The following is a 57,671-nucleotide window of genomic DNA, read 5'->3' as shown; positions in this document are numbered from 1 at the left end:
TCAGCACCAATACCAAAACGAACGCCTGTATGTTTTTCAATAAAAGCCATTACATCTTTCACTGAAAAAGGAATATTAGAATCTTTTAACATTTGATCATATGTTACAGCTAAACGATAATCAAAATCTTGAATTAATGCTTCACGTTCATGATTTAATTCATCTTCAATTCGTTCTTGAATATTACGTAATGTTCGACGTAATTTATTACGTGATCGAATTGAATTTTTTGGTGATGTTAAATCTAAAACTTCTTTTTTATTAAAAATTGATTTACCATCATATACATTATTTCCTTCATCTAAAACAATGTAATTAACAAAATAAACTACCTGATCAACTTCTTTATATGTAATATCTAATAATAATGAGATTTTTGATGGCGAAGGTAATTCTTTTGTAAATCAAATATGGGCAACAGGAGCAGCTAACTCAATATGTCCCATTCGTTCACGACGTACAATTGATTCAGTAATTTCAACATGACAACGTTCACAAATTTTACCTTTATGTTTTACTTTACGATATTTTCCACAATAACATTCATAATCTTTTGAAGGCCCAAAAATACTTTCATCAAACAACCCATTAGGTTCTGGTTTTAATGATTTGTAATTAATTGTTTCAGGTTTAGTGATTTCACCTTTTGATCAATTTAAAATTTGTTCAGGTGAAGCAATGGAAATCGTTAATGATTTAATCCCTTTTTGACTCATATTATTTTACCTTTCTATTATTTAGAAGTTCTCTTCATCATCATAGTCATTATTATTAAAGTTTGTATTAAATATTTCTTCATTAGAATCATTGATCTCTTTTAGATTTTCATCTAAAATAACCTCATCATCGTCATTATTTAAACGATTTTGATTTAGTGTATATTCATTAATATCTACCATACGATCATCTTTTGTTTCAACGGTAATACATAACCCTAAACCTTGCATTTGTTTTGTTAATAATTTAAATGATTCTGGCATTCCATCAGCAACAACATCGTGACCTTTTATAATAGCATTGTAAGCTTGATTACGTCCTTGAACATCATCGGATTTAATTGTTAAAATTTCTAATAAATTATAAGCTGCACCATAAGCTTCTAAAGCTCAAACTTCCATTTCACCAAAACGTTGGCCTCCATTTTGTGATTTACCACCCAATGGTTGTTGTGTAATTTTACTATATGGACCAACCGAACGACTGTGAATTTTATCATCAACCATATGATCTAGTTTTAACATGTATGTTAATCCAACTGAAATTAAACCATCGAATGGTTCACCAGTTCTTCCATCATATAGAACTTGTTTACCCTTATTATTTTCAATATCAATGTTTGCTTCATTCATAATAGAAACAATATCATCATGATTTGCACCATCAAATACAGGAGTTGAAATTTTAATTCCAATATCATCATATGATAATCCCAATTCTTTTAGAATAATTGTCACATCAATTAAATCTATATCTTTTGCCTGTTTTGCTTGTTTGTGTTTAATTAAATTACTAATATTTTCATAAAGTTTTTTAGCAATAATTTCATTGATTCCAAACAATGAAATATATTTTTCATAACCTAATTGATCAATTGCAATTTGAATTAATTGTTTTTTACCTATTTCAGCCGCAGCATAACCTAAGTGCAATTCTAAAATTTGACCAATATTCATACGACTAGGTACACCTAATGGATTTAACATAATATCTAATGGAGTCCCGTCTTTTAAAAAAGGCATATCTTGAATAGGAACAACTTTTGATACAATTCCTTTATTTCCATGACGCCCTGCCATTTTGTCACCAACTTGAATTTTACGTTTTTGAACAATATAAACTTTGATAATTTCAATTACGTCATCTGGTAATTCACTACCATTTTCATCACTTGATTTAATTCGCTTAACAGCAGCAACAATTCCTTCTTGACCGTGTTTTACTTTTAGTGATGAATCTTTAACTGTTTTTGATTTATCGCCAAAAATTGTTTGCAATAAACGATCTTCTGGAGCAGTTTCAACATTACCTCGTGGAGTTGTTTTTCCAACTAAAACATCTCCTTCATGAACTTCAGCGCCAACTAAAACGATACCTTGATTATCTAAAAAACGTTTTGCAGTATCAGAGACATTAGGCATGTCACGAGTGATTTCTTCATCACCGTTTTTTGTTTTCATACATTGAATTGTATGCTCATCAATATGAATTGATGTAAATACATCTTGATCAACTAAACGTTCAGAAATAATAATAGCATCTTCAAAATTATAACCTCGTCAAGTTGTATAACCAACTAGAATATTACGACCTAAAGCTAATTCACCATTTTGCATTGCAGGTCCATCACCAATTGTTTCAGATTTGTGAACTCTTTGACCTACTTTTACAATTGGAATTTGGTTATTACATGTGTCTTGATTTGATTTACGATATTTAATTAATTTATAATCATCTAATTTATCATTATCATTTCTAATGATAATTTTTTGACTATCAACAAATTCAACCACTCCGTCATTTTTAGCAACAACAGCCATTCCTGAATCGTGTGCAATTTTAAATTCTGTACCTGTCCCTACAATAGGGGCATATGGTTTAATTAAAGGTGTTGCTTGACGTTGCATGTTTGACCCCATCAAAGCACGTGCCCCATCGTCATTTTCAATAAATGGAATTGCTGATGCAGCAATTGATACTACTTGTTTTGGAACAATATCAATAAAATCAACTTCATTAGGACTAAATAAACCTGTTGAGCCACGATATCGAGCAACAACTTGTTCATCTAAAATTCGTTTATTTTCATCTAATTGGACTGATGATTCAGCAATAATATAGTTATCATCTTCATGGGCTGTTAAATATTTATAATCTTCTTTTACAACCCCATCCTCAACAACATAATAAGGTGCTACAATAAAACCATTTTCATCTACTTTTGCAAGTGATGCTAAAGACATAATCAACCCAATATTCATTCCTTCTGGTGTTTCAATCGGGCAAATACGCGAATAGTGAGAGTGATGAACATCACGAATATCTAAATTAGGGTCTTCACGACTAATTCCTCCTGGACCCATCGCTGAAATACGACGTTTATTAGTTAATTCTGCTAATGGATTTTGTTGGTCAATAAATTGAATTAATTGATGTGAATTAAAAAAATCTTTAACTAAACTTTGGAATTGTTTTGTATTAATAATTGATTTAACACTAATTGCTTTTTTCTTTTCCTCATCACTCATATCGCTTTCTTCAATTTCACGATCAAGTTCAGTATCAATACCTTTATCATTAACATTTGTAATGTTATTGCTTGAACCATCAGAAATAGCCAACTTTTCATTAATAAACTTCTCAATACGAGCCATACTTGTAGCAATTCTTGCTCGTAATAATTCATGAATCAATTTAAGTCTTTTATTACCTAAATGATCTATATCATCAAATTCACCAATTTCATAATTCAAGTTATAAATATAACTTGTTGTAGCAACTAAGTCAGCCACGGTTAAAGTTTGAAGTTTGCAACCTGATGCTAGACCGACAATCTCTGTTGTTTCATCTCTTAAATCATTATCTTTATAAACTGCAATACTTTCATATTCTAAAAATTGTTCAATTTCTGATTCTAATGCTGTTGGTAATAAATTAATTTTTTTTGTTCATTTAATGTTTTTATCACGTGATTCTTTTTTTATTAGTTCGATATGTTCTTTAGTAATTAAAGTATCTTTAGGAATTAGAATATTATTTTTTTTATCAATAATATCATTCGCAATTACTTTTTGATATAAACGTTCACTTAATAATAATTTTTTTTCAAATTTATAGCGTCCAGCACTACTAATATCATATAAACGCTTATTAAAAAAATGTTGTTGTAAAGCTATTTGATAAGAAGCTTTGCCTAAATGTCTTAGTGTTTCTATATTTTTAATATTAATACCTAATAATTCAACGATATCCTTAGCTGCTTTTTCACTAATGATGCAATTAATGATTTCTTCTCTTTCATCATATAATTTTTTATTATTCTTAATGAAACTAGCATCTTCAACATCTTTATTTTCATGTAATAATGCATCAATTTCATCGTTTTTTTCAACATAATTAAAAATTAGTTGTTTTAACTTTGATAAAAGTGGTGAACCTTGTTCTATATATTCTTCTTTTAACTTATTATTTGATTCTCGACGATCGGCTTTCTCATGAATATCATGAGCATCACTATAAATTTTAAAAATAATTTCATTTTCTTGTGAATTTTCAAAAATATATTCTGGCGCATATTTTTCAATTTCTAATGATTCACGAATCTCTTTTTCATTATTAAAAATTTTTAAGATTTCAGCACTTGTTAAACCAAAAGCTTTTAGTAAAGTAGTTACTGAAAATGTTTGCGCATTATCACCAGATGAATCACGTGCAACAATTTGAATATTATGACGATCCTTAGGAATATAACCAAGCATCAAAGTACCCTTAGAAGGATAAATTTCACAAATTTTGCCTTCAAATAAACGCTTACGTGAACCGTTCAATTTGATGCTTGATTTACCAAGTACATAAATTCCTGGTGATCTAACAATTTGTGAGATAACAAATTTTTCAATTCCATTAATAACAAAAGTTCCTTTTTCTGTCATTTTGGGAATTGCTCCTAAATAAATACCATCTTCTCCTGTTTTAGTATTTCGTTGTGCACGTTTAACTTCACCTGTGTAGTTATCTGTTAATTCCAAATCAATATAAATTGGTGTTTCAAATGTTTTACCTTCGTCACGACAAGCACTTTCATCTTTTGTTGGCTGCTTAATTTTTAAACCTTTAAATGCTAACGTATACTTACCCTGAGGAGATTTTAATGGAAAAATACTTGAAATAACTTCTTTTAAATCTTTCTCCATAAAGCGTTTAAAAGATTCAACTTGAATTTCAAGTAGATTTGGTCCTTCAAAATTAGATTTAATTTTTGAATAATCTCTTCGCATTACTTTATCAGTAATAAATTTCTCAGTATAATTTTTATTATTTTGCATATTCTAACTAGTACCTCACAAAAATAGAAAAAAGCCTATTTATTACACATTTGTGCTTAAATAGACAGAATATTTTATAATTATACTATATTAAAGATATTAATAATAAAATTATTTTTATTTTAAATTGAAATAAATAAAAATTCATGATTATTAAAATCAATATTAAATGATTTTAATAATTCTTCTTGTTTTAACATTTTATTTTCACTAATAATAAAATTAGCATTTTTTAATAATAAATCATGTTCTTGATTTTTATCTATAACAAATAAAATATTAAAATTAAAATCATATTTTAATATATCATAAACTAAATGTTTAGAATTTTTACTAATTAAATTAACAACTAATAATTTATGTTTATTTATTTTTAATTTATGAAATGATAAAATTTTTAATTTAACTTCCTTAGGAATTAATAATTCATTTTTTTTAAATGTTATTTCGTTTTCTATATTATTATTTTCTGTCTCTAAAATAATAGATTTCATAACTTGTACAGCATTAATTGGATCAATTCCTGCGGCCGTTTCGCCTGATAACATTGTTGCGTTAACCTTTTGTTTAACGGCATAATAAACATCTGTGACTTCAGCTCGTGTGGGGATAATATTACGTTCTAATGAATCTAACATTTGTGTCGCTATAATACAATATTTATTGTATTTATGGCATAATTCAACAATTTTATTTTGATAAATAGGAATTTTATAAAAAGGTACTTCTAGCCCTAAATCCCCACGCGCAACCATGATACCATCAGTATTTTTAATAATTTCTTCTAGATTATCAATTGCTTCTTGAGTTTCAATTTTTGCAATTAATTTTGGTATAAATGAGGACTTTTTTAAAAGTTGTTTAACCTCATTAATTTGTTTAATATTAGAAATAAACGATAAAGCCAAATAAGGAATTTTTAATTTAACTGCTAAATTTATATCATCAATATCTTTCTTTGACAAAAACGGCAAACTATAATTGGCATCTGGTAAATTTAAGCGTTTATTTGTTTTTAATGAATAACTATTTTTAGCGGTTGTATAAATGATGTTTTTTAGAAAATCAATTTTTTTAACAATTAAAATTAATTTTCCATCGTCGATTAAAATTCGGTGATTAATTTTAACATCACTAATCATATTGTATTGTCCAGTAGCATCAGTAACACTAAACTCATTAAAACTACCTAAAACTTTTTCTTTACAATGTATTATAACTTCACTATTTTTAATAATAAAATTATTATCACTCATTTCACAAACACGAATTTCTGGTCCTTTTGTATCAAATAATATTTCAACTTTGATCTTTAATTCATCCGCAATTTTTTTAATTAATTGTGTACGAAAAAGGTGTATTTTTTGGTCGCCATGACTTAAATTCATACGAAAAATATTAACACCACTTAAAATTAAATCTTTAATGTTTATGCATACTTGTTGAGCATCATTTATATTATTTAAATCGTTAAATTCTAACCAATTAGAAAACAATTTTGTTGTTGCTGGACCTACTGTAGCAATAATGCGTGTTTTTGAAAACATTAATTTTCCCTCTATTTATTGAATTTAATAACTTCTAACTTATTATCAAACTTATTAATAACTACATACATATTATTTGTGTTTTTTATATCATTTTGATTAACAATAAAATCAACCAATACATTCGCACTATCTTTTGCTAATTGTAAATCAAAATCACTTACTGGAGCTCCGCGTTGTAAATAATTTAAAATTGTAATTCGTAAACTTTTATGTAATTTTTGCTCAAAAGTTTTTACTAATAATTCGTATCATTTTTGATCATAGATTAATTCTTGAACAATGATTAAAGGATCGTATTCTTTTATTGAGTTTATTTTATCTTTAATTAAATCTATTACTTCATCAACAGTATATTTATTATCTTGATTAGTTAACATTAAAATAGGTTTTAATTTACCAACACTATTATTGACTAATCATGAACATTCACGACCCATAAGCTCAACTAAATTAAAAGCACAATGAGCTTTTGCTGTGTAATTTAGGCACTTTAATAATTTTTGATTAAAAGAAGCAGCACTTAAGGCCCCTATACACATTTGTGTTTCACTAAAATCATTATCAATAGTGTGTAATATTCCAAAGACTTCAAAGCCCATTTTTGTTAACACTAAACCAGCTTGCATACTACCTTGGCCGCCTAAGATAATAATTTTTTGAATATTATGACTTAATAAATTATCTTTAATAATTTGTGTTTTTTTATCATTAATATCTAATTTAATAAATCTACTTGTCTTAATGACTGTTCCTTGCTCGTTAAAATAAACATCAAAAACACGTTTATCTTTAATTGGTTCAATTAAATTATTGTACAGTCCTAATAATCCTTCAATTCCTATAAAAACATTAAAATTATTATTCATTAATCTATGGATTAATGAAATTAATGAAGCATTCATACCCGGTGCATCACCACCTGAAGTAATAATTAAAATATTTTTATCTAAATTTAAAAAATTTACTTGGTTCATAAATTAATTTATCCTTTAATTCTTGTTCGATTTCTAAAATACGATTATACTTCGCTATCCGTTCAGAACGTGATAATGAACCTGTTTTAATTTGCCCAGCACCTACACCAATCGCTAAATCTGCAATAAAAGTGTCTTCAGTTTCGCCAGAGCGATGCGAAATGATAGTATTAATATTGTTTTTTTGTGCAAATTTAATAACATCTAACGTTTCACTAATTGTACCAATTTGATTAGGTTTAATTAAAATAGCATTTGTTGCTTTAAAATCAATTCCTTTTTGTAGATACTTTAAGTTTGTGCAATATAAATCATCACCAACCACTTGAATGTGTGGGTTATTTTTTAAAAATAACGCAAAACTATTTCAATCGTTTTCCTCAAAACAATCCTCGATCGAAATGATAGGAAACATAGATACTAATTTACTTCAATACTTTATTCATTCATCACTACTGAATGATGTTTGTTCAAGAGTAATGTTATGAGATGAAGACTTTTTAAAAAAATATTTTCCGTTTTCATACAATTCAGAAGCTGCGACATCTAAGGCAAGACAAACTCCTTGTGTTTTTGAAGGAAGGTAATGTGCTTTTTTAATAGCATGAACTAATAGTTCTAAAGTCACATAATTATTTTTTAACATTGGAGCAAAACCGCCTTCATCACCCTTTGTTGTACTTAAATGATTGCTTTTTAAAAGTTTATCTAATTGATGAAAAATTTCTGATCCAATTTGAATCGCTTGAGAAAATGAAATTGCATTTAATGGAACAATCATAAATTCTTGAATATCTAAATCATTATCTGCGTGAGCCCCACCATTAATAAAATTCATTAACGGAATTGGAGCATAATAGTTTACATCATAATTATGCATTAAGTCTTCTTTAATATATTGATATAAAGGTTTAGAAGCGGCTATTGCTCCCGCTTTAACAATCGCTATAGAAACACCTAATAAAGCATTAGCACCTAATTTACTTTTATTTTCAGTACCATCTAGATTAATTAATAAATTATCTAATTCAAAAAAATTTAAAACATTTTTATTAATTAGATGAGGGCGAATAATATTATTAATATTTTGAATTGCTAATTTAACAGACTTATTAAAAAAATAATTTACATCACCATCTCTTAATTCTAATGCTTCCTTTGCTCCAGTGGAAGCGCCTGATGGAACCATTGCAATTACACTTTGATCGTTCTCTAAAAATAATTTAACAGCTACTGTTGGTTGGCCGCGCGAATCAAGAATTTGATAAGCTAATAAATTAATTATTTTCATATGTTGTTAATTCCTCTTTTTTAAAAGACTTATACATTAATTTTATGTTAAAAATTAAAAAAATATTAAGACAAATAATTAAACAAGTGTCTTCAATATTTTTTATAAATCTAATTCTTTAAAAATTTCTTCTAAAATAGGGTCAGGAGCAACAATTTCTTGTTTATTTTTTCTTTTTTTTATATTTAAACCATCTTTTCGTTCGTGTTGTTTAATTTTTCAATTGTCATTAACTAATAAACATCGTTTAATAATTTCACTTAGATAATAAATAAAACTAATGATAAAAATTATTCCAATAATTGTATAAGTACAATAAATTAATTTTGCTTTTGTAAAATAAAGATTGGCATTATAGTTGTATGAAGGATTAAATGTTAAATTTTCATTATTAATTTGGTGTTTGCTAATATCTAATAAAGCAACTTGTGGATCATTAATTATTGGTAAATGATAGTGATTAATATAAGTATTTAAAATCACATTTTTTTTATTAAGTGTTAAAGTTTGATCATTAAAAATAACATTTTTTAATCATGTATAATAACTATTATTAATAATCTGATTAAAGTTTGGTTTGATCATAATAATGATAAATAAATATAAAATAGCAAGTCAAATTAATATAGCAATTATTAAATGTAATAAACTTGGCCTTCAAGATCTAATAATTCCAATCATTATTAGATTAAAAATAAATGTTAAAATATAACAAATAAATAAAACAATACTAGCTATACCACTTGCATTTAAAGCAATATTAAAGTTTAAAGTATAATTTAAATAAAATAATGATCGAGGATCAATTTTATAAGCATATGTACTAGATGAATTTATTCATTGACCAACTCGATTAATTAAAAAACCAGTTTGGTTAGGAATTGTGATTGATAAAATGAAAAACCAATGCAAACAAACTAAGCTAAAAACAATTAAAATAATGTGTGATCAAGTATAAATTTTAGCTTTTTTATCCATTATAAAACTCCTTCGTATATCAAATTATTATAATAGCATAATAAAACTATTCACAAATCTTTTTTATCATACTCGTTGCTGTCATTTGAATTGGTTGAGCGATATTTAAATATTCCAAAATAGTTGGAGCAATATTTGCTAAACTAAATTTTTGTGTCGAATTTAAAATAACTTTATTATCTGTGATAATAAACCAAACATCATTAACACTGTGAGAAGTAATTACTTGTTTTTGATCATCAAGCATCATTTCAGCATTTCCATGATCACCTGTAATCATCAACACACCATTATTCTTTTCAAAAAAATCATATAATTTTCGAATTTCATGGTCAACACTTAGAATTGCTTCAATTGTTTGCTGCATATTGCCGCTATGACCAACCATATCAGGATTTGCATAATTAACAATAAAAACATCATGATCGAAATAATGATCGATAATAGTTTTCGTAATTAAATGTGCTGACATTTGGGGACATAAATCATAAGTAGCAACTTTTTGCGAAGGAATCAAATATTGTGTTTTTGTCGAATAATATTTATTAACACCGCCATCAAAGAAAAAAGATATATGGGCATATTTTTCTGTTTCTGCAATTCGAGCTTCTTTTATTTGGTGTTTATTAAAAACATCACCTAAAGTGTTATTTAAATTTTGCTTCTCAAATAAAGCTATTGCATCAACATCAGGGAATGGTACTAAAGTAATTAAATTAACATCTTGAACTAAAAACGGATTATTGTAATGAAATTTTTTGTTAGGTTTAAGTAAGTGTGCTAACTGGCGCATACGATCTGAACGATAGTTTGCTAAAATCACTTTTTGATGTGGTTTTAAATTATATTTTTCATCATCATTAAAAACTACAGGTTGAACAAATTCATCACTTTTATAAGAATTTGCGATTGATTGTGCAACCTCTAAAAATGTTTTTTCACATATTTTATCTTGCTTAACAAACATTGCATTAAATGCTTTTTGGGTACGTTCTCATCGCTGATCACGATCCATTGCAAAATAACGCCCACTTAGACTCTTTACAATAATATTATATTGTTTTTTTAAGGCATTAATTTGTTCAATGAATTGAGCAAAACCATAAGGATAGTCATCTCGTCCATCAGAAATTAAATGTAAAACAACCTGATTATTGTTTTTAATTATTTGTTTAATAATTCAATGAATATGTTCATAATTACTATGTACTAAACCATTCGAATACATGCCAACAATATGAACAATTTCATTTTTAATATTGCTTAAAACTGCACTTTCATAATCAACGGATTTCATATAATTATTAATATTTGCATTATCATTTAAAATGATACGGCCCGCACCAATTGTTAAATGACCAATTTCGCTGTTACCTGCTTGATTTTCAAGTAAACCAATATTTTGTTGAGCCGCACTAATTTGTAATGTGGGAAAATTATTAATCAAATAATTTAATGTTGGTGGATTTGCTAAATGAACAGCATTAGTATTATCTTCTTTTCCAATTCCTAATCCATCAATGATTATCAAACCTATTTTTTTATTTAATTTCATATTCTAATCCATTTTATTATTTACATTTATCGATAATTTTATTAAAAACATTAACATCTAATGAAGCATTGCCAATTAAAAAACCATCGATTAATTTTTGATTGCACAATTCATTAATATTATTGTCATTAACACTACCGCCATATAAAATAGGAATATTTATTCCAGTACAATTATATAAATATGTTTTAATTCCTTCGATCATGTAATTAATATGTTTAAAATCTAATTCTAAATCAGTGCCAATTGCTCAAATTGGTTCATAAGCGATAATAATTTTTTTTAATCCTTTGTAATTAATGATGTTGGCTAATTGATTTAAAACAAAATTAAGTGATTTATTTTGTTTATAAGCATCAAAAGTTTCGCCAACACAAATGATGACTTGTTCTAATAAATCCATAGATATTTTTATTTTTTGATCAATTATTGATTGTGAAAAATCAATACGTATTTCACTATGCCCAACTAAAGCATTTTTAATATTAATATCTAATAATTGTAAACAACTTATTTGACCTGTATAAGGTCCTTTATTATGTAATGATGGGTTTTGAGCATATAAATTGACTTTTTTTATTTCAGCTAAATTAACAAATGTTTTTAAATATAAATCCCCTGGTGCTAAACCAATAATAATTTTTTGCTCATCAAATAACGTTAAATTATTTAAAAAATGATTAATTAATTCTTGTGTTGCATTCATTTTAAAATTAGCAATAATATATTTCATTGAATCATTATCCTTTATAATCTTAGTTAGATTATAATCAAAAAAAAGGTTATTTAACTAAGATGATGATAAAAATTATAAGTGTAGGGAAATTAAAACAAAAAGCTTTTGTTGATCTAATTAATGATTATTTAAAAAGAATTAACCATTATTTAAAATGCCAAGAAATTGTTGTTAGCGATGAACCTGAACCAGTTCAAATTTCAAATAAATCCTTAGAACAAATTAAAAGTAAAGAGGCCTCTAAAATTTTTAAAAATATTAATCAAAATGATTTTGTAATTGCTTTAATTATTGAAAGCAACATTATAAGTAGCGAAACATTAGCTAAAAAAATACAACAATGACTAAACACATTTTCTCATGATATTTGTTTCATTATTGGTGGATCTAATGGTTTACATGAAAGCATCTATGAGCGTGCTAATTATCATTTATCTATGTCAAAAATGACTTTTGCTCATGGCTTAGCAAAAGTCATGTTATGTGAACAAATATATAGGGCACTTAGTATTTTAAATAACGGAAAATATCATAAATAAATTAAATGTTTTTATCATATTCTTCAAATACTGAACAACCTTGTTGATCGTATTTAATTAGATTAATAAATTTACCAACTTCTGGAATAATATTCTGCAAATCAAACTCGTAAATTTGAATATTTTTTTCGTCTTGATAATCATTTTTTAAAGTTACAACACTATCTTTTATAGCAATAATTGTATAAATTTTTTCACTGCGTTTCGCGGGTTTAATTAACATATTTTTTTAATGTCCTTTAATAACTAATTTATGAATATAATATTTGTATATGTACATTAACAAATTAAGTATATAGTATACTATGAAAATAAATCTTTTTTAATTAATTCTTTAAGTTCCAAACAAAAATCACCAAAAATAATAGAAATTTTTGTTTGATTGCACATAATCCCTTTTGCACCTAAAACCTTTAATTTTTCATTATTCAATGCGTTAATTTCTTTTAATTCAATTTTTAATGTATTAATTGTCGCATCAACGTTAACTAAATTATTTTTTGAACCAATACAATTATAAAAATCATTTAAACTAAAAGGAATATTTGAAGATACTATTAAATGAGTGTTTCTAATTTGAGATACTTTTTTAGCTTTTGTAAAAAAGTAAATAATAAAAATTCCAAAGGTAATAATACCTAAAAAAATAATTAATGTTTTTTGCTTATTATTTAAATTTTGCATTTTTATTCTCCTTTAATAAAAGATTTGTTTAATTTATCAATGTATTTCTTAAAATTATTTAAACCATGAATTTTTGATGAAGCTTGGATTGTTTCTACTTTAATATCATTAATTTTATCGCTAAAATTAATGATATTCCCATCAATAGCAACACTAAAAGATTTTTTAAATTTAATATTTGTTAAACTGATTTTATAATCTTTTCTAAAAACCACAGGGGCATTTAAACTTGAATATTTTAAATGATTAACAGGAAAAATCTCTGTCATAATAAAATTCTCATGATTATTAAAAATAATGGGACCAAAAGCTGTTTTGTTTTTGCCAGTTGATCCGCTTGGTGTTACAAATAACAAACCAGAGCCACGAAATTTTTCATATGGATAATCATTTATGCTAATATCAAAAGACACTAACTCATTAGAAAATAAACTTAACTCATTCAAACAATAAAAAAAATTTTGGTTATTAATACTTACTTTAAGTAATAAAGGATTATAATACATATTTTCATCAATAATTTCGTCTAAATTTATAGTTTTAATACTATCATATGAACTATAAAAACCTAATTGTCCATAATTAATGCCAACAATTTTTACATTTTTTTTTCATTGTTGGTTAATAAAATTGATAAACGATCCATCTCCACCTAATAAAAAAATAATTTCAGGATTTTCTTTATTTCGTAAAAATGTTATTTTTGAATATCTTTTTAGTTTATCTTCTAACAAATTAATATCATTTCTTTTAAAACATTCTTGTGGTTTAAAACAATAGATATCATAAAAACAAATTGGCTTATTATTTTTCATGCACTGCTCGTTTAAAAATTTCAATTTCTTCTGAATCATAACCAATTTGTAAACGATATGGTCGATTGTTTTTTGTTTGATAGATTAAAGGGCGACGAATTAAATTTAAATCATTTTGAATTAAATTTAATAATTCTTTTGTAGATAAATCTAAAAAAGTTTTTGAAGTAATATTCAAGCGTTTTGAAGATTCTGTCTTAAAAGATATAATTGTTCCAAAGCCATCTTCACAAAGAGATAAAATATCTAACAACATAGAACGTTCTATTTTATCTTCACCAATAATAATTTTGGTAATTTCAATTTGATTATTTCGGAAAAATCGCACAACTTTTTTACACACTGCGCAATTAGGACTGTATAAAACGTAAATCATATTCCTTTTATTTTTATCTTCTTATAATTACAATTTTACTTATATAATAATTAAGTATACAAAAAAAACATTAATTTTAAATGTTTAATTGTATTAACGTTTAAGTAAGGTAAAATAAAACATTATGAAAAGACTAATTTCAGGAATTCAACCAACTAATAATTTAACATTAGGAAATTATTTAGGTGCAATTAAAAACTTTGTTGATTTACAAGATGATTATGAAGTGTTTTTATTTGTTGCGGATTTACATTCCTTAACACCAAATATTTTTGATAACACTGATTTTTCTACTACTAAACGTCAGATTATCGCGACATATTTAGCTGCTGGTATTGATCCTAAAAAAACATGTCTATTTTACCAATCAGATATCTTATCGATTCCATTATTAGCTCACATATTATTATGTTCAACAAGTATTGGTGAACTAACGCGTATGACACAATTTAAAGATAAAAGTATTAAAGCAACAAAGATGGCTAATAACACTGAAATGATTCCTTCTGGTTTATTAACATATCCCACATTAATGGCAGCAGATATTTTAACTTTTAATGCAGATGTTGTTCCTGTTGGCCAAGATCAAAAACAACATTTGGAATTAACAAGAACGCTTGCTGACCGTTTTAATAAAAGATATGGTAATACTTTTAAATTGCCTCAAGTTTATATTCCTAAAATAGGGGCAAAAATTATGGATTTATTAGATCCTAATATTAAAATGTCAAAATCTTCTAAAAACCTTAAGGGTGTGATTTTTTTAAATGATTCAAAGGATATAATTTTTAAAAAAATTAAAGGAGCTTTAACAGATAATTTAAACAAAGTTAAATATGATTTAACATTACAACCAGGAGTAAGTAATTTAATGACAATTTATGCTTGTTTAACAAATCTAAGCTTTAAAGAAATCGAACTAAAATACCAACAACAAAACTATGGTGTTTTTAAAAATGATTTAGCCAATATCGTTGCTGATTTTTTAGAAAAGCTGCAACAAAAAATTTCTTATTGATTAAATAGTCCAGAATTAGATATAATGATAGACAATAGTTGCGAGCGTGCTAACGATATTGCTTATCAAAATGTACAACTAGTTTTAAAACATATGCAACTAAAATAATAGTATATAATGAGGTAAAAAATTAATGGGAAAAAACAACAAATATTTAATTGCTTGTGATCTAGATGGAACACTTTTAAATAATGATAGTGATATATCAGAAAAAACAATTGAGGGAATTAAAAAAATCATCAATCAAGGCCATATTTTCTGTATTGTAACAGGTCGTCCCTTACGTGGATCAATCCATATTTATGAAAAATTAGGATTAACAACTTTAATGGCTAATTATAATGGCTCTTATATTTCAAACCCTTCCGATAAAAAATTCGCGCCAATTAATATGACATTTAGTAAAGATATTGTAAGCGCAATTTTAAAAAATCGATTTATTGCTAAAAATATTGTTAATGCTGTTGTTGAAGCTGATAATGTTGCTACCATTTTAAACAGTAATATGGATTTAAATATTTGAAAATCATTTATTGATATATTTCACGTGCCCATTCGTGATATGAATGAAAAAAATAAATTGACTAAGGAAAATGATATTAACAACCTTATTAGAGATGCTAATGCCCTTTTATTAAATGTCAACGATAAAGCTTTATTTGATTCTATGGTTTATCATATTAAACAAATTGCTCCCACTTTAGCGGTTCGTAGCTGATCAGCGAGGGTTGATGACCAATTTGAAGTTATTGAAATTAATTCATCATTTGCTGATAAAGCAATGGCTATGCGCTATTTATCCTCATATTATGGAATTCCATTAGATCGTTGTATAGCTTTCGGCGATGGTGAAAATGATTTGACAATGCTAAACCATGCTGGATATGGCTTTGCCATGAAAAATGGTACACGTCCCGCTAAATTACTAGCACGTCACATTACTAAACACACAAACGTAGAAAATGGTGTTGTTTGAGAATTAGAATATGTTTTAAATGAAAATAAATAAAGTTTTTTTAAATAATGTTCGTTTATTGAACATTATTTTTTTATATATAATTAATGTTATAAAGTGAGGTTATCAATGCGCACAGGGAAATACATTACTAAATATGATTACATTGGTTATTATACAAAGCAAAAAGCAATGTGGTTTTTCACTAATGCTGAGATTAAAGCTAAAATCGACTTATTGTTAAAAAATGTTAGTTCTTATGATTTTGAGGATTTAGATGATGAAGAAGAACATGATTATGAAATTGATGCATATGAAATTTATAAGGAACAAACTGATTTTCTTTCACAATTAGAAATTAATAAAAATATAGATGTGGACAATCCTAAAATTGCTGAAGGTATTTTATTAGATAAAGCATCACAAGAAGATATTAAAAAAACTTATCATTACATTAAGAAAATTATTAATTTCGAAACTGATCCTTTATTTAAAAACAAATCATTAGAAGAGCTTGCTAATTTAACTTTAGAATTAATTGATAAAAATGATAAAATCATTTTTTTTCAACCTGTTTTTATTAATGATAAATTAATTACTAAACCCGATTGTTTTATCAAAAAGAACGATGAATTTATTGTTATCGAAACAAAAGGGACAAGTTCAATTAAAAAACACCATATTTTAGATGTATTTTACCAAGCACAAGTTATCTCAAAACACCCTTATTTTATAAATAAATGTATAAGTTATCAAATGTGCATTGTTGATTATGTTAAATTAAAAAAAAATCAAGTAAATTTTACAATTTCTCCTTATTATAATTATCAAAAAAGCGTAGTTTTATCTTTACCACCAAGTGCTGCAAATCAATTTAATAAATTTGAAATTAATGAATTAAAACGTAAACGTAAGCGTGGAGAAGCAATTTATTTAAAAAAAGACGAAAATAAAAAATATTATGAAGATATTGATGCTTATGATCATTGTAAAGGTATTTTAATAGATGATTTAATCGATGGAACCTATAGTAGCATAAATGATTATAAGGAAGCCAAAAAAATTTATGATTACAAAACAGAAGATTTAAAAGATGATGTACGTTTTAATAAAACCATGGATGAATTAATTAAAGGCATTGAAAAATTACACAATGATTTTGATGAAGTAATCAGCGAATTATTAGTTCATAAACAAAATTTATTAGCTTTGCCTATCGAACAAAGAATTCCTAACTATTTTATACCATCATATAATGATAAGGGTGACTATAAGGATAATGATTTTTGATTAGAATTAAGAAATTTATACGCATATAGCGGATATGATGTTATTAAATATAGTGGAAAAATTTTAACAATTAAAAAATTTGGTTTAGATAATGTTACTAAAGATATATTAGGGATTGATATTTTAAAAACATATGCTAATCAAACCTTTTTTAATTTATATAAAAATAATCAAATAAAGATCTATCAAGCTGCTGTTGATTTATTTGCTAAATTGAAATCAAAAAAGGTTTATTTTGATTTTGAATCAATTAATTCAGCAATTCGCGCTGTTGATAATTCGTTTCCTTTTACCCAAACTGTTACACAAAATTCTATTATTATTGATGATGGAAGTTGTGATATTAAAAATTTAAAATGCACTAATATGATTATTGATCCACGTGAAATTAATAATGAATGGTTTAAAGCAATTATTGATAAAATTCACCAGGGATTAGAATATTCATATATTGTATACAACAAATCTTTTGAAGCTTCGCGTCTTAAAGAAATGGCTGAATTCATTAATGAAGAAATATATGAATTAAAGGTTAGCGAAATAATTAAAAACATGTATGATTTAGCTGATTTTTTTATAGTTTCAATGGGAAAGCAATTAATTGTAATTCCTGAATTAAAAGGTTTTTATTCAATTAAAAAAGTCTTACCAATTATTGAAAAAGAATTTCCACAAATTTATCACGATGTTAATTGTTTAAACTACAAAGAACTAAGTGTGGGTAATGGTTTGGTTTGTCAAACAAAAACAACAAAACGTTTTTTCAATACAATTACTGATCTAGAATGAGAACAATTTGTACATGACGCTCGTATTTATTGCGAAAATGATGTCCGTGCTATGATTGCTGTTGAATATTTTATTAAAAAACTTATTGATGAAGCTAAAATGAAAAATTTAATTTTAAGTTAATATAAAAAACTCTAGTGTTATTTTAAAGATACTAACTAGAGTTTTTTATATTAATTATTTTTTATTATTTGTTTCTGTAAGTGACAAAGGAATGTAATTTGTATTTAAATTTGTTTGTGTTTTTTCATCAATAGCAGTCATATTTTCTTTAATTTTTTTAATTAATTCGGCATTAGTTGTATTGTTTTTTATATCCAATGCTTTCAATAAATTGGGAATTAATTTATGGCTGAACATTACATTGTTAATATGATATTTTTGTTCTTTATCTAAATTAAATACCTTAGTAAACACTAATTTTGGTGATTTTAAAACTTCTGATTTTTTAAAGTTAATATATGAAAAGTTTTTAGGATTTTCTTTGCTAGTGTTTCAATCTTTTGGATATTCAGCAATTTCTAAACGCATTACTACAGGATCTTCAACTATTTTATCAGTTTCAATTGGCATTTTTGTTTTTTCATCTATTACTGGTTTACCATTACTATCTTTCTTATATTCTTTAAATACAACATCTTTTAATAATGTTGATCAGTCAAAGCCATTGTATAAATTAAATGTTGCAGTAACTGTTTTGTCTTTTATTACATCTTTATCTTCTTTAACAATACGGATTTTATTAGATTCAATTTCCACTGATGGCTCTAAATCATGCTCTTCAAACAAATTGCTTATTGAACCATAAAATTCATTAATAAAACTTGGATCATAATGAACTTTATCATTTACTTTTGTTGCTTTCATGATTGTTGTAAAGTAATCTTTAAATAATTCTAAAGCTTTATTTTTAGTTTCATTATTATCTTCTGCTAGCAATCAACGTAATCCTAAAATAATTTTTTCATAAATTTGTTTATCTTCTAAATTAAGGTCGTTGCTTTCTAATTTTTGTGCTAAAAGATCAATTTCGTCTAAAAACTTTTGAACAAAACTATGATTTTTATAATCTAGTGTTTTATTATTTGGATTTAAATATTGATACTCATTACTAATATATTTTTCTAAATTAGATAATGTAATTTGTTTTACATAATCTTCATCTTTAATTGCTTTTTCATAATCAACAGCTTTAGTTTGTTTTTCTTCTTTTGGTTCTAATTTTTGATCAGGAACTTGTTCAAAAGTTACTGTTTGATAATTTAAATTATCATTATTTAAAACTAATGCTTCTGTTTTTAAAATATTTTTAGTTGGTACAACAAGTAATTTTTCATTTACTTCTGGTTTGCGTGGCAATTTAACGTAAATCTTACCTTCTTTTTGAACTCCTTTAACTTTAATATTTATTGGATTTTTACCATCTTTATCCAAAATAGAAACACCAAACTCAAGATTTTCTAATGACTTCTTTTCTTCATCTGTTAGTTTAGTATAATTTTCAATTTCATAAACAGCAAAATGGTTTTTTTGATCTTTTGTTTGTGCTAATTGCTTGCTTAACTTAGATTTAATATTTGTATTTGAACAAGAAGCTGCGAACGCAACTATACTTGTACTAATTGCAATCGCACTTAATGACATTGCTCAAAATTTTTTGTTTTTTAATAATTTCATTTATATATAATCTCCTAATAGATTAATTTTTGTTATTTAAATTATTCTAATTGTAAAAATTTAAAAAGAACATTGTATATTGTACATAAAACAATTTTATTTATATAATTTATTTTAAGACACATAAAAACTGTAAATGCATTAGCACATTTACTAATTTATTTTACAATTTTATTTAATTATTGTCAAAACAATATTATATAAATTTATCATTTTTGGAGTTAACTACTTCTATATATATATATATATATAAATTAAAGTTAATATAAATTATAATTTAAATTATCAAACAGTAACTTTTGAACAAGTTCCTAATCAAAACTCTACACCAGTACCAGAAAACCCATCAACACCAGAATCAACTAAAAAGGATGAAGTGATTGCAAATAAAATAACAATTAATAAAATTCAAAACGGCACTGCTACTATTGAAGTTACATTTAGTAAATTTAAATTAGCAGATGCTAATAAAAAAGATTTTGTTTTAGAAGTTAAAGATAGTGCTAATGATGACGCTTCTGCTATTAGTGCTACTGAATTAGTATTTGATGCAAATAAAAAAATACTTACAGGTAAATTAAATGGCTTAGCATCTAATATTAACTATAAAATATCAAAATTTACTTTAAATAATAATGAAATTAAATTTGATTTTAAACAAGAAGACCAACAAGAATTATTAAACCAATATATTCAACAAGCAGAATTAAATACAATAATTGATAAAGCTAATAAAAAAATTAACATTAAATTACAAAATTTTAGTATATTAAATTCTTTTCAAGATAATCAACCTGTATTAACATTTGATATTGAAATTAATAAAAAAGACGGAATAACACAAGTTGTCCATAAATCGTTAACAAAGAATCAATTATTAAATCCTAATGGTTTAGAAATTGATTTAAAAGATAAAATGAAAAATAATATTGATTATTGAACCTTGGCTTATGTTGTTTGGTTTCTAGCAATTTAGAAACGACAAGAATATTATAACAACATTTTTTTATTGTTGTCAATTTATTTTTGTCAATTTCTCTCACGCGTAATAAATTAAAATATAAACAAAATAAAAAATAAAAATATAATATATAATTCATAAATATACTTCATTATCATTCGTATATTTATTCTTATACATCATATTTATTATTTCTTATCTTATTTATATTTATTATATTTTTTTAAAAGACTACGATATCGTATATATACTTTAAAAGTCTTTTAAAAAAATGATATTAGTTATCATAAGAAAGTATCTTCATATACTTCTATTTCGTATTATCGCTTTTGCGATAATCCTCAATATGCGTATATTACGCTACTTCCTTACGATAACGTTTTAGATTGTACTATTGATTGATAAACTAAACGATGATCTAATTTAAATTTTATGTGCGATGTGGTTATAATTTTTGTATGATGAAAAGAAACGAACTAAAACAATTACAAGAACTGCAGTTAAAAATCAATGACTTTTACACTTTGGTTATGACTACTAAAAACCTAGATTTATGTAATTTGAGTGCTTTGCTTGAATTCTTAGGCATAAATTGGGGCGTGTGAGTTAATTTAAGCACGCAAAGAGACGAGTTTAACAAAAAAAGGTATGAATACATTACCAAGGCTAATTACGGCCTTAGAATGGCTTTAAATGAGTTGCTGGGACGAAACGCATCGTATGATAAAGAAATAAACAACCAAGGATTGCGTAAGTTTAGAACGCAAGAATATTTTAAACGTCTAGATTTTGAGTTAGCAAATGAGCAAAAAAGTACAGATATTGAAGATACAACAATAACGTTTGAAAAAGTTGATGATAATAACAAATTAACCATTAAAAAACTTATAAATGTGATATAATATTTATGACTAGAAAAAACGAACAAAGAGCAACGTTTTTTAGATATGTTAGATATCCTTTTAAAGCACCTGAATATTGCCGCTTACAAAAATAAGTCGTATGATAATAGCTACAAAGTTAGCTTTAAGAGCACGTTTGTCAAGTATCTGTGTGTGAAAATTATTTATTAGTCTTATCTCTTTGGTGATAAAAGCACGAGACATAACCAAAAGTAGGCCACATTATATTTTTAAAAGTTTTTACGTGGTAAGTGGTTATTATTAAAGCTACTTAAAATAATGTAATAGTTAAAACTTTATTTTAATAAAAAAAGGTTAGACTAATCGTTTTTAGTTTAACGCTTTTTGATATCGTTATGAGAATAAAACTAGATTTTATAGAATGTTTTGGTTTCTATAGTGATTTAGTTGAGTTTGTAGCCAAAAAGTTGCCAATACCATTTAATGAAATTAATTTATTAGGTGGACGAAGTAGTGGTAAGACTTTTGCGACATTAGATTTTTTGTCATCACTTGTTGCGATTAAACAGCAAAACGCAATATATGTTTTTCGTCAGAATATATCTGATGCGAAAAAAATTTTTAGCGACTATTTAAATTTTTTAGACCAAAAGCAATTATTAAAATTTGCTAAGATTAACCATTCAGAACGTACTGTTATTATTAATGGTTGAACTGTAATGTTTGAAGCATTAAATGAGACACGTAATAACATTAACAAAGGTGCTAAGGTTGGATTTCGTTTGTGAACGCAAGCACGTTATGTTTTTGCGTTTTTTGAAGAAGCGTCACAATTAGATTTTAATTTAGTTAAAAACTCACAGCAATCACTTAGGGGTACCAAAGATACGCAGGTCGTATCTATTTTTGCATCTAATCCTTGAACAAGTGAACACTGATATATTGAAAATTTTAATAATCATTTAGCAGAAAACGAATTCTCAATCCAACAAAAGCCATATTATGAATATAGCGTTGTAGATAAAAAATTATTTTTAAGAAGTACATATCGTGCGAATAAATTTACATCACAACAAGAAATTGAGCAGTTTGAATGATGAAAAGATATTGATTATTCTAAATATCGTGTAATTAGTTTGGGATTAAGTGGGAGTGTTGAAGGTGCTATTTATGCACGAAGTTTAAGCGTAATGCATGAACCATATGGCGAATATGATAATTATGCAATGCAGTTTTTTGGTGGTATGGACTGGGGAGATGGAACAAGTAGTTCATCATCAGATACTGCGTGCTTATTTGGTTCAATTTCAAAAGAAAATGGAATTGAGATTTTAGATGAAATGGTTTATAACAACAATGTTAATCCACTAACAAGCGAGCAACAAATTGAGTTAGTTGTGCGTTGGTTTATTAAAAAACAACAAGAAGTAAACGTTAAGATTGTAATTTATATTGATAATGCTCATTTGCGTTATTTTTATGAAACATTTAACGCTACATTTAAACGCATTGCGTTTCAATATAATATGTATGGTTCTGAACTTGTTTTTGCACCTGCTATTAAACACGCTATTTGAGACCGTGTTGTTTTAGTTAATTACATGCTTGCAAGTGGTAAATTGCGATTTAGTAAAAATGCGTGTCCAAAACTATATAAGGACTTAAAAAATTGCTACGTTGTTTTACCAAAAACCATTAAAGAAGATACTAAAAAAGAGCGTAGTCATGAGCATACGCATACGATTAATGCGTTGGAGTATTTAATGTGTGCGTTTCATTTATATTTTTATGCACAAGCACCTGCAATTAATGAAAAAGGAGCTATAAGATATGGCACTTAAAACTAATACAATTATTAAAAGTAAATGAAATCCATCTAATTTTGATATTAACATTGACATTAAAGAAATGATTGCACGAACTGCACAAGAAAGTACTGTTAATGATGTTATCTTAAAAACAAAAGATAATGTACCTTTGGAGTGGATGGAATTTATTGATAATATTAATGAAAACAACGAAATACTAAAACTAATTAAAGGTGATTGTCGTATTAAATCACTATATGGTATTAACTATGTTGGTTTTGAAATATATAACAATGATATTTTAATTTTTAATGCAGATATTAATAACGCTATGAACAAATCCATTAGGATTAATCAACAACAAGAGTATAGCAGTACTATTTATCGTAAAATTGCGTTAATGAAAGATAGTGAATATTTAAGTTTAAAAGAACTACACACACCATACGAAATTAAACGATTAATCTATAACTCAACTGGTGTATATAAAATTATTTTTAATGAATTTGAAGTTTCTACACCAATGTATTTTAAAGATATTTTTAAAAACAAAAACGTCGTACACAACTACGGCGTATTGTGCACAAAAGAGTTTTTAAATCGTTCATTTATTGACTTTGAAAATAAAATTAATGAGAAATTACCAGATTGATATCCAGTTAATGATTTAATCAATGATACTAATGCTTTATTAAACTTTATTAAAAAAGAACGTGAATTAAACAAAACACGAATCGTTGGATCAATTATTAATCACAATGACGCACAAACTTATCGTAATCAATGAATTGATGAAATACAGTACATGAGTTCAGATCTGATATTAAACACAAACACACCAGATAAAAACGCATTTGAAATTATGCAATCTACTTTTAACGAAAGTATTCACTTACAAGCCATTACTGAAAAATTAAATTTAATCTTTAAAGGTTGTGGTTATGTATGAAATATGGGCGATAGTTTAAGCTATCAAAATAGCGAAACAGCAACTAATTTAAATAAAGCAACTTTTGAAACGACAAAAATGAAAGTAGAACTATACACCAATGATTGAATAGATTTTTTTAAAAATATTGCGATTGCATGATTTAAAACAAAACGTTATGGTAACAAGCGTTTAAGCTCAATTGAACAAAAACAAGTTAATAAACTAATACGTCAAGAGTTTGATCAATATGTTGAATTTAAAATTATTAGTAATTTAATTAAAGATTACAACGATAATATGGAAAAAGTCATTAGTTTATATGGTGCTAATTTAATGCCACTTAATTTAGCTGTACAAAAATTATATCCAGAACTTACACCTACCGAACAAGATGAACTAGTAAAAGAATTAGAACATAAACAAAAACTAGAAAATGGAGAGTTTGAAAATGAGTAATATTTATTTAGATGAACTTGAAGGTTATAGTCAAAAAAATATTGAAGACAGCATTGATAGTTTAATTGAACCAAACCAAAAACCAATTCATTTATGTCCATTTAGAATACTAAAAGGTTTTATTAAAATTACAAACACCGGTGAACAATCATTATTAGTAAATGACAAAGATTTTAGCACTGTTTGAAATATTAAAGCAAGTAATGAGCCAATCATTGCGTATTGAGATAAATCATTTACGTATAACTTTAAAGGTAGTTTAAATTACATTAGTAAAGATTACGCACGTATTGATCCAAGTAATACAACGCTAAAAAACAACTTTAAACCTTATTATTTTCAAGCATGAGTACAAAATTATTCCCAAGCAAATAATGTATCTACAATTGTTTTTAATGATAAAGAACATACAGTTATTAAAACAATTACAACAGTTACTTTAATTGTTAAATATCCAAGTGTTTATGAAGATGAAATATACCAAAATGAACAAGGTAATTTAGTTAGTCATAAAGCAAAGTTTAAACAATGAACTACAGATATGTTAAAAGAATATTTATTCATTATTCCAGATGAACACGCACAAGCTAATCAATGATTAATGGTTAATGAAGTCATTCCTTTTTATTCAACAACATCAAAACGTTATGAAGGAGCACAAATTACACTAACAAACGTTAACGATTTACTAACATCATCTGGTAATGATATATTAGCAACAATTCAACCATGTCAACCTGGAGATGGTTATTTATGACCAGTAATTCAAAATGGTAAATTAACATATGATGAACGTAAAGAAAAACCGTTAGGAGTTAAAAGTATTCAATTATTAACTAATGGACCATATGCATTAAATAGTATGTTAATAACAGGACGAACTTATAATAATGACACACGAGAGTTAAGTGCTAATAAGCGATTATTACTATATAAAGCTAAAATACCAGTCGCATCTAAATTCTTTAATGTATCAGCACCAACAAGTAATTATGTATATTTATACAATGCGTTTTTTGAAATTGAAAAGATTTATAAAGACCAGTATGAAAAACAAAAAGATTTTACATTTGACCATAACGCTAATATTAAATTAAATGGTGGATTATTATTAAATCATAAATGAGACGCAAGCAATAACGCACTAAGTTATGAAGACAATCGTTATCCATTTAAATTATGAGATGAAGGTTTTAAAATACATGCGAGCTTTTTTAACTTTAAATTAGGTGGAACAGGAGCACAAAAGGGCGGATCATTAACTGAAAATGCAGAACAAAAAAAGCCGTTAGCTGATGCTGTTGTAACTGGTCAAGTTGCTGGTGAAGTTGTGAGTACAGTGTTTGAAAGTATTGGACGTAATGTTTCACAAGGATTTAATTTAAATAATTTAGGTTTATGGTCTTTTAATATGGGATTTGCTAAAACCAAAGCTGAACAAATAAAAGAAGCAACTAAAATTGGATTAAACAACATTACAATGCCACCTGGTACTAATTTGCATACGTTTTTAAATCACAATGCATTTATGTATGATTTGATTAAGTATTTACCATATTCATACAAGGAAACAATCCGTCAAAATCTTGGTGAATTAATAGATAATACACCACTTAGTTTAGGTAAAGTTAGACGTGGTATTGTAGATATTTTATATCCTGGTTGAACCAAAGTTGAAGACGCAACAGGTTATAACATGTCAAACATTTGATTAAATACACGTGGTTTTAATTTTATTGCACCATGTTTACCGCTTGAATTAGAAGTATCAAATAAACTAAAAGCGGATTTAATTAATTTAGATATTTTCACTAACAAACCAGCTAAAACATTTAGTCCACTTGGCATACCAGCCATTGCTTGTTGTTATCATTTTGATATAACTGATAGATTTGCTAAATTTGTAGATGATGAGCTAAAAGTATTTGATACTGAACTAATTGGACAAACAACATATCGTGATGGTACGTATATAAGAAAAGATAAAAAACCTTTATATTGAGATAGTTTCTGTGAAGCATTACCACCAAACACACCGCTTAGTTATGAACCAGCTGTTATTAATATAGCGTCTGGTAAACGTGAAGATGTTAATCGTGTTAAATATCCTTATGTAATTGATACGATTGATATTAAAGGCTTGGGTAAGTGTGATATTAAACTAACAGCTTTTAGTGGCTTTTATTCACCAGATGCACGATTAAAAGACGAATTTAAAAACGTGTACGAAGCGATTTTTGAAAGCAATGGAAAATATACTGATGATATGAGTCAATGAAGCAACTATATTAATTTTTCAACGCTTGATGAGATTAATTCAGTTGGAACTAAACTAAGTTATCCAAAGCCACCAGTTGAAACTGATTTTTTAAAAAATACTAAAACAAATAGTGATGATGGAGTTAATGCAAGTTTACAAACAATTAATGAAACATTATATAAAGTGGGCGATAATTCATTATTAAGTGCTACGCAATATAGAAAACCACGCTTTTATTTTTATGAACCAGACAGTTCTAAATTAGCAAATCTATTTGGTTATGGTTCATATACTAATAAACTAAATTATTTATTTGGTGGAAGTAATTTAAGTGATGTAATTGTTGCTAATAAAGTTATTGCTTATAGTTTTGTGTTTAAATGAGATTTTAATTATCGTGAATGGTTAAATTTAGGTTCAGTTAATAAAACAAAACGTAATTTAAAACTAACATTTGAGATTGAAAGTAATTGGATACAGAAAGGATGAACAAATCAGTTTAACGTTGATAATAGTTTTCAATCAGCTAATAACTTTGTTGGTTTTGAACTAACAAAAGATAATAAATTAAAATATGGTGGTAATTATGCAGTAGATTTAAACACACCAAATAAAAAATCAACAATTAGTACATTTAGTATTAAAGCTGATGTTTATGATTTACTAATTTCAAAACCAAACAATAGTTCAATACATATTAATTTAGGTGAAGTTGATGATAAATTAGAATTTAATCTTGTAGCTATTAATCAAGAATTTAGTGTTAATTCTGTTGTTGATAATAAAGAGAATATATCTGTTAGTGTTAAACCAAATGAAAACAAATATATTATCTTAACTAAAATTAATGAAAACACATTTAAAATTGAATTAAAAGATTATGAAAGTACAACAAAAGATATTGTTTATAGTATCGAGCCAACTAATCGTGTTAATTATCGTTTAGTTTCAAATTATTTACCAACTTATAAAATTGAAAAACCATTTGATTTAAGCGATGCTAATAAGGCAAATATTTATATTGATGATAGGGGTAATGAAAAAGAAATAAGTAAAAATAATAAACCAATTGATGAGTTTAAAGGCGAAGATAACGAACGACGTTTATTTAAAACAACACCATTTGATTTAAGCGATGTTATTAAAGAATTAGAGACAAATAACTGTATTAAATCAAAAACCATTAAATTAAAAACAATTGAATTAGTGGAGTAAAATATATAGTATGAACAAAATAATTAAATTTCACAACGAACGTATTAAGTGATTATGAATTCTAACTGCTATATTAGCAATTTCATTTTTTGTAATTTGTTTTAATAATGTTAAGTGAATTTATACTGAAAACACTGCTAAATATGAGTTATTAACTAGTTCATTAGAAAAAATTGTGAAATTTTACTCTTTTAGTTTAGTTGATAAACCATTCGCAAGAGGAGTACCAAACAGTATTGATGTATTCTCTCGAGCCATTATCGGTGTAGCGTTTGGCTTAGGATTTGTAGGAACTATGCTAATTGATTATTTCATAATCTCAAAAGTTGCGTATATTGTGAAACAAAAAATAAAACAATCTAAGAAAGTAGGTATGTAAATATGGTTGATGAACTTGAAAAAAATCAAGTTCAACCACAAGAAACTGAAGAAAATAAAGAAAATGCTTTATATGATGAAATTGACAAACGTATTCAAAAACAATTTGAAAATTATCTAAAAACAAATGAACAATTAGATAATGCTAATAAATTAGTTGAAGCTAAGTTAAAAGAAATCAAAGACTTAGAAAATACGTTTAAGCAACGAGAACAAGAATTATTAAACAAAATCGCAACGCTTGAACAAAATCAACAGTTTGTTAATATTCATCAAGAAAAACCAGTCGTAGAAGATGCTAATAGCCACTTTTTAAAATTTTTTAACTAATGGAGAATTGAAAAAATGGCTGATAACCAAAACACTTGAAAAAGACCAGATCCAAATGCTAAATATACAATCACTCAATATTTAGATGTTGTTAACGCTAATAATGAACGTGTTGTTGCAGGTGGATTTGAAAAATATATGCTAGAAAATCAATTTAACGCTGAATTTCTAGGAAGTGCAACAATGACACCAACTAAAATTATGGATGATATGCGAACTGCTATTTATGAAGTTGGCGTAATCGGACAAGTTGAAGAGTACCGTGATGACTTTACACAAAAGCAAGTACCAGCAATTGATAGATTAACATTACATTTAAGTAATGACTATCAAAAAGAAGTAAGTATTAGTGTATTTGATAAAAAAACAGGTGCTCAATGAAACGATTTTTTAGCTAAGACATTAGCAAATTTAGAAGTCGTTAAACAAGATCAAATTAATTTAATTAACATTGATGCGATTTATCAATCTTGTTTAGCAACTGGTAATTATATTATTATTCCAGAACTTAGTCCTGATCGTGTTGAATCATTAACAGATGATGAACGATTAAAAATTGTTGAAAAAATATATCGTAAAGCAAAACAAGTAACAAAAAGTCGTACTAAATTTAATTTAGGAGCTGATCCAAATAAATTACGATTCGTTTTATCAGATGATGCAGCATTAGTTGTATTAACTGCTAAAACTTATAAAATTCGTGATGGTCAAGCATACAGCGACTATAGCACTAAGGGTTTAGGAAGTAGTTCACAATATATGGGTGATTATTTAGGAATGCCAATATACTCATCTGCATATTTAGGCGAAGATTATTTAAAATCAACAGATCAAAAATACACAAGTAATTTAATTCGTGATTACAAGTTTAGCAAACTAAGCGGTATTATTACAATGCCTGAGACTACAATTTGTTTAAAACAAGAATTAATGTTAACAACATTTCAAAGTCCAACAAGCAAATCACACCAGTTAATTCATAACTCATGAAGTATGAACAGTGCGGTCTTTCCACAATTTGCACATTTAAATTTTGTGATTTTAAATGATAAACCAACAAAAGATGAAATCAATAAAGCACGCTCAAATCTTTATTCACAATTTCCCTCACTATATGCTGAATTTAAAACACCAATCAGTGAAGATTCTAAAATCACTGAAGTAAATAAAGCAAATTGAAGGGGTTTAAGTACTTACAAGTAATTTTACAAAGAAAGGAGAAAGGGCAAATAATGCCCTTTTTTTGTTAACTAATACTATGGGTATACTAATTCTAATACTACGCTTTGTTGGTCGCTTGTTGTTATCTAAAATTAAGAGTTTAATATCTACTTTGATTAACTTATTTTCACGTATGTTAAAGATGTTTAAATTTGATTTTTTTAAAATGTTTAAAAATAAAACTGGTGCTTTTATGAAAAAAGGTAAAACTGTTTTTCATGACTTTAATTTAAAACCAGATGACATATTAAAAAAGTTTTTTGATAATTCAAGTTTAGAAAAGATTTTTAACTCAAAAGAATTAAAAATTATTCAAGATAACAAAGATTTAGCTAAAAAACTAAAAGATGCTATTAATGAAGCGATTAAAGATATTGCTAAACAAACTAGTAAATACACGACAAAACAAAAAGATAGCATTATCAAACATTTAACAGATACATTAGATAACGCATCTAAAACTGAAAAAAAGAATTTTGAAAAAGTGCGTAAAGAAAATCAGTTTAAAGATGTTGATAATGTTGACATTGATTTTAATAAACATTGGATAGATTATGGCACATGATACGCAAGTGATGGCGTTGGTAAGATTGGTTATTTAACACTTAAATTAATGAAACCATCCAAACGTAATCCACTAGCACGTTATACATGACGTAATATTCCAAAACGCATTGCTACAATGCTGAAATTTGCACCAACTGGTACAACATTTTGAAACATATTTTACCATGCTAATCGTAAAAACTTAATTCACTTACAAAAAGAAAGTATTTACTGATTTGATGCATCTCGTAAATATTTTGAAGGAGTTAAATAATGAATAATAGATTATTACTTAGTGTAGAAGAATATTTAAGTTTGTTTCCACTAATTGTACGAAACGAAAATTTAGAAGATAACCAATTACAATTAGAACGTAAAAAACAAGCGTTAACTACGTTTATTTTGCGTGCTCAATCAATGATTGATGATTGTGTAGCATCAAATGGTGGTGCTGGTTTTATTTATAGTTGATTTGATGATTTAAAAACAACAGATTATCAAAAAACTAAATTTAAAGAAGCAATTGCAACATTAACAAATTATTTATGATTACAAGGTCATTTTATCGATAAAGATTATACATCTGCTATTGGTGATGGCTTATCATTATCTTTTAAATCTGAAAATGCTGATTTTGAAAAAAAGCGATTAGATATCATTAATAAATTACGTGTTTGTGGATTATATAAAAAATCAAAGTTTGCTAACTTTAACGATGATGGTATTTATGTTAATTATGATGAATTAAAAATTAATGCGATTAATAATGTTCATGAAGAATTAAGAGACCATTATATATCTAAAAATAACCCTGTTGTTAATAATAATTTTGATTTAAACCATCACAATATTAATAACGTAAGTAGCATTAACGCATCTGGTAATTTAGCAACATTAAATGGCTTTATTTTAAATGATTGTACACTACCAAATGATTTAACAACAGATAAAAGCAATAAAGTTTATGATAATGCTATTGCTAATTATGTTGATATTCATGACGTTAAAAATTTAGCATGATATGGACAAAATAATAACAATGCAATTACACGCCAAGAATTGTATGAATATTGTAATAAAATTAATTCCAAAATGTACTGGGATGCTATTTATGACTATAAAGCTGGTGAGTTAGTTTATGACTTAGATGAAAAAACTAACACAATTAAAGTTTATAAGGCACTAGTTAACAATGGTGTAAGTACGCATAATATCGTAGATCCAAGTAAGCAAATTAACGAAAATGTATGAGAATTAATTAATATTCAACAAATTGATTTAAACAAAATTAAAGAAGGCGTGCAAGATGCTGTTGATAATAAAGTAAACGAAGTTAAAAAAGCAATTGATACTAAAGAAAATACATTCACTAAAAACTTAGAAAATAAAGTTAATGAAGCCAAACAAGCGGTTTTATCATCTTATGAGCAAGATAAAGCATCTGGTGTATTTAAAGGTGAAAAAGGCGAACCTGGAATACAAGGTCCAATTGGTCCAAAAGGTGAAACTGGTCCAAAGGGTGAAAAAGGTGATAGTGCTAATGTTGATGCTTTAACATCTAATTTAGAAAGTTTTAAAAACACTGCACTAATAGGAATGTTAGGTTTTCGTGAAAATTATGATAACTTAATAAAATATTTAATTAATGACGTATCTGCTGGTAATAGAGAAGGTTCTGATACAGTTTGACCTTTTGGCACTGTAAAACTAGAACGATTAGATTGAAACACTGATAAACCTGAAAATGATGGTATTATTCCAAGAATGAATAAATCAATTGCTAAAAATACATCTAATCTTTTACAATTGCAAACATCATTAAAAGAAACTAAAAATAATTTAGAACAAAAGTATATTAAATTAGAAAATAAACAATCAACAGCATCAAGTACATTATCTAATTTAGAAAATAAAGTTAAAAGTAATTATTCAAGTTTAAACGACAAAATTAATAGCGTACAAACAGCAAATAATGCTAATAGTTCAACTATTACAACAATTGAATCTAAGATTAAAAACTTAGAAAACAAAAAAAGCAGTAACAACTATAAAATTCATTCACAATGATATTATGCTGGACGTGTTCGATTACCAGAGAATTTTAAATGAACTGGTCGTGATGAAGAATATGGCGATAATAAAACAATACCATGACCTGATATTAAACGTACGTTTCCAAATATGGCAAATCATGAAGTAATTTTTAAATGGTATCTATCATTAAATTTTAATAACAGTAGTGTTGATTGAAGTGATAAAGATTATAGTTTAACGTTTTCTTTTGATAGAAACACAGACCGTAATAACATGTTATCTGATAGTGGAGAAACACAACAACAAATCCTGTTGTGAAATCAATATCAGCCTCAATTTTTAGTCGTTCGTGTTAATGCTGAAAAATCTGGTGTTAATGTTGATTTGTGATTAATAGATATAGTAAATAAAACATTTGCTACAAACTTTGAAGTTGGATTAAATTATGAATGAAGTGTTAGAACAATTTATGTAGGAGAATAATTTAATGAAAGAATATATTAATCGTCGTATTTTATGACTATGAATTCTAACCACATTATGAACCATTTTTTTAATTTGTTCGTTTTTTATTAAAATTGGTGAGACATCGTTTGTATTTTTTGGTAAAGAAAGCGAATATACAGACAAAGCCACATTATGAGACTGAATGATATCAAAATTTCCAAAACTAGGAAGTACGAAAAAATGGCAATTATTTTTAGTTGTTTTATTTGCTTATATCATTTGTGGTTGCGTTGATTTTTTCGCAATATCGCCGTTCTTTTGACGATTTACAACAGAAGGCAAAAACTGACATCTAAAAACTCGCATAGAACAAGACAAACTAAAAAGTGAATGAAAAGCTATTAACGAACAAAAAAGAAGCATAAAAAAGGCTCAAAATGATTTATACAAGCAAAATAAGGAGAGTATTTTAAATGATGAACAATAAAAATAAGTTTAAAAACAAAGAATGGAAGTTTTCTAAAAAACAAGTACAGCTGATTTATTTAACAAGTTCAATTATTTCAGGGTTATTTTTAGGATTAGCTTTATTATCTACTTATTTAATTGCTGGACTACCAAATGATAACGCATTTGTGTTATTTGTAAAAGAACAAAAGTTTTATTTTCCATTCTTTATGACTATTGGATTTATTAATTTAATTATTTCAATGTTAACACTTTTACCAACATTAAAAACATTATGGCGAACTGTTGCTAAAATGCACCAGTACGGGGATTTAAGTAAAGAAGAGTTCGAAGCCTTAGATATACTAGTTGAACAAATACGTAATCGTTATATTAGTGTTGAAAATATTAAAGCAGTTATAAGTTCTAACAATTACAAAACATTGGATGAAGAATTAAAAAAACTAGAACAACAAGAAAAGCAATTAAAAATACAAGAGCAAGAACAAAAAGTTAAGCGATTAGAACAGGAGATTATAAAAGATGACAAAACAAGAGTTCAAAGCGATTACTAAGGAATTATTTTTCTTTAATAAAAAACGCTTGATGTTATGAATTGCTATTTTAATATTTGTAATTGCGTTTGCTATGATTATTGTGTTTGTACCATTTTTTAATTTCAATGACAAGATTAAGAGTTTGTTTGATAAATTAAAACACATCAACTGACAAGACCCAACCGCATTATTTGGTTTAGTGTTCTCAGTGCTTGGATATTTAATAACAGCGTTATCAATTCCATTAAAAGTATTTGAATTAATGCTAATGCTAAGATTTAGATTAATGCTAGCCAAATTAATTAAGGATGGTATATTAGATCCAAAGGCGTTTATTGATGATATCAGACATAGTTATCTATCAAGACGTAAACAACGCAAATTAGAAGAAGAGATCGAATATTTAAAACGTATTAAAAGCGATTATTAGACAAAATAAAAACCACCTTGCTAAAGGGTGGCTTTTTTATATTTCAACCATTAAGGAACTGAAATAATAAAGATTTTGCTACTACCAGTCGTAAATAAGTAATAGCCACTTAAATTATACCACATTTTTATATATTTATATATAAAAAGTATTGACAAAGTGTAAAAAATATATTATAATATTATTGTTAGTTTAGGAATACACCATAACCTTTTAAAAAAAGGGGGTGATTCTATGGAATTATCAGACCTAATAGTAATAATCTTAACAATAATCCAAATCCTAATAAGTTTAAGAAAATAAGATAATAAAACCTAAACTAACACATTAAGCACGCTTTAACGGAGCGTGTTTTTTGTTTTCAACAATATTATAATACATTTAGAATTATAGCCCAAAGACCTAATATAAATACCAGATAATGGACAATAATATTATACCAAAAGACAATAAAAAAAGCAAGTTTATCAGGCTTGCTTAGTTTATTTTGAAATTTAACATTCAAAAATTCAAATAAATAATTAAAAAACGCTATCAGGACGTTTTAGCAGTCGTTTATTTAATAAGTGGTGAGAAAGATTAATTAAACAACGCCATTGGGCGTACTTTAAGCAAAAAATATATTTGTCCAATATTGTTTAATAAATCAGAAAGATTATTTTTTAAGTAAAAAATAATATTTTAATAATCTTTGTAAAAAAGAAGAGAAGGAATAACGCTATTTTATTTTAACACGTAAGCGTTATATCAACGTGTACTAGTGTATATATTATAACATAATATATAATTTGTTTTAAATTATTAAAATAAAAAAGTGCTAGATTCAACTAACACCTTTTTTTATTCTAGTTATACTATTTAGCAAATGATAGTATGACTACCTACGAGATAAATATTATAACATTATTTATTTAGTTTCTTTAATTCTTCTATTTGTTCATCAACTTTTGATATCGCAGTTGCTTTTTTTAGTTTGCTTTTCTTTTCAAGCAGTTTATTAATCTTTTTACTAATTGATAACTGCTGTTTAACTTTATTCATTTTAACTATTTTTTTAGCCTTAGTTATCTCTTCTTGTTCTAGCGTTGAATTAATACTATCATAAAAATAAGCAATCGCTAAGGCGTCGTATTCGTCTTCGTTTAAATTACTTTTAATATTAAATGTTTTAATCATTAAATTTTTAGTAATTAATTTACGATCTTTACGCAATGTGTTATATTGTATTTGTGGTATTTTTAACTGTCAAGCATTCGCATTAAACATTTTAAATTCAGCGTTAAAATCTCTTAAAACTTGTGACATTAACGCAATAATCATACCAGCATAAATTGAAAAACGCTGTGTTAGTTTTGGATTTGAAAAGTTAGCAACTTCAATACCAATATAATAATCATCATCAGCTAATAATCAAACATTTAAATTAATTTCTTTAATAAGTCTTATAACGTTGTTATATAAATTCTTTTCATTAAAGTTATCAAAAGCAACAGCAAAGGTTTTAATTATCTGCTCATTTCTTAAAATAGCAACTCCTGTTATTGTTGTTGATAAATCGATTCCTATCACTCATTTATTCATAATTCATTAATATATTTTTCTATTAAACTTTGAATGTAATAACGTAAAAACACAGAAAATAAAGGATCATAATCTTTTGCGACAATAAATAACTTATCTTCAAGTGATTTTTCTAAAAAATTAATTAGTTCAGGCATTTGTTTAGTTTTGTTTTCATAAGATATAAACCTTAGATAATGTTTAACTTCTTTTTCAACGCTTTTTTTAATAAATTCTTTGGTTAGTGGTACATAATCATTAACGTTAATTAAATGGTCGTTATTTAAATGTTTTGATATCATACGTGGTACGATTTTACATTTTTTATAAACAAAAAACTTATTACTACTTTTTTTAAGACGTTTTAAATAAAGTTGATTAACACCCCTAAAGTAAATATAATCATATTTTTTATTTGCTAAATTAGCATCTTGTGTGCTCAAATGTCATTGTTTAGATCGCATATTTAAAGAAATCGTTAAGTGTTATATAGCCTTTTTCAATTAATTTATTTGCTGCTTCAAATGGTTTTAAGCCGTTGTATAAACCACTAAATGCTTCTAAATCTAATTTAATAATTTGTTTATAAAGTTCTAAAGCATTAGCGTTATTTTTTAGTTTATCTGGCATTGTTTTATTTTTAAAAAAGCCTTGGTTTTTATAATCAATAAACATTAACTGACTATCAAAATATGCTTTTTGTTCATCACTTTCTAATCAGTTAATAATTTCAATTTCATCATCACTATTACTATAAGAATTAACTGTTTGTGTTTGATAGTTATATTCTTTTTCAGCACTCACAAAATCAATAGTTTGTTGTTCGCTTAATTGATGCTTGTAAAAAATATTATCAAATGAAACAACACGCATAATAATTCGTTTTTCTTCTCAGTTAAAATTTATATAACATGAAACATTTTCTAAGATAACGATATTAGTTTTATTGTTTTCAAATGGAACAATACGTTCCATTAAATATTCACTAAAATAAACGTTCGCATTTACTTTATCTGCTAATCAAAAACTACCTGAAACAAAGGGTGCGTTATTACTTTTTTTCGTATTTAATCTAATAAAAGTTAGTGGCATTTTTTTAAATTCAATACGTGGCATATTATTATCAAAGTTATTAGAACTCATTAAAATCTACTTTCTTTATATTTTCAACTGCTGGTTCAATTACTTCAGCAACTGGTGGTGTAAACATTTTTTTATTTGGCACTGCTTCGCCTTGTTGCATTTCTTCATAAATATAAGGCGTATCACCTTTAAACGCTAATAAGCCACTTAAACGCAATGCGTGGGCCAAAGACACCTTTTTTAACATGGTAATAGGTTTTGTTAATCACAAGTTTTTATTCGTGCTGTATTCGCTTAAAAATACTTCAGCTTCAACAGTTCCAAGACCTTTTAAACCTGGCGATCTGATTGTTAGTATTGTCTTAGCACTTTTGTTAACATCGTTATAACTTTGTACAATACCAACTAATCGTTCAGTTCTATAAGCACGTTCTGTCATAGTATGAATACCAACAATTGGTGCTAAACGATTGCCCATTTGAATTAAATAAACTTCTTTGTTTAGTGGATTTAAATTATTTGCTTGGCAAAAATAAATAATTTGTGCTGCTTGGTTTAAATCAATGGCTTTTAAATCAATTCCTTGAATGGTCAAAACAGCACGTGTGATTTGATTAATTTCGCTATTTGGATTAGCTCATTGTTCGCTTAGTTCATTTGGTGTTAATAATCTAATGCTTGGCACTAATTTATCGTCTTTAACCATTATTTATCTGCTCCACTTCATGTTATTCGTGTTGATGTTGTTCCTTTTTTAATCGTTTCATATTTTTTTGTATCAACTTTATAATCAGTAATGATTTTGTCATAATCTAAAACAATACTATCCTTAGATGTTAAATCATAGATTTTAATTTTTAAATCACTGTCTAAATCAACGATTTCATGATTGTTAACATTATCTTTTAAATATTGTTCTAATGTCTTTTTTTCATCGCTTAATTGTTTAATTAAATTATTTGTTTGTTGTAATTTGCTAATTACTTTTTTTGTTTCATCATTTAAAGCACTTAATATTTCACGTTTAATACTATTTGTCATTTTTTATTATCTCCATCATTTCATTTTGTTTTTGGTTAATTCGTAATCTAATACTTTCGATATCTGTCTCATAACTTGCTTTACGATATTCTAAGTCTTTACGTTCTCAGATATTAAAATCTAAATCTTTATTAATTCTTGCTAAATCATCCATTAAATCTTCGAACTCATCTTTTAATTGTCTTAGTTCTTCACTTAATGCATGTTCTTTATCTCAATTAGTCATGTTTGTTAATCTCCTTGATAACTTCATCTATTAAATTGTTTTTATATACTTCAAAAAACAAATCATTAATTAAATCGCAAACTTTTTTAACGTCATTGTTTTTTGTTAGTTGATTACGCAAATCTTTAAATTTATTTACATACTCTTTTATTTGTTTTTCGTTTTGGTTTTTCATCTATTCTAAACACTTCTTCAGCTATTGCTTCAAATAAATCATTTTGAATAATTTCAAAAAACAATTTACCCAATTTTTTATATGGTTCAACTCTTTTTCTTGTTTTTACAATTTCGTTACACAATTGTTCAATTTGTACAACATAATAATTAATAATTGCTTGGCATTCATCACACATACAAAGCATTGCCATAAGTTATTAACTCGCTTTCTTTCTTTTAAATAGTGGTAATAATAATTTTTCATCTTTTACGCCACATTTAAGATTGTGATTATATAAAACACAGTTTAAATGAACGTTTAGAATTTCTGTTATGTTTTTTAATGCAATTTTGTAATTTTTAACTGCTTCATCTATCATACTATTTAACATATCATTTAATTTTTCATGGTCTTTTACCATGATGTCTTTATGATTTTTTAGTTCTTTTAAGTCTTTTATCATTTGTTTTTGAACATTAATTATGTTCACAATAAAGCCAACTATTTTTTCCATTGTTATTAATCTTCATCATCTTCTTCGATTTCAAAATCATATTTATAATTTGCAATAATAAATTCTGATATATGCTCTTCTAATGATTGTAGAATTCCAATTAAATCATCTTTAGTAAAAGTTAATTTTAAGATAGCTAAAATTGTATTTATTTTTTTAAAAATGAATAAAAGTGGTTCTATTATTTTACTTTCGTTAAATGTTTTACCTTTTTCAATGGAATCAAAAATTAAATTACCTTTATCAATGATTTGAATAATTAAAATTTCTGTTCCTTGAGTTAAATTAAGAGAATATAACTTATAAAACGCTTGTAATTTTTCTAGATAATTTTTAATTTTATCCATATTATTTTTTCCATTCTTTAATTGTTTGTTTAATTAGTTTTTTAGTGTCGTTTAGTCCGTTTGTATCAAGATATTTAATTAAATGTTCTTGTAGTTCTTCTAAGTATCAATGTGGTTGTTGATTCATTAGTTCAGTTAAGCTTACTTTTTTGTTTTTATTAAGAATATAGTTCATTGATTTTATTAATAAAACTTAAATCTAATGAATCATTTTCATAAACGCTTAACTTTGCTTGTTTACGACTAAATGCTAGTATAGCTGATGGTTCGTAATTGCTTAATTCTTGGCTGATGATGTAATCATATACACCAGCTTGAAACTTTCAAGATGGCACTGATTGGATTTCGTTGTGTGTTTTGATTTCAAGTACTTTATACTTATCATCTTTGGTTTTAACAACAACATCAGCAAAACCATGTCAGTAATGGTTTAGTTTTGGACTAAATAAATGTAATTCAACAGCGATTAGTGAATAATCATTTGTTTTTAAATAGTCTAAAAACAATAAAAAGACTTCTTTTAATTTTTCTTCATTAATACTATTTAAAATGACATCTAATTTTGATTGATTTTCAAAATAGTATTGAATGATTTGCATTAAACTAGTTCCAAACTCAATTGGATATTCTAGATTTTTTGCTGGTATTTTTTCAAAAATGTAATTTTTAAAACTTAATAGTCTACTTGGTGAAAATAAAGGTTTAGTTCTATCAAATTTGTTATACCAACGTTGATCTTTTTCGTTGTAAACTAACAACTTTTTATTAAAAATATTATTTATCATTTTCAAATTCCTTAAAAAATTCTTTATAAACGTCGTCCACTTGTTCTTTTGTGATTTGTACATATTGTAGTGTTGTTTGGATATTTTCATGACCAACTAAATCCTGTACAATCTTTAGCATATCTCCACGTTTATAATTTTCATTGCTAGTTAAAAAGTTTGTAATAAAACTACGTCTTAGCGTATGTAATGAAACGTTTTTATTATCAAAAAATACTTTTAGATATTTACGTAATGTTTTAGTTGATGGTAGTTTTTTGTTTTTAATGTTATTTCACAGATGTTCAATATAGCAAATTTGTCTGTTCTTATTACCTTTACCACTGATTACGAATAAGTCATTGTTTATTTGTTTAAGTTGATAGATTTCCATTGCTCTAATTCCAGTTGTGGCATAGAATAATAAAATCGTTTTATAAAACTTAATCTGTTTAGTATCTTGTTTATTAATTTTTAAACATTTTTTAATATCATCTAAACTAAAAACTTTTTTATAACTTTTTTGTTCTTTACTTAATTTTATTTGTTCTAATTCTTGAACATACTGGTATTGTTTGCTAAATTTTCAATACTCACTTAAAATTGACTTAGCTAATTTTAGACTTTTTGGTTTGTAATTGTTATTTAATAATTGCTTAATAATCTGTTTAAAACTTTGTTCTTGTACCTTAAACTTTCTTAAATGTGATTCATAAGTTAAATATGTATTTTTTGATAAATTACGTTTTTTAATACTTTGTAGAAATTTGTTTATCATACTTTGTCGCTCCATAAAACCATATACATAAAGTTTAATAATCGTGATTATGATGTTAAATTGACTAATGTTAAAATTGCAAATATTGCATTAAATAATGATAATGTTAATAATATTGAACAAAATCATATTTCATTTCGACATCTATCAACCAATGATATTAAAAATTCTAATGATAAAGTAGAAGCTAAATTTTCAATTGGATTAGGTTTTGATATATCTGAAAAACTAAAAAATATTGCATTTAAAAAGTTAGACACTAATACTAATAAATTAATTGATATATCTGATCCAACAATTTTACGTTTAACTTTCTACGAATATAATAAAGATCAAAAAGTAGAAAACAATCTTGCTGCACCAACAGATAAAACAAAAATTTCAGTTGTTGAAATTAAAAAATCACAATTAATGAATTCATCTATTGTTTCTTTTGTAAAAAAATTAAACAAAAATGCTAAGTATCATATGGCTAATATCGCCTTTAACCAACAATTATTACCATATTTAAATAAACAATTCAATGTTAATGCTGATTTTCCAATTGATCTAGAGCAAAATCCAATCGACTTTAATGATAATAAACAAGCCAATGATGAAAAAATTAAAAAGACAAAAGAATCTGCTATAAAAGTAGCTACAGCAATTGCTAAACAAATTGTTGGAATAGATTATAAAGGAAGAGACATTATTAAAAATTTTATTGAATTAGATAATGTAGTAAATAAAAAATAAAAACCAAAAAACCTGTAATTATTAATTAATTATGGGCTTTTAATTTTATTTAGAGAAGAAAAAACCAAACCGTTTTGGTTTGGTTTTTATAATTATAATGGTGGAGACGATGGGGGTCAAACCCACGACCTCCTGAGTGCAAATCAGGTGCTCTATCAATTGAGCTACGTCCCCAAATGGTGGAAATAAGTGGGCTCGAACCACCGACCTCACCCTTATCAGGGGTGTGCTCTAACCAACTGAGCTATACTTCCAATGTACCATATTATTATACAACAGACAAATTTAAAAAGCAATATTTTTTAAAAATATTTTTAATTACACAAAATATTTATTCTCTATATAGAATGATAAACATTATTTTTACTACAATATTTTTAATTATGGATGCAATTAAATATAATAGTAAAATATTTTAAAATATTTCAGATAAAATAAAAATATGAAAAGAATAAAAAACAGAAAATGATGAAAATTCGGTGGAGTATTATTTTTGCTCCCCCTTGCTTCTTTTTTAATAATGTGCAAGAACCAAGAAGCACCAAAAACAAACCAAGAAGCACCAAAAACAAATAAAGAAAATGTCTTAGACGATTTTGATGCAAATATAATTAATATAGAAAATATTAGTAAACCTAAATTTATTAATCAAAATAAAACAATTATTAATTTAAAATTAAAAAAATTTAATTTTAAATCACCAAATACTACTATAACCTTAACTTATAAAGATAATAATGGTCACAAATTTACATCAGATCCTTTAAGTATTAATGATGAACAAAATTATGATTTTATTTTTTCTAATTTAACCCCTAATCGTAAATATCAAATTCAAAATTTAACTTTTAATAATCAAAAAAGAACAGACATTTATTTGAAAACCAACCTAAATAATGCTATTTTTTCAATAAAACCAATACCTATTAAAACCAATAATTTTAAAATAAAAGTTTTTAATCAAAATGCATTAATATCTTTTAGCATTCCTAAAAATTCTGATGTAAGAGTAAATGAAAAAATAGCATTAGAATTTGAAAATTTAAGTAGTAATTTAGTGCCTAATAACGAAATAATTAGTAGAATTGATAAAAATTTTAATGTAGAATTTAAATTAGATAATTTAAAATTAAATAATAAATATCGAATTGTAAATCTTAGATTTTTAGATACTAATCCACCTAATGTTAGTCCAAATATTTTTGAAAAGTTATCTAATTATGAAAGCAGTTTTATCATACCAGGTATTAAAACAAATATGCATAATCATAAAGACTTGAATAGTAATGACAAAAAATATATTGATAGTCCTTATAACACTAAAATTGAACTTAATGATAAAAATAATTTTAATGATAAAGTGTTGCCAGATGCATTTGAACAGCAAAACATTAATATACAAGAAGTTGAGAATCTTAATCAAGACATCTTAAATCAAAATGAGCTAGAATTACAAAAATATTTTAGTTTTATTAGTGATCAAGCAAACCTTAAAGACAAAGATTTTCAAAACTATTCTTTTAATGATATTAATAAAAATTCAAAGCAAGAAATTAAATTTAAAATCAAACATATTAACATCGATAGTAGTAATAAAAAAGCAATCATTGAATTAGATTCGTCTAGTTCTAATGATAATACTAAACTTTTAGAAGCAAATAATAAACAATTGTTAATTAAATCATATGATTATAATAATCCCTGATCTAAAATTGTTAGTTATGAAAAAAAAGATAATAATAAAATGATATTTGATTTACATGATTTTCCAAAAGATTTGAAAACATTTATTATTACTCATATTCGTTTTGATGATAATATAACTTCGCTTGGTAAAATTAAAGAAAATAGTTTTGAATACTATCAAAACGACAAGGAATATTTACTAAAATCACTTAAATACTACTTTGATATAAAAGAAAATCAACTATACGGTTCTGCTTGTTTTAATTTTAATAATGATGATTTTAAAATCCTAAAAAATAAAACTTTTGTTTTTAAATATGAAATCGACACTAAAAATAATATTTTAAATAAATATATACCATTAAATAAATATATAAATGTTGATTTTAAAAATCTAGCACAATTTAAAATTGTTAATGTTTTCGATGGATTAAATTATAAACTTGAAAGTATAAAAATAGTTAATAAAAACAGCTTGTTACCTTATAATGATCATGTTAATATTCAAAATGCTAATAATACAAATTTTAGTGTTTGACATAAAGTTTATCCAAAGCAAAATATTATTAATGAGTTTTTTGATGATTCATTAATAAAAGATGAATTTAATTTATCAAAAATAGATTTTAATCACTTATGAAAAAATAATACTGATCAAAAAAATATCCCTTATTCTTTGCGCAATTTAATATCATTAACTTTGCATGAAAGAGAATATGCAATTTATAAGCATAATGCTACTAATGGTTTTTATTTATATAACACAATAACAAGTAATAAAGATTTTAATTTAATTAAAAATAATAAAGAGTCATATCATCTAAATTCTTTAATTGCACATTTAGCAATTAAAGATGAAGGATTAAAAAAGGATGAATCTGCTGGTTTCTTCTTAGAAAAAGATTTGAATGATTTTGATAATTTAAATAATTTTAAAGATGAAGATATTGTCTTTAATGTAGATCTAGAATTAGATCCTAATCTAATTTATGAATCACAACTTGTAGATAAAAACATGCGAAGATCGCATGTGATAATTCCTATTTCATATAAAGTAATTAAAAAACAACACATTTTAGAAGATGTTGAATTTAGTTTAAATTATGCTTTAGGTTCTGAAGCTTATGAAAATCACATCTATCAACAAATTAAATCACAATTAAAATTTAATGTCTTTTTAAATGGTTCAAAGATAAAAGTTGAAGTTAAGCCACGCAATGATAATATTAAGCTTTATGATTACGTTTGAAAACACAATAATTCAAATCAACCGTCATATTTTATTGGAAGATATGATTTTATTGTTAATTGATTAACAAATAATAATGAAGTTATTATCGATAAAAAATTAGAGGAATTTAAAAAGAAATCTTATACCGCAAGAATTTTAAAAGACAATGAAAATGAAATGTCAAAAGCGGCAATAAAACAAGTTCGTGAGCGTACGATTACTTTTAGTTTAACAAGTGATGGTACTTGAAATTTTTTAGGTAAGGTAAAACCAAATGATCCAAATGATTATCGTTATTATATGTTAACTGATCATCATGTTATTGGTAGTGGTGGTAGTTGATATAATCCCCAAATAAATTGGGCTGGAAAAATGGAATATGAAAGTATTAATTTAAATAAAAAAACTATCTACGATGATGATGGAAATGAAAAATACACATATTCGAATTTTGCAGATTATACAGTTGTAATTCCTCAAACAATTAGTCAAAATGATTTAAATAAAGATAAATATCAACCATATTATAATTATAGTAGTGTTAATAACCAAGATACTCCAGGAAAAAATCAACTTCAATATTTTGCTTTTCCTTTTAAATTAAAATTTGAAAAAGTAATGGATTTTTGTTTACAAAAAAATAATATATATAAACACTACAATGCTTTAGGTAGATATGATGATAAAATAAGTGAATTAGATTGGTCAGTAGTTAGTATCGATCTAAAACCAATTTTTGAAGCTTTTAAAAATCAAGATTTAAATAAACCGTTTATTTACAATAATAAAACTTTGTCTCCAGAAGAAACTAGTGTTATAAAATATTTTTTAAGTTTAAAAAATATAAAACCATTAGAGGTTAGTCCACAAACAAGATATGTTAGAAGCAACCAAGATGTTGATTGGTATATTGGCACTTTCCCTCGTTATACAAATACTAACCAAAATTCAATGGGGGTTGGCGAACTACGTTATCGTGAATATAATATACAAAAAATCGATTCTGTAAATACTAATTTTGTCACAGGTGGTAAGGGCGTTTTATATAAATCAGATATACCATATACAACAATTAGTACTGACTATATAGATGCTGCGGGTGGTTCATCTGGAACTAGTTTATATGATGAACAAGGACGATTCGTTGGATCAATTGCAACTGGTAGAACTCCAAGTAAAAATGGTCATCCAACGTGAGAAACTATAGGTTGAAGTTTAATAGATAGTCAAATTAGTGGGTTTTTTGGTGATCGGGAAAATAGAGCTAACAATAGTTCGATTATCCAACAAATTAAACAATTAGCTTATTTATATCCAGAAAAATATGAGGATATCTATAAGTAATATAAATCCTTTTAAATAAGATTTATGTACATTCAAAATTAAAAAAAGAAAGAAACGTTGTTAATTTAATAACCGTTTCTTTCTTTTTATTTTAATAAGAAATTTATATATCTTTTAATTTTTTAACTAATTCAGAATCGTTGATTAATGTATATAAATCATTACGCTTTTTGTTTTTTTCATAAATTAAAAGTGCTTGTTCATATTTTAATAATTGGTCACACACTTTGTTTAAACAATCACTAATAGCGCTTTTTGAAATTTCTTTTAGTTCAGCAATTTCAGAAAACGACAAATCTTTAAAATAATGTAAATTAAAATATTCACATTGTTTTGTTGTTAATAATCCTTGATAAATATCATATAAAGCAATCAAATATCAACGTTTATTCTTATTTAACATCTAATTTCATTCCTAAAACTATGCTATCAACATACATTTCTAAATCAAATACACTTAAATCCTCTAATTTTTCGCCTAAACCAATCAATTTCACAGGTATATTAAAAGCATCTTTGATTGCTAATACAATTCCCCCACGACTTGTAGAATCCATTTTAGTTAAAATAATCCCTGAAATTTTCGTTACTTCGTTAAATGCTTTTGCTTGATTAATTCCTGATTGGCCTTGAGTGGCATCTAAAACTAATAAAGTTTCGTGCGGAGCGTATTCATCAAATTTATGAATTACATCATGAATTTTTTTTAATTCATTCATCAAATTAATTTTATTTTGTAATCTACCTGATGTATCACAAATTACTAAATCATATTTTTGTTCATAACCTTTTTTAACTCCAGCGTATATGACAGAAGCAGGATCTTGACCCTCTTTATTAGGTAATTCAATGTCAACACCTAAGCGTTGTGCTCAAACTTTTAATTGTTCAACAGCACCTGCTCTAAATGTATCTCCAGCTACTAAGAGAACTTTTTTATTTTCATCAATGAATTTTTTAGTGATTTTTGCGATTGATGTTGTTTTACCAACGCCATTAACCCCAACCACCAAAACTACATTAGTTTGATTTTCTTTTAAATTAATTGCTGTATTAATTTCTGTATCTTGAATATAATAAATAAAAATTTTATCAATAATAATAGACTTTATTAAATCAGGATCATTAACTTTTTGGTAAATCATTTCATTTCTAATTGATTCAATAATTTTATTAGTTGCAACATAGCCTACATCATAACTAATTAAAACTTCTTCTAAATGTTCATATCATCGTTCATCAATATCTATATATTTAACTGCTAATTCGTTAATAGCATCAGTTAAAGCAGAAGATGATTTTCTTAATCCTTCATTAAATTTATTAATCGAATTATCCTCTAATTTTAAAATACGATTTTCTTCATTTTTTTGTGAAATCTCTTGTGATATTTGTTCTGTGTCTTTTTTTCCTAGAATTTTATTGAATATTTTTTTAAAAAAACCCATTTTTATAATTCACTTTCATATTTTATTTTTGTATCATTTAAATCAACTTCTAGTAATGTTGTTACTCCGTTATTCATCATTGTTGTACCTAAAAGATAACCACAACTTTTCATTGTTCCTTCGCGGTGAGTAATAACTAAAAATTGTGTTTCATCACTATACTTAGCGATAATGGCACCGAATTTTGCAACATTACTTGCATCTAAAGCTGCTTCAGCTTCATCTAAAATAACTAATGGAAATTTTGCAATTTTTAATAAAGCAAATAAAACTGCCAATACTACCATTGTTTTTTCCCCACCTGAAAGTGCAGATAATGGAACATCACGTTTACCTGGTGGATTAGCAATTATCTCAACACCTGATTCTAAAATATTATTAGGATCATTAAGACTAATTGCACAAGATCCTCCACCAAATAAATATTCAAAAATCTCTGGCATTAATTTATTTGTTTCACGAATAACACGCATAAAATCAGCTTTAGCTTTTTTATCTAATTCTTGAATTGAACTACTAATTTGATCAACCGCTTGCTTGCAATTTTCATACTCTAAAAAATTAGAATCATATTCTGCTTGTTTTTCTTCGTATTCCTCTAACGCATTTAAATTAATATCATTATATTTTTCAAGGTCAATTTTTAAACTTTCGATTCTTAAACGTGCTGCTGATTCACTCATATCAATTTCTTGATTTTGATATGTTTCAATAGCATTCTCAACACTTAATTTATAATTATCTACTAATCTTGTTTGTACATTTTGAATCGAATAATTTAGATTATCTATATTACTTTCACACGAAGTAATATTTTTATCAAGATTATAAAAATCTTCAAGCTCCTTATTATATGTTATTTCTAATTCATTCTTATTAAGATTAGCAGTGTTTAAATTTGCTTTTAAAGTTTGGATTTTTTGTTTTAAATTAATTAATTCATTCTTTTTTTTATTATATTCATTTCAATTATCACTTATCTTTGATTCAATCTCTTCTTTAGACAATTTTGTAGCGCTTAAAGCCTCATATTGACTTTTATAATTATTTAAATTATCAGAAAGACTATTGTTAGTAGTAATTAAATTATTTAAAATACCATTTATAATTTGTTCACTATTATAATATTCTTGTCATTGCTTTTTTGTTTGGTTATGTAAATTATTTAATTCAATTTGTTCTTCATTTAATTTTTTTATTTTTAAATCTAATTCTTTAATTTTTTCTTCTAGATTTAAAATAATATTTTTTTTACTATTACTTCCACCAGAAATGGCACCACCACCAAAAACAATGTCACCTTCTAATGAGACTACTTTATAATTTTTATATGTGTATTCACTTAGAATGATAGCGTTTTTTAAATTATTAGCAATAATTGTATTTCCTAATAGATAATCAATAGAAATTTTATAATTTACATTAATTTTTACTAGTTCATTAGCAACTCCTACAAACCCCTCTAATTCTTTTAATACATCATAAAATTCTGGTTTAATGCTTTTAGCCTGCAAATTTTCAATCGGTAAAAAAGTAGCAACACCTGCATTATTTTTCTTTAAAAAATTAATACAATTTTCAGCTGCTTGATTGTTTTTAACAATAATATTATTGATTCCTTTAGCTAAAGCTGTACTTATTGCTAATTCGTGTTCTGTTTTTGTAGAAATATTCTGCGCAACTGTTCCATAAACACCAACTAATGCTTTTTGTGAATCAATAATTGTTTTTACACCACGTTCATTCTCAGTTTGGCGTTTAAATTGCTCTTCTAACATTTCTTTTTTTAAATTCTTACTAGCAATTTCTCAAATGATGGTATCCAAATTATTTTTTTGTTTTGTTTTAAGAGATTCAAGTTCTAATTTTTGTTTTTGAATATCTTTAAGTTGATCTTTTTTTTCATTAATATTTTTTTTATTATTATTTAATTCTATTTCCGTTGTTTTAATTAAAGTAGCAAAAGCATCAATCCTTTCTTGTGTATTTGTTGCATTAAAAGCGGTTGTTTCAAGTGTATTTTTAGTTAGAGATAATTTAAGATTCAAATCGTTTATTGTATCTTCTAATTTTTTATATTCAAATTCTAAATTAGTGTATTCTTTTGCATATCTATCTGAAATTACTCGTAAACTTTCAATTTCATTTTTTTTACTTTGAATTAATGGTTTTTGTTTATTATATTCTTTTTTATATTCTTTTAAATTTTCTTGAATATCATTCAATTGTTTTTGTCAGTGAATGATATCACGTACTATAATCACTAAATCTAATTTTGTTAATTCGTCCTTAATTTGTTTATATTCATTAAAACGCATTGCTTGCTTTTGTAATTTCGCCAATTCTTTTTTTAAATTAGCAACTATGTCATTTAAACGAGCTAAATTTTCGTTTGCACGACTTAGTGAATTTAACGCTTCTTGCTTTCGCTTTGAATAGCGCCCGATTCCAGAGGCCTCTTCAAACATTTTTCGTCGTTCATTCGGTTTTGCTTCAGCAAATCATGACACTGCACCTTGACTAATAATTCCTAAAGAACCTTTTGATAATCCACTATCTAAAAACATATCTGTTATATCTTTTAAAAGAGCAACTTCATCATTAATATAATAAGTATTTTCGTTTGTTTTAATATTCAACACTCGTGAAATTTTAATTTCTTTATGTTGTGTATATAAAACATTATTAACATTATTAAAATATAAATTAACACGTGCAATATGGGCTTTCGGTGCATATCTTCCACCACTAAACAATAAATCATTTTTATGAGCACGCATGCTTTTTAATGATTGATCACCAATTACTCATTTAAGAGCATCAATAATGTTTGATTTTCCTGTTCCATTTGCACCAATAATTCCAGTCATTGGGTGTTTAAATTCAATAACAACTGGCTCCCCAAATGATTTAAACCCATGTGCTTCTATTTTCTTTAAAAAAATCATATAATCTCCTAATTTAAATTTTAAGTTAATAAGATTTTATTTATATTTTATATATTATAATTTATTCAATATTGATCACTAAATATTTATGATCTCTATCAATTATTTTGTATGTATCATATTTTCTCATGATTTCTTCTAAAAATTCATTATTTAAGTTATCGCCTAAATTTAAAACAGATTTTAGAATTTCATCTTGAACACGATAAGCTTTTAAAAAATTCTGTGATTTAGACTGTACAACAAAATCCACAAAACCATAATTATGTAATAAATTGGTACTAATTACACCTTTAGATTCATCTTTTTTAATTTTAAAAACATATTTTTTTCAATTTGGATCAATTAAATATGAATTGTTAAAATTATAAGTAATAAAATAAATTCAATTAACTACACTCATTTGAATCGTTCAAAAATTAATGTGTCTGATAGAATTTTGATTTTTTTCAATGATATAATTTACTAAATCAAATAAAATTAAACTATTCCTTTCGTTATAAATATTTTTATTTTCATTAATATTAACAATTTGATACGAATGAAATTTATTGATATCTAAATTTGTTATAGAAATTAATTTATTATCAATTTCTAAAATAATTTCATTTGTATTATTTTTGATAATTTTACCTTTTTTATATTGTTTTAAAATTTGATTTATAATCAAAAAAACATCCGTTTTAAATTCTAATATTATTGGTTGAGTCACATATGATTTTGAATTTGTTAGATTGTTTTCTAATAATTGAATAAAAATTTGTTCATCCATACCTTCTTGTATTCCTTATCTTTTGTTTTAATAATTCATTTAATATTTATTAGTGATTATTCTTTAATAAAAAGCACTAATTTATTATAGTTATAATACAAACTCGTTTTTTTAAGTAATAACGTGTAATTAAAATATATAAAAACATCATTTTTTATTTATAATATAAGCAAGCCAACTTGTTTTGGCTAATTTTTTAAAAGAGAATGATTAAATGTGAATCTTAAAAGAATGATCAATAGTTATCTAATAATTTTTTTACCCTTTCTATCAGTATCGTTTGTGGTATTTGTTTTTTTGGGTATTTTATTAGAAGCTAGTTGATCTTTTTTTTATAGTTACTTGTTAGTTATTCCTTTTGGATTTGGAATTACACTTTTACGAATTTTCATTATTTCTAAATTATTAAATAAGCGTTTAAAAATGAATAATTTAGGTGTCAATCCCAAAAAATATCGTCGATTACCAGCAAATTTTTTTGCTTTTGGCACTATTTACATTTTATTTAATTTTCTAATATTAGTGCCTTTGATCATTGGTAATCTTGTTAACCTTTATCAATCTATTTTTGAGACCATCTCATTATTTGTTTTAACATTTTTTATGTTTTTTATCCAAATGGGGATGCAAATTTATTTAGGAATTAAAAAAGATAAAGGAGAAAAAAAATAATTCATTATTCATTGGAGGTGAAACAGTGGAAAATTATAGCCCGCTTGATATAATGATTGCACTTCCACATATTGCTGCAATCATTATGGTAACTTTAATTATTGGAACAGTTTCGTTGATTTATTTTAGTATGGTTAAAAAGTTAACTGTACATGATGTGCCAAACCGTTTTGTAATTATTATTGGAATGATTGTTGATTATTTTAGAGGACTAGTTGTTGATACAATGGGCGCTAAACATGTTAAATTAGCACCTTATGTACTATTTACATTTTGTTATATTTTTACAGCTAACTTAGTTTCTTTATTTGGTTTCAAAGAAGCAACAACTGCATCTGCCGTTCCATTAGCAATGGCTCTTGGAACCGTGATCGGTGGTCAAATTGTTGCCTTAAAATACCAAAAAGCTTCATTCTTTTTAAAATTTGCTTTTAAAATTAAAGGTTTTCCAATTATGATAAACCCTTTGGAAATCGTTTCTAAATTAACCCCTATTATTTCATTAACATTCCGTTTATGAGGTAATATCTCTGCTGCTGCAATTTTATTAAACATAACATATTGAGCATTTGCAGGTTTTACAAACGTAGTTCCTTGAGTTGGTGTATCATTAATTGCTGCAGTAGTAATTTTACCAATCTTAATTGGTTATTTTACTTGTTTTGCAGGAACAATTCAAGCTTTTGTATTTACATTATTAACAAGTATTAACTGAGGTCTTGAAATCAAAGAAGGTGAAGAACACCACGCTCATCTTGCGCATAAAAAAGCCGAAAAACTTGCTGCTAAAAAATTAGCAGAACTTGATACTCAAAATCAAATTCAAAATAATGAGGCTCAAGTAGTTTTATAAAAAACTTATTAACGTTTAATTAAATTAAAAAATATTTAGGAGATATTTATGTCATCATTTATTGATATTACAAATGTTATTTCATCACATATTGAAGCTAATTTACCAGCAATTGCTTCTGAAAATGTAGGTTCACTTGCAAACGGTGCAGGAATTGCTTACTTAGGTAAATATATTGGTACAGGAATTACAATGTTAGCAGCTGGTGCAGTTGGTTTAATGCAAGGTTTTTCTACAGCTAATGCTGTACAAGCTGTAGCTCGTAACCCAGAAGCACAACCAAAGATTTTAAGTACAATGATTGTTGGTTTAGCATTGGCTGAAGCTGTTGCTATTTATGCACTTATTGTTTCTATCTTAATTATTTTCGTTGCTTAATTGTATTTTCTTTTTTTAAATAAATTTATTAAATAAAAATAATGAAAATTAATTAAGGGAGTAACGTTATGAAATTAAATAAAAAGCATTTAGTAGCTATATTATCCGTTCTTTCTTTATCAATTATAGTTGTACCACTGTTGACTTCATGTACTGGTGATATTCCAGAATTAAATCCAGCAGAGATTATTAATACACTATTCCCTAATGTATGAGTATTTATAGCTCAAGTTATTGCAATGTGTGTCGTTTTTTCATTAGTATTATGATTGGTATGAAAACCAACAAATAAAATGCTAGATAAAAGACGTGAATATATTGCTAAAGAAATTACAGATGCAGAAAATGCTAAACAAGAAGCTTTACAATATTTAGAAAACGCTAAATCTGAACATTTAGCAGCACAAGCACAAACGTTAGAAATTATTGCAAAAGCTAAAAGTGAATCATTAACTTTACGTGAATCATTAGAAAAAGAAGCACGTGAAGCTGCTGATAAAATTATTAGTTCTGCTAAAATTAGCATTGCTAATGAACGTAGAGAAAATCTTGAACGTTTACAATCTGAAGCTCGTGAAGCTGCTTATATTGCAGCTGAAGCATTGATGAAAAAAGAATTGTCTAGAGAAGATAATGATAAACTAGTTGATCAATTCATTAAAGAATTAGAAAATAATGAAAAATAATTTATGAAATCTTCATTAAAACCAGTTGAAAAATACGCTTATTCAATTTTTGAAATTGCTAAAGAAGAAAAAAAATTAGATTTATACAAACATAATTTGGAAACAATTAATTCTATCATTGAAGAGGTTCCAGCTTTTTTTGAAGCTGTTGGTGATCCTGCTCGTGATCGTAATGAAAGAAAACAAATTGTGATTAAAAATCTAGAAGGTGAGATTGATATTTATTTAATTAGTTTAATTGATCTACTAATTGATGTTAAATCGGTTAAACTACTTAAAAAAATAGTTTTAAAAGCTTTGGATTTTGTTAATGAAGCTTTAAGTGTTAAAAAAGTTTTAATAACAACTGCTTATGAATTAACAAAAAATCAAATTGATCGCCTTCTGCAATCTTTAAAAAAGAAATATGTGTGTGAAAAAATAGAACCAATTGTTGTTGTTGATAAATCAATTATTGGAGGACTTTCAATTAATTTTGAATCGCAAGTTTTAGATAATAGTTTAAAAACTAAATTATTTAATATTGTAAAAAAGGTAAATTAGGAAGTAATTATGCAAAGTAATACTAAACTAGCAAAATATTCAAAAATTATCGCCAATCGTTTAAAAGCATATTCTAATCAAACTCGTTTTATTGAAATTAAAACTGCTTTTGAATTGAATGATGAACAAAAACAAAGAATTAAAAAAACTGTTATTAGTCGTTTTGGCGATGAAAGACCCATTAAATTTATCGTTGATCCATCATTAATTGGTGGTATATCATTAAAAATCAACTTGGAAATAATTGATTCTTCTCTAAAAACAAAACTAAATCAAATCATCAATACGAAAGAGAAAGAAGGTGCGTAAAAATGACAGATAATAAAAATCATTCATTAATTAGTGATATAAAATCACAAATTAAGAAATTTTCTGAAAAAGCTTTAACCTTAGAGGTCGGCAATGTAATTTCGTTAGGTGATGGAATTGTATTGGTTGATGGCCTTGATAATGTCATGTTAAATGAAATTGTACGTTTTGAAAATGGTGTTGAAGGAATGGCTTTAAACCTAGAAGAAGATGCTGTTGGTGTTGTTCTTTTAGGTGATTATTCAAATATTAAAGAAGGCGATCGTGTTTATCGTACAAAAAGAATTGTTGAAGTTCCTGTTGGGGATGTAATGTTAGGTCGTGTTGTTGACGCTTTAGGTAAGGCAGTTGATAATAAAGGTAATATTGTTGCAAATAAATTTAGTGTAATTGAAAAAATTGCACCTGGTGTTATGGACCGTAAATCTGTTCATCAACCACTTGAAACCGGAATTTTATCAATTGATGCAATGTTCCCAATTGGTAAGGGCCAAAGAGAATTAATTATTGGTGACCGACAGACTGGAAAAACAACAATTGCAATTGATGCTATTATTAATCAAAAAGGCCGTAATGTAAATTGTGTTTATGTAGCAATTGGTCAAAAAAACTCAACAATCGCAAATGTTGTTCGTGAACTTGAAGCTCATGGAGCAATGGAATATACAACTGTTGTTACAGCTAATGCTTCAGAATTACCTGCTTTGCAATATATTGCTCCCTTTACAGGAGTAACAATTGCTGAAGAGTGAATGCATCAAGGAAAAGATGTTTTAATTGTTTATGATGATCTAAGCAAACATGCTATTGCTTATCGTACTTTATCCTTATTATTACGTCGTCCGCCTGGTCGTGAAGCATATCCTGGAGATGTTTTTTACTTACACAGTCGTTTATTAGAACGTGCATGCAAACTAAAAGATGAATTAGGGGCAGGATCTATTACTGCTTTACCAATTATTGAAACACAAGCTGGTGATATTTCAGCTTATATTCCAACAAATGTAATTTCAATTACTGATGGGCAAATTTTTATGATGACATCATTATTTAATGCTGGTCAACGTCCTGCAATTGATGCAGGGCAATCAGTTAGTCGGGTAGGTTCTGCTGCACAAATTAAATCAGTTAAACAAACTGGAGCATCATTAAAATTAGAATTAGCTAACTATCGCGAACTTGAAGCATTTAGTCAATTCGGTAGTGATTTGGATGATGAAACTAAACGTATTCTAAAACTTGGTAAAGCAGTTATGGCTGTTATTAAGCAAGCTCCTAATAAACCTTATAATCAAACTGATGAAGCGATCATTTTGTTTACCGTTAAAGAAAAACTTATTCCTCAAGTTCCAGTAGAACGTATTCAAGATTTTAAAGAGTACTTATTAAATTACTTTAAAGGAACAAAACTACGTGCTGATCTTGAAGATAAGAAAGCTTTTGATAAAGAAAATACCCCAGCATTTAGATGTGCTATACAAAAAGCAATTAACAGTTTCTTAAATAATTCACAAGATTTTAAACCTTGTGAAGAAGCTGAACAAACAGCCTTTGATAAATTCTTTAATGAGAATGAATCAATTGTTGTTGATGGTGAAAATGATTTTAATTTTATTAATGAAGAAGTTAGTTTAAAACCTACAACAGAAACATCTGAAGCTGTTCAAATAGAAGAAAAAGTTCAAGATTTCGTTGAACCACAAGAAATTCTTGAAACTAATAAAATGGAAGAAAATCATATTTTTGAAGAAGTTGAGCCAGAAAAAATTATCTGTGAACATCATGAATTTGAAATAGCTGAAAACCAAGAAAAAATCGAAGGTCAACAAGTTTTAGAAGATACAAACCATGAATATTCAATTTATGAAACCGTTGAACAAAGCGGTGAGGTAGATAATGATGAATCTAAAGATGATGATTTAGAAGTCTTAGTACCAGTTGCTGAAATTGAGCATGATGAAGCAATTCTAGATGAACGCGAGAATCGTAATTGAGTCTTCTCAGATTCAGCTGTTTCTGAAGTTGAAAAACAAACAATTATGATTTCAATTTCATCAAATGAAGCAGAACAATTGTTTGATAATGCTAAAAGTGTTGTTTTCTTTAAAGTAACACCTAAATATCCAGTTGAAAAAGTATTAGTTTATGTCACAAGTCCAGTACAAAAAGTTGTTGGTGAATTTGATTTATTAAAGATTGATGTTAATTCAGTAAACACTTCTTGAAATAAATATCGTTCAAGTTCAGTAATTTCATCACGTAAAGAATATTTAGAATATTTTAACTCACACAAAGAAGCACATGCTTTATTAGCTTCTAAAGTTTATAAATATCGTAAGCCAAAAGATTTAGCAAGTTTTAATATGAATAAAGGACCAAGTGGTTTCACTTATCTTAAATAATGAATCAAATTAAAATGAATAAAAGCTTTGCTGAATTCAGC

The 57,671-nt window shown here is 26.0% G+C and carries 57 protein-coding genes and 2 tRNA genes (2 of these 59 running past the window's edge); 27 read left to right on the top strand and 32 right to left on the bottom strand.

What is annotated here, in order from left to right:
* The 8 genes from rpoC to UPA3_RS00950 form a co-directional block, all read right to left on the bottom strand.
* A protein-coding gene (rpoC, locus tag UPA3_RS00985; protein ID WP_010891704.1) for a DNA-directed RNA polymerase subunit beta' crosses the window boundary here: on the bottom strand, positions 1 to 716 show its 5' end (the start). 3,202 nt of this gene lie to the left of the window's left edge; only the first 716 of its 3,918 coding nucleotides appear in the window; the start codon lies at positions 714 to 716; its stop codon lies beyond the left edge, outside the window.
* A 21-nt stretch (positions 717 to 737) separates the two neighbouring features.
* Positions 738 to 5,042 (bottom strand): DNA-directed RNA polymerase subunit beta, encoded by a 4,305-nt coding sequence (gene rpoB / locus UPA3_RS00980; protein WP_006688964.1) that lies wholly within the window; start codon positions 5,040 to 5,042, stop codon positions 738 to 740.
* A gap of 122 nt (positions 5,043 to 5,164) precedes the next feature.
* The gene (pyk, locus tag UPA3_RS00975; protein WP_006689159.1) at positions 5,165 to 6,589 is read right to left on the bottom strand and encodes a pyruvate kinase; all 1,425 of its coding nucleotides are present in this window, start codon (positions 6,587 to 6,589) and stop codon (positions 5,165 to 5,167) included.
* A gap of 11 nt (positions 6,590 to 6,600) precedes the next feature.
* Positions 6,601 to 7,566 (bottom strand): 6-phosphofructokinase, encoded by a 966-nt coding sequence (locus tag UPA3_RS00970; RefSeq protein WP_006689121.1) that lies wholly within the window; start codon positions 7,564 to 7,566, stop codon positions 6,601 to 6,603.
* Complete coding sequence (eno, locus tag UPA3_RS00965) at positions 7,535 to 8,857, bottom strand: phosphopyruvate hydratase (RefSeq protein WP_006688966.1); 1,323 nt, start codon at positions 8,855 to 8,857, stop codon at positions 7,535 to 7,537. Before eno ends, UPA3_RS00970 begins: the two co-directional genes overlap by 32 nt.
* A 102-nt stretch (positions 8,858 to 8,959) precedes the next feature.
* Complete coding sequence (locus tag UPA3_RS00960) at positions 8,960 to 9,835, bottom strand: hypothetical protein (protein ID WP_006688911.1); 876 nt, start codon at positions 9,833 to 9,835, stop codon at positions 8,960 to 8,962.
* Positions 9,836 to 9,881: 46 nt separating this feature from the next.
* A complete protein-coding gene (gpmI, locus tag UPA3_RS00955; RefSeq protein ID WP_006688824.1) occupies positions 9,882 to 11,390 on the bottom strand; it encodes a 2,3-bisphosphoglycerate-independent phosphoglycerate mutase in 1,509 nt (502 codons plus the stop codon).
* 16 nt (positions 11,391 to 11,406) lie between these two features.
* Entirely contained in the window at positions 11,407 to 12,123 is a 717-nt protein-coding gene (locus UPA3_RS00950) for a triose-phosphate isomerase (RefSeq protein WP_006688831.1), read from the bottom strand.
* A gap of 62 nt (positions 12,124 to 12,185) precedes the next feature.
* On the opposite strand from UPA3_RS00950, the gene UPA3_RS00945 reads away from it, so the two are divergent.
* Positions 12,186 to 12,665, top strand: coding sequence for a 23S rRNA (pseudouridine(1915)-N(3))-methyltransferase RlmH (locus UPA3_RS00945; RefSeq protein ID WP_006688906.1), 480 nt, complete (start codon positions 12,186 to 12,188; stop codon positions 12,663 to 12,665).
* 1 nt (position 12,666) lies between these two features.
* Here the strand turns inward: UPA3_RS00945 and UPA3_RS00940 are convergent, their stop codons facing one another.
* The 4 genes from UPA3_RS00940 to UPA3_RS00925 all read right to left on the bottom strand — a co-directional run bounded on the left by UPA3_RS00940 (position 12,667) and on the right by UPA3_RS00925 (position 14,540).
* Positions 12,667 to 12,888, bottom strand: coding sequence for a hypothetical protein (locus UPA3_RS00940; RefSeq protein WP_010891702.1), 222 nt, complete (start codon positions 12,886 to 12,888; stop codon positions 12,667 to 12,669).
* 80 nt (positions 12,889 to 12,968) lie between these two features.
* Positions 12,969 to 13,349 (bottom strand): hypothetical protein, encoded by a 381-nt coding sequence (locus UPA3_RS00935; RefSeq protein ID WP_006688859.1) that lies wholly within the window; start codon positions 13,347 to 13,349, stop codon positions 12,969 to 12,971.
* Positions 13,350 to 13,351: 2 nt separating this feature from the next.
* Positions 13,352 to 14,164, bottom strand: coding sequence for a diacylglycerol kinase catalytic domain-containing protein (locus UPA3_RS00930; RefSeq protein ID WP_006688904.1), 813 nt, complete (start codon positions 14,162 to 14,164; stop codon positions 13,352 to 13,354).
* Positions 14,154 to 14,540: a Spx/MgsR family RNA polymerase-binding regulatory protein gene (locus tag UPA3_RS00925; RefSeq protein ID WP_006688944.1), complete on the bottom strand. Its 387-nt coding sequence runs from the start codon at positions 14,538 to 14,540 to the stop codon at positions 14,154 to 14,156. The genes UPA3_RS00930 and UPA3_RS00925 overlap by 11 nt, the downstream gene beginning before the upstream one ends.
* Before the next feature lie 124 nt (positions 14,541 to 14,664).
* On the opposite strand from UPA3_RS00925, the gene trpS reads away from it, so the two are divergent.
* The 3 genes from trpS (at position 14,665) to UPA3_RS00910 (ending at position 18,715) form a co-directional block, all read left to right on the top strand.
* A complete protein-coding gene (gene trpS, locus UPA3_RS00920) occupies positions 14,665 to 15,666 on the top strand; it encodes a tryptophan--tRNA ligase (protein ID WP_006688883.1) in 1,002 nt (333 codons plus the stop codon).
* Positions 15,667 to 15,691: 25 nt separating this feature from the next.
* Positions 15,692 to 16,567 carry a Cof-type HAD-IIB family hydrolase gene (locus UPA3_RS00915; protein WP_006688955.1) on the top strand — a complete coding sequence of 292 codons (876 nt, stop codon included), beginning with the start codon at positions 15,692 to 15,694 and terminating at the stop codon, positions 16,565 to 16,567.
* Positions 16,568 to 16,642: 75 nt separating this feature from the next.
* A complete protein-coding gene (locus UPA3_RS00910; RefSeq protein WP_006688829.1) occupies positions 16,643 to 18,715 on the top strand; it encodes a DUF2779 domain-containing protein in 2,073 nt (690 codons plus the stop codon).
* A gap of 54 nt (positions 18,716 to 18,769) precedes the next feature.
* Here UPA3_RS00910 and UPA3_RS00905 read toward each other — a convergent pair whose 3' ends face one another.
* Positions 18,770 to 20,269, bottom strand: a complete 1,500-nt coding sequence (locus UPA3_RS00905; protein WP_006688908.1) for an MBA family surface membrane protein — start codon at positions 20,267 to 20,269, stop codon at positions 18,770 to 18,772.
* Positions 20,270 to 20,645: 376 nt separating this feature from the next.
* Here UPA3_RS00905 and UPA3_RS00900 point away from each other — a divergent pair, with 376 nt between their 5' ends.
* The 13 genes from UPA3_RS00900 (at position 20,646) to UPA3_RS00840 (ending at position 35,153) form a co-directional block, all read left to right on the top strand.
* Positions 20,646 to 21,245, top strand: coding sequence for a DUF1410 domain-containing protein (locus tag UPA3_RS00900; protein WP_010891701.1), 600 nt, complete (start codon positions 20,646 to 20,648; stop codon positions 21,243 to 21,245).
* Positions 21,246 to 21,688: 443 nt separating this feature from the next.
* Complete coding sequence (locus UPA3_RS00895; RefSeq protein ID WP_010891700.1) at positions 21,689 to 22,132, top strand: hypothetical protein; 444 nt, start codon at positions 21,689 to 21,691, stop codon at positions 22,130 to 22,132.
* A gap of 356 nt (positions 22,133 to 22,488) precedes the next feature.
* A complete protein-coding gene (locus UPA3_RS00890) occupies positions 22,489 to 23,934 on the top strand; it encodes a PBSX family phage terminase large subunit (protein ID WP_004026493.1) in 1,446 nt (481 codons plus the stop codon).
* A complete protein-coding gene (locus tag UPA3_RS00885; protein WP_004026231.1) occupies positions 23,924 to 25,288 on the top strand; it encodes a hypothetical protein in 1,365 nt (454 codons plus the stop codon). Before UPA3_RS00890 ends, UPA3_RS00885 begins: the two co-directional genes overlap by 11 nt.
* Entirely contained in the window at positions 25,281 to 28,763 is a 3,483-nt protein-coding gene (locus tag UPA3_RS00880; protein ID WP_012316987.1) for a hypothetical protein, read from the top strand. The genes UPA3_RS00885 and UPA3_RS00880 overlap by 8 nt, the downstream gene beginning before the upstream one ends.
* Before the next feature lie 10 nt (positions 28,764 to 28,773).
* Entirely contained in the window at positions 28,774 to 29,142 is a 369-nt protein-coding gene (locus UPA3_RS00875) for a hypothetical protein (RefSeq protein ID WP_004026528.1), read from the top strand.
* Between the two features lie 2 nt (positions 29,143 to 29,144).
* Positions 29,145 to 29,471 (top strand): coiled-coil domain-containing protein, encoded by a 327-nt coding sequence (locus UPA3_RS00870; protein WP_010891696.1) that lies wholly within the window; start codon positions 29,145 to 29,147, stop codon positions 29,469 to 29,471.
* A gap of 15 nt (positions 29,472 to 29,486) precedes the next feature.
* A complete protein-coding gene (locus UPA3_RS00865) occupies positions 29,487 to 30,674 on the top strand; it encodes a hypothetical protein (protein WP_004025528.1) in 1,188 nt (395 codons plus the stop codon).
* A gap of 160 nt (positions 30,675 to 30,834) precedes the next feature.
* The gene (locus UPA3_RS00860) at positions 30,835 to 31,512 is read left to right on the top strand and encodes a hypothetical protein (RefSeq protein ID WP_004026452.1); all 678 of its coding nucleotides are present in this window, start codon (positions 30,835 to 30,837) and stop codon (positions 31,510 to 31,512) included.
* Positions 31,512 to 33,755: a hypothetical protein gene (locus tag UPA3_RS00855; RefSeq protein WP_012316986.1), complete on the top strand. Its 2,244-nt coding sequence runs from the start codon at positions 31,512 to 31,514 to the stop codon at positions 33,753 to 33,755. Before UPA3_RS00860 ends, UPA3_RS00855 begins: the two co-directional genes overlap by 1 nt.
* Positions 33,756 to 33,759: 4 nt before the next feature.
* Positions 33,760 to 34,206, top strand: coding sequence for a hypothetical protein (locus tag UPA3_RS00850; protein WP_004025764.1), 447 nt, complete (start codon positions 33,760 to 33,762; stop codon positions 34,204 to 34,206).
* On the top strand, positions 34,193 to 34,741 hold the full coding sequence (locus tag UPA3_RS00845; RefSeq protein ID WP_010891692.1) for a hypothetical protein: 549 nt from the start codon (positions 34,193 to 34,195) through the stop codon (positions 34,739 to 34,741). Before UPA3_RS00850 ends, UPA3_RS00845 begins: the two co-directional genes overlap by 14 nt.
* Positions 34,710 to 35,153 carry a hypothetical protein gene (locus tag UPA3_RS00840; RefSeq protein WP_004026698.1) on the top strand — a complete coding sequence of 148 codons (444 nt, stop codon included), beginning with the start codon at positions 34,710 to 34,712 and terminating at the stop codon, positions 35,151 to 35,153. Before UPA3_RS00845 ends, UPA3_RS00840 begins: the two co-directional genes overlap by 32 nt.
* Before the next feature lie 903 nt (positions 35,154 to 36,056).
* Here the strand turns inward: UPA3_RS00840 and UPA3_RS00835 are convergent.
* Genes UPA3_RS00835 through UPA3_RS00780 form a run of 13 tightly spaced genes read right to left on the bottom strand, consistent with a single transcriptional unit; the run spans position 36,057 to position 41,623 of the window.
* Positions 36,057 to 36,734 (bottom strand): hypothetical protein, encoded by a 678-nt coding sequence (locus UPA3_RS00835; RefSeq protein WP_010891691.1) that lies wholly within the window; start codon positions 36,732 to 36,734, stop codon positions 36,057 to 36,059.
* The gene (locus tag UPA3_RS00830) at positions 36,716 to 37,177 is read right to left on the bottom strand and encodes a hypothetical protein (protein WP_010891690.1); all 462 of its coding nucleotides are present in this window, start codon (positions 37,175 to 37,177) and stop codon (positions 36,716 to 36,718) included. Before UPA3_RS00830 ends, UPA3_RS00835 begins: the two co-directional genes overlap by 19 nt.
* The gene (locus tag UPA3_RS00825; RefSeq protein WP_004026102.1) at positions 37,167 to 37,856 is read right to left on the bottom strand and encodes a hypothetical protein; all 690 of its coding nucleotides are present in this window, start codon (positions 37,854 to 37,856) and stop codon (positions 37,167 to 37,169) included. Before UPA3_RS00825 ends, UPA3_RS00830 begins: the two co-directional genes overlap by 11 nt.
* The gene (bet, locus tag UPA3_RS00820; RefSeq protein WP_004025556.1) at positions 37,846 to 38,502 is read right to left on the bottom strand and encodes a phage recombination protein Bet; all 657 of its coding nucleotides are present in this window, start codon (positions 38,500 to 38,502) and stop codon (positions 37,846 to 37,848) included. Before bet ends, UPA3_RS00825 begins: the two co-directional genes overlap by 11 nt.
* A complete protein-coding gene (locus UPA3_RS00815; RefSeq protein ID WP_004026070.1) occupies positions 38,502 to 38,837 on the bottom strand; it encodes a hypothetical protein in 336 nt (111 codons plus the stop codon). Before UPA3_RS00815 ends, bet begins: the two co-directional genes overlap by 1 nt.
* A complete protein-coding gene (locus tag UPA3_RS00810) occupies positions 38,827 to 39,063 on the bottom strand; it encodes a hypothetical protein (protein WP_004026113.1) in 237 nt (78 codons plus the stop codon). The genes UPA3_RS00815 and UPA3_RS00810 overlap by 11 nt, the downstream gene beginning before the upstream one ends.
* Entirely contained in the window at positions 39,056 to 39,238 is a 183-nt protein-coding gene (locus UPA3_RS00805) for a hypothetical protein (RefSeq protein WP_004025899.1), read from the bottom strand. The genes UPA3_RS00810 and UPA3_RS00805 overlap by 8 nt, the downstream gene beginning before the upstream one ends.
* Positions 39,195 to 39,431, bottom strand: coding sequence for a hypothetical protein (locus UPA3_RS00800; protein WP_004026929.1), 237 nt, complete (start codon positions 39,429 to 39,431; stop codon positions 39,195 to 39,197). Before UPA3_RS00800 ends, UPA3_RS00805 begins: the two co-directional genes overlap by 44 nt.
* Positions 39,432 to 39,437: 6 nt before the next feature.
* Complete coding sequence (locus UPA3_RS00795) at positions 39,438 to 39,734, bottom strand: hypothetical protein (protein ID WP_010891688.1); 297 nt, start codon at positions 39,732 to 39,734, stop codon at positions 39,438 to 39,440.
* Positions 39,735 to 39,739: 5 nt separating this feature from the next.
* Complete coding sequence (locus tag UPA3_RS00790; RefSeq protein WP_004025751.1) at positions 39,740 to 40,081, bottom strand: hypothetical protein; 342 nt, start codon at positions 40,079 to 40,081, stop codon at positions 39,740 to 39,742.
* 1 nt (position 40,082) lies between these two features.
* Positions 40,083 to 40,256, bottom strand: a complete 174-nt coding sequence (locus tag UPA3_RS03285) for a hypothetical protein (protein WP_004026028.1) — start codon at positions 40,254 to 40,256, stop codon at positions 40,083 to 40,085.
* Positions 40,240 to 40,866 carry a hypothetical protein gene (locus UPA3_RS00785; RefSeq protein WP_004025921.1) on the bottom strand — a complete coding sequence of 209 codons (627 nt, stop codon included), beginning with the start codon at positions 40,864 to 40,866 and terminating at the stop codon, positions 40,240 to 40,242. Before UPA3_RS00785 ends, UPA3_RS03285 begins: the two co-directional genes overlap by 17 nt.
* Positions 40,856 to 41,623, bottom strand: a complete 768-nt coding sequence (locus tag UPA3_RS00780; protein WP_012316991.1) for a tyrosine-type recombinase/integrase — start codon at positions 41,621 to 41,623, stop codon at positions 40,856 to 40,858. Before UPA3_RS00780 ends, UPA3_RS00785 begins: the two co-directional genes overlap by 11 nt.
* A gap of 60 nt (positions 41,624 to 41,683) precedes the next feature.
* Between UPA3_RS00780 and UPA3_RS00775 the strand changes: the two genes are divergently transcribed.
* Positions 41,684 to 42,358 carry a hypothetical protein gene (locus UPA3_RS00775; protein WP_012317005.1) on the top strand — a complete coding sequence of 225 codons (675 nt, stop codon included), beginning with the start codon at positions 41,684 to 41,686 and terminating at the stop codon, positions 42,356 to 42,358.
* A gap of 98 nt (positions 42,359 to 42,456) precedes the next feature.
* Here the strand turns inward: UPA3_RS00775 and UPA3_RS00770 are convergent.
* Both UPA3_RS00770 and UPA3_RS00765 read right to left on the bottom strand, forming a co-directional pair.
* Positions 42,457 to 42,532: transfer RNA gene (locus UPA3_RS00770), tRNA-Ala, on the bottom strand.
* Between the two features lie 3 nt (positions 42,533 to 42,535).
* Positions 42,536 to 42,612 (bottom strand) — tRNA-Ile (locus UPA3_RS00765).
* A 188-nt stretch (positions 42,613 to 42,800) separates the two neighbouring features.
* Here UPA3_RS00765 and UPA3_RS00760 point away from each other — a divergent pair.
* The gene (locus UPA3_RS00760; protein WP_010891685.1) at positions 42,801 to 46,619 is read left to right on the top strand and encodes a DUF1410 domain-containing protein; all 3,819 of its coding nucleotides are present in this window, start codon (positions 42,801 to 42,803) and stop codon (positions 46,617 to 46,619) included.
* A 103-nt stretch (positions 46,620 to 46,722) separates the two neighbouring features.
* On the opposite strand, the gene UPA3_RS00755 is transcribed toward UPA3_RS00760, so the two are convergent.
* The 4 genes from UPA3_RS00755 to UPA3_RS00740 form a co-directional block, all read right to left on the bottom strand.
* Positions 46,723 to 47,022, bottom strand: coding sequence for a putative DNA-binding protein (locus UPA3_RS00755; RefSeq protein WP_006688941.1), 300 nt, complete (start codon positions 47,020 to 47,022; stop codon positions 46,723 to 46,725).
* The gene (ftsY, locus tag UPA3_RS00750; RefSeq protein ID WP_006688880.1) at positions 47,012 to 48,067 is read right to left on the bottom strand and encodes a signal recognition particle-docking protein FtsY; all 1,056 of its coding nucleotides are present in this window, start codon (positions 48,065 to 48,067) and stop codon (positions 47,012 to 47,014) included. Before ftsY ends, UPA3_RS00755 begins: the two co-directional genes overlap by 11 nt.
* A 2-nt stretch (positions 48,068 to 48,069) precedes the next feature.
* Positions 48,070 to 51,015, bottom strand: a complete 2,946-nt coding sequence (locus UPA3_RS00745; protein ID WP_006688967.1) for a coiled-coil domain-containing protein — start codon at positions 51,013 to 51,015, stop codon at positions 48,070 to 48,072.
* Between the two features lie 61 nt (positions 51,016 to 51,076).
* On the bottom strand, positions 51,077 to 51,787 hold the full coding sequence (locus UPA3_RS00740) for a hypothetical protein (protein WP_006688826.1): 711 nt from the start codon (positions 51,785 to 51,787) through the stop codon (positions 51,077 to 51,079).
* A gap of 231 nt (positions 51,788 to 52,018) precedes the next feature.
* Between UPA3_RS00740 and UPA3_RS00735 the strand changes: the two genes are divergently transcribed.
* From UPA3_RS00735 to UPA3_RS00700, 8 genes are all read left to right on the top strand, one after another.
* Complete coding sequence (locus UPA3_RS00735) at positions 52,019 to 52,459, top strand: hypothetical protein (RefSeq protein WP_038105860.1); 441 nt, start codon at positions 52,019 to 52,021, stop codon at positions 52,457 to 52,459.
* A gap of 25 nt (positions 52,460 to 52,484) precedes the next feature.
* Positions 52,485 to 53,312: a F0F1 ATP synthase subunit A gene (locus tag UPA3_RS00730; protein ID WP_006688950.1), complete on the top strand. Its 828-nt coding sequence runs from the start codon at positions 52,485 to 52,487 to the stop codon at positions 53,310 to 53,312.
* A gap of 48 nt (positions 53,313 to 53,360) precedes the next feature.
* Positions 53,361 to 53,690: an ATP synthase subunit C gene (locus UPA3_RS00725; RefSeq protein WP_006688882.1), complete on the top strand. Its 330-nt coding sequence runs from the start codon at positions 53,361 to 53,363 to the stop codon at positions 53,688 to 53,690.
* Between the two features lie 68 nt (positions 53,691 to 53,758).
* Complete coding sequence (atpF, locus tag UPA3_RS03280; RefSeq protein WP_006688915.1) at positions 53,759 to 54,376, top strand: F0F1 ATP synthase subunit B; 618 nt, start codon at positions 53,759 to 53,761, stop codon at positions 54,374 to 54,376.
* A 3-nt stretch (positions 54,377 to 54,379) separates the two neighbouring features.
* On the top strand, positions 54,380 to 54,919 hold the full coding sequence (gene atpH / locus UPA3_RS00715) for an ATP synthase F1 subunit delta (RefSeq protein ID WP_006688889.1): 540 nt from the start codon (positions 54,380 to 54,382) through the stop codon (positions 54,917 to 54,919).
* Positions 54,920 to 54,928: 9 nt separating this feature from the next.
* Positions 54,929 to 55,228 (top strand): F0F1 ATP synthase subunit delta, encoded by a 300-nt coding sequence (locus UPA3_RS00710; RefSeq protein ID WP_006688956.1) that lies wholly within the window; start codon positions 54,929 to 54,931, stop codon positions 55,226 to 55,228.
* A gap of 2 nt (positions 55,229 to 55,230) precedes the next feature.
* Positions 55,231 to 57,630 carry a F0F1 ATP synthase subunit alpha gene (atpA, locus tag UPA3_RS03325; RefSeq protein WP_006689132.1) on the top strand — a complete coding sequence of 800 codons (2,400 nt, stop codon included), beginning with the start codon at positions 55,231 to 55,233 and terminating at the stop codon, positions 57,628 to 57,630.
* Positions 57,630 to 57,671, top strand: partial view of a hypothetical protein gene (locus UPA3_RS00700; RefSeq protein WP_010891683.1) — the beginning only. The gene runs 765 nt beyond the window's last position; 42 of the gene's 807 nt are visible here — the first part of the coding sequence; it begins with the start codon at positions 57,630 to 57,632; its stop codon lies off the right edge, out of view. The genes atpA and UPA3_RS00700 overlap by 1 nt, the downstream gene beginning before the upstream one ends.

The organism is Ureaplasma parvum serovar 3 str. ATCC 27815, assembly GCF_000019345.1.
GTDB classification, from domain to species: Bacteria; Bacillota_I; Bacilli_A; order Mycoplasmatales; family Mycoplasmoidaceae; genus Ureaplasma; species Ureaplasma parvum.
Note: the sequence above shows the minus strand (reverse complement) of the source record. Positions and strands in the feature narration are given on the sequence as shown.